Here is a 56,754-nt window from a genome sequence, read left to right on the forward strand (position 1 = left end):
CAGCTTCCAGGATGTCGTGAAGCAGATGAACCAGACGGCGGAGGGGCTGGCCTCGGTCGCCCCGGTGCTGCAGCTGGCGAAGGAATCCGGCATCGAGATGCCGATCGTCGAGCAGGTCAAGCGCGTACTCGACGGAACCATGAACCCGCGCGAGATCGCGCCACACCTGACTACCGACGACGACGAGCCCAAGGGCGAGAGGACGCAGAATGGACAAGCCGGCGGTGGCAGTGCTCTTTGGAGGTCGCTCCAGCGAACACTCGATCAGCTCCGCAACAGCGGGCGGCGTCCTTCGCGCGATCAACCGTGACCGCTACCGGGTGATCCCGGTCGGCATCACCCGCGACGGCGTGTTCGTCCTCGAGGACGACGACCCCGCGAAATTCGCGCTCGACGCCGAGCGGCTGCCGGAGGTCATCGACAACGGCACCAGGATCGTCTGGCCCGAGGGGGGCTCCGAGCGCGCACTCCGCGTCCGCCGAGCCGATGGCACGGTCGACGATCTCGGCACGGTCGATGTCGTCCTGCCGATCCTGCACGGCCTGCACGGCGAAGACGGCACGGTCCAGGGCTTCTTCGACACCCTCCGCATCCCGTACGCGGGTGGCGGCGTGCTCGATTCGGCGCTGTGCATGGACAAGCACTTCATGAAGATCGTGCTCGAGGCCGCCGGCGTCGCGGTCTCCCCGTGGGTCACCGTCACCCGCGCGCGCTGGGAGCGCGATCCGGACGGTGTGCGGGCGGATGCCGCTGCCCTCGGTGAGCCCGCGTTCGTCAAGCCTGCGCGCGCCGGATCGAGCGTCGGCGTCTCCAAGGTGCACGACTCGTCAGAGCTCGCTGCCGCCCTCGAGCTGGCCTTCGCCGAGGACGAGAAGGTGCTCATCGAATCAGCGATCTCCGGCCGCGAGGTCGAGGTCGCCATCCTCGAGGGCCGGAACGGTGCCGGTCCGCGGGCGTCGCTGCCCGGCGAGATCGTGCTCACCACCCGGGAGTTCTACGACTTCGAGGGCAAGTACCTCGGGGGAGACGGCGCCGAGGTGGTGTGCCCAGCAGAGCTCACCGACCAGGAGAGCGCGGCGCTTCAGGACCTCGCCATCCGTGCGTTCGAAGCGGTCGACGGCAAGGGTCTCGCACGCGTGGACTTCTTCCTCACCGCGGAGGGCGGCCTCATCGTGAACGAGCTCAACACCATGCCCGGGTTCACCCCGATCTCGATGTTCCCCAAGTGCTGGCTCGTCAGCGGGATGACCTACCCGGAGCTCATCGCGGAGCTCGTGGACACCGCGCTCGAGCGCGCGTCCTAGCTCGAGGGATCGACCCGGTCGGTGCAGGTCGCTCCGTCTGCGGGCAGCAGCGACACGATGCGGGAGAGCCGGTCGAGAACGTCCGCGCTCGGAACGACGTCATTGTCGAGATAGATCTCGACGGCGGGCGTGCGCCCGAACGTCGTGATCCGATAGTGCGGGGCTTCGGCATCGTCGATGATCCAGTCGACGCCCTCGACCGTGTGGCAGGGGAGTGTGCTCGGTCCGGGCGCTTCGACGCCGCACGTCAGGATGACGGTGGCAGGGGTGCCCCAGGCGCCGGTGGCCTGGGCGTCGGTCCAGCGTCGCTCCTGGCCGCCCACGGTGGCCGGCAGGCGGACCGTCACGTCGGCGCAGTGCGGGTCGTTCGCGTCGGGCGCGGGATCCAGCGCCACCGTCGCACCGCATCCCGCGAGTGCGATCGCAGACGTCAGCAGGAGGGCTGCAGTCCAGGCGCGGCGGGTCACCCATCCAGGCTAACCTCCTGCCGAGCCGCACCAGCACGGCGGCGCCTGCCCGCCCGGTAACGTGGAGGGATGCGCGAGCCCGAGGATGACCCGACGGTGGGCGAACTCAGCGAGGGAGCGGTCCTGCGCCGGATCCTCGAGCGGATCGGCGAGTCGCGTGCCCTGATCGGACCCGGCGACGACGCGGCGGTCATCGCGGCGCCCGATGGCCGTGTGGTCGCCACCGTCGACACCCTCGTCCATGGGCCCGACTTCCGGCGCGCGTGGTCGAGCGCGTTCGATCTCGGATTCAAGTCCGCCGCCGTCAACCTCGCCGACATCGCCGCGATGGGAGCCCGCCCCACCGCGCTCCTCGTGGCGCTCGCGATGCCCGATGACACCCGCCTGTCGTTCGTCGAAGGGCTCGCCGACGGACTCCGGACCGCCTGCGACGAGCTCGCACCGGGTTGCGTCGTCGAGGGCGGCGACCTCACCGTCTCGGACACGCTGACGATCGCGGTGACGGCGCTCGGCACGCTCGACGGCCACTCTCCGGTGCTCCGGTCGGGCGCACGGGCGGGTGACGTCGTGGCGATCGCGGGGGAGCCGGGTCATGCCGCCCGGGGTCTGGGCATCCTCTTCGCCAGATTCACGGATGCCGCCGGAACACCTGTCCACGTCGATCCAGGTGTCCTCACCCCGGCCGAGCGGAACGACGTCGCCATCCAGCTTCGCCCGCGCCCGCCGATCGCGCTCGGTCCGGTGGCCGCCGCGGCGGGAGCGACCGCGATGATGGACGTGTCGGACGGACTCGTGCTCGACGCGACGCGCATGGCGACGGCATCCGGTGTCTCGATCTCGCTGGACAGCGCATGGCTCGGCGACGACCCCGCCTCGGCCCTCTCCGGGGGCGAGGACCACGCGCTGCTCGCAACTTTTGCCGCGGATGTCGCGCTGCCGGCGGGATTCCGCGCGATCGGCAGGGTCGCTGCGCTGGGGGAGCACGCGGTGCTGGTGGATGGACGACCCCACGACGGGCGTGGGGGATGGGACCCCTATCGTGATTGGGACTCGAAGACAGGATGACGATGCCGAGCCTTCTCCTTCCCCGCTCGCGCCCCGAAGACCAGGGCCTTCCTGCCGCCGCCGTTGCCCGATTGGTCGCCGCCCTCGACCTGATCCCGCATGTCCACACCCTGACCGTCACCCGACATGGGCACGTCGTCGCAGAGTTCGCACGGCCGCCGTACGAGCGCGATGCGCCGCACGCCCTCTACTCCGTGAGTAAGAGCTTCACCGCGATCGCCATCGGCATCGCCATCGACGAGGGCCGATTCGGACTCGATGAGCGTGTCATCGACCTGCTCGCGGACCAGGCGCCCCGGCATCCGTCTGCCCATCTCGAAGCGCTCACCGTGCGCCACGTGCTGACGATGACGACCGGGCACGACCCGGAACCTGAGGACTGGGGTGACGACTGGGCGCGCACGATCCTCGCAGCGGACCTGCCCCACGCACCCGGCACCCACTGGCTGTACAACACCGCAGGCACCCACCTGCTGTCCCAGATCATCCAGACGCGCACGGGCGAGCGACTGCTCGACTACCTGACGCCGCGCCTCTTCGACCCGCTCGGGTTCGAGGGACCGACTTGGCACCAGAGCCCGACGGGGGTGGATGCCGGCGGGTTCGGCCTCTCGATCCGTGCGGAGGAGCTCGCCGCGTTCGGGCAGCTGCTCTTGCAGCGCGGTCGCTGGCAGGGTCGGCAGCTCGTGTCCGCGGAGTGGGTCGAGCTGGCGACGAGCGGGCAGGTCTCCAACGGCACGCCGGCGGAGTCGTCGGACTGGGGGCAGGGCTACGGCTTCCAGTTCTGGATGTGCCGGCACGGCGCCTACCGGGGCGATGGCGCGTTCGGCCAGTACGTCGTCGTCCTGCCCGACCACGACGCGGTGGTCACCATGACCGGTGGGCTGCCCGACATGCAGCAGCCGCTCGACGCGCTGTGGACCACGCTGCTGCCTGCCTTCGACACGGTGGAGCCGGCCGCCGAGGTGCCCCCGCCCGCTCCCGTCGCGACCGTCGGCGGCGAGAGCCGGAAAGACGAACTGGTCTTCGAGTACGACGGGCCGATCCGCCGGCTGCGCATCTCCCAGGACGTGCTCGGGATCGACGACTTCGAGGTGCGCTTCTCGCCCGAGAAGTGGGTCACCGGACGTGTATCGCTCGAACTGGAGACCGATCCGCCGTGGTTCAGCGATCGGGTCGCCGCATCAGGCGGCTGGCAGGGCGACACATTCGTCGTCGAGCTTCGGATCCTCGAGGATGCCGTCACCGTCCGGCTCGAGCTGAGGCCGGACGGGCATCTCACGATCACGCGCGACGTCGGCTTCGAAGGCCCCGGCGTGTGGGAAGGGGATCCGCGCGCGGATCAGGGTGCTTCGTCGACCTCGTCGAAGGACGCCCACCACAGCGTCGTGTCGCCGTAGCGCTTCGAGCGGTCCAGCACGAGTCCGGCCGGCAGCGTCGGCTGCGGTGACCGCGAGGCGCGCTCCACGATGACGGTGGCCATCGGCGCGAGCGAAGGCACGAGCAGCGCGAGGGCGCTCGTCAACTCGTGCTCCGCGACGTCGTACGGCGGATCCAGGAACACCAGGTCGAACGGGCCGTGGGCGACGTGGAGATACGCGAAGGCCGAGGTGCGGTGCACGCGGATCGCGGCATCCCGCCCCACAGACTTGCCCACTCGTGCCGCATTCCGTTCGACGACGGATGCCGCGCGCGGCGCCTTCTCGACGAGATCCGCGCTCGCCGCCCCTCGGCTGACCGCCTCGAGTCCCAGTGCGCCCGATCCCGCGTACAGGTCGAGCACCGCGGCGCCACGGAGGGCATCCGCCGATTCGAGGGCGCCGAAGAGCGACTCGCGCACGCGGTCGCTGGTGGGCCGGGTACCGGCGTCGGGGACCTCGAGTGCGAGTGAGCCGGCGCGCCCCGCGATGATGCGTGTCACACGCCCACGATAGCCGGGGCACGGACGCGGCTCGAGGCGTCGGCGGCTCGACCTAGACTCGGACCATGCCCGGCCACGCGCTCGAGTCACGGCTCGACGGAGCCGTCGGCGGCAAGACCGCCGCAGCGCTCGACCGCGCGTTCGGCATGAAGACGGTGGGCGACCTGCTGGCGCACTACCCGCGACGGTACGTGCGCCGCGGCGAGCTGACGCCGATCTCGTCGCTGCCGGTCGGCGAGCCGGTCACGATCGTCGCCGAAGTGCGCCGCGCGAGCGAACGGCGGATGCAGGCGCGCAAGGGCTCGATCCTCGAAGTCACCATCAGCGACGGCCAGGGCGAGCTCTCGCTCACGTTCTTCAACCAGACCTGGCGGCTCAAAGAGCTCCAGCCGGGACGCCGGGGCATCTTCGCCGGCAAGGTCGGCGAATACCGCGGGACGAAGCAGCTCGCCCACCCGGACTACGAGCTCTTCGACGACGAAGACACGGCGCGTGCGACGGCGGAGGCCTACGCGAACCTGCCGATCCCGATCTATCCGGCCACGGCCACGATCGCGAGCTGGCAGCTGGTGAAGATCGTCGCCCTCGTGCTCGATGGGCTGGGCGACGTACCCGACCCACTCCCGGAGGCGCTGCGCAAGGAGCATGGCCTTCTCGACGCCCGCACCGCGATCGAGCGCATCCACCGCCCCGACTTCGGAGACCAGATCGAGCAGGCGCGCGAGACGCTGCGCTGGCACGAGGCCTTCATTCTCCAGACCGCGCTCCTGCAGCAGCGGCAGTTCGTGCGGGCCCTCTCGGCGACCGCCCGGGAGCCCGGCAGCCTGCTGGAGCGATTCGACGCGTCGCTGCCCTTCGCCCGCACCCCCGACCAGCTGTCGGTGGGCGCGCAGATCGAACGCGACCTCGTCGGCGGGTGGCCGATGAACCGGCTCGTGCAGGGTGAGGTCGGCTCGGGCAAGACACTCGTAGCGCTGCGGGCCATGCTGCAGACGGCGCAGAGCGGCGGGCAGTCCGCGCTGATCGCGCCTACCGAGGTGCTCGCGGGGCAGCATCTGCGCTCGATCGCGCGAATGCTCGGGCCCGACCTCGCGCCCGAGCTCATGCCGACGCTGCTCACCGGTCAGATGCCTGCGGCCGACCGGCGCCGTGCGGCGCTGCGCGTCGCCGCCGGTCAGGCGCGGATCGTCGTCGGCACGCACGCCCTGCTGAGCGAATCGACGACCTTCGCCGATCTGGGACTCGTGGTCGTCGACGAACAGCATCGCTTCGGCGTGGAGCAGCGCGAATCGCTGCGCGCGAAGGGCTCGGCCCCGCATGCGCTGGTGCTGACCGCGACGCCCATTCCCCGCACGGTCGCCATGACGGTCTTCGGCGATCTGGACGTCTCCACGATCCGCACCATGCCCGCTGGGCGCGCCGGGATCCAGACGTTCGTCACCCCGCTCGCGGAGCGACCGGGCTGGTTCGCGCGCGTCTGGGAGCGCATCGCCGAAGAGGTCGCGAAAGGACATCAGGCGTTCGTGGTCTGCCCGGCCATCGACGCAGAGGCGGCGACGCGCGACGACACCGCCGACGAGCCGGTCGAAGACGCCGAGCTGCCCACGCGAACGCGCTGGGGCGTCGTGCAGGCGGCGGACCACCTGTCGCGGCATCCGGCTTTCGAAGGAATACGGGTCGAGATCCTGCACGGCAAGATGCCGTCGGACGAGAAGGATGCCGTCATGCAGGCATTCGCCCGCGGCGAGATCGACGTCCTGGTGGCCACGACCGTGGTCGAGGTGGGCGTCGATGTGCCGAACGCCTCCACGATGGCGATCCTGGAGGCGGATCGCTTCGGGGTGTCGCAGCTGCATCAGCTGCGGGGCCGAGTCGGCCGCGGCGGGGTGCCCGGGCTGTGCCTGCTCGTCACCGAGGCCGGCATCGGAACCTCCGCGCGGGAGCGGGTGGAGGCGGTCGCCGCCACCCTCGACGGCTTCGCGCTCGCCGAGGTCGACCTCGAGCTGCGCGGCGAGGGCGACGTCCTCGGTGACGCGCAGTCCGGCGCGCGCTCGTCGCTGCGCCTGCTCCGCGTGGTCAAGGACGCCGATCTCATCGCGGAGGCGCGAGCTGCGGCCGAACGCGTGCTGGAGGAGGATCCGGCGCTGCAGCGTCACCCCGGTGTCGCCGCCGCGATCGAGCGCCGGGTGGGAATCATCGAGCGTGCCGCCCTCGCCAAGAGCTGACCCGGCACTCTTCCATCGCTCAGTAGGCTGTGGGCATGAGCAGCAGGATCGCCGTCGTTCCGGGGTCATTCGACCCGCCGACTCTCGGGCACCTCGACGTGATCCGTCGGGCTGCCTCGCTCTATGACGAGCTGCATGTGCTGGTGGTGCACAATCCGGGCAAGGAGGCGATGCTGCCGATCGCGCAGCGCCTCGCGCTGCTCGAGCAGTCGCTCGCGGAGAGCAACATCGACGGAAACGTCATCATCGCCTCGTGGAGCGTGGGACTGCTGGTCGACTACGCGACCGAGGTCGGCGCAGGTGTGCTCGTCAAGGGCATCCGCTCCCAGGTCGACGTCGCATATGAGACGCCGATGGCGATCGTCAACCGCCACCTCGCCCACGTCGAGACGGTGTTCCTTCTGCCCGACCCCGCGCACGCCCTCGTCTCGAGCTCGCTCGTGCGTCAGGTGGCCGGGCTCGGCGGCGATGTTTCGCCGTTCGTGCCGGCCGCGGTGGCGCGCTTCCTGGGCACCGGCGCGCACTGACCCCAGGAGCCTGACCGCGCGCTCAGCCTCGCGGTGAATGCGCCCGGTAGCATTGGGGATCGTGGCAAGACATCGAACGGGCCCTCTCGACATCGTGGTCCGAGACATCGTCCATCGTCCAGGCGAAATGCGTGAGCACGAGCTTGACGTACCCGCTCCAGCCAAGTGGGGCGAGGGCCTCGTCGCTGTCGCTCAAGGCGAATCGGTGCGCGTGGACGTGCGGCTGGAGTCGGTTCACGAGGGGATCCTCGCGTCCGGTGAGGTCGTCACGAAGTACTCCGGGATCTGCAGCCGGTGTCTCACAGACATTGCAGAGCCGCTCCAAGTCGAGTTTCAGGAGCTTTTCGCGTATCCTGGAGTGGAAGCAGCTGACTTCGAGGTTCAAGACAACCACGTGGATCTTGAAACTCTGGTCAGGGATGCGATAGTCCTGTCGCTCCCGTTTCAACCGGTGTGTCAGCCGGATTGCCCCGGCCTTGATCCGGTCACGGGCGAGCGGCTGGCCGAAAGCGCCGGGTCAGAGCAGTCCGGACCCACCGACCTTCGCTGGGCGGCGCTCCAGGGCTACACCACAGACCACGACGATGAAGCGCTGCGCCCGCCGGGCGCGAGCTGAAGCGTCGAGAACACGGAAGAGAGTAAGCCATGGCAGGTAACCCCCCGAAGCGGAAGGTCTCCCGCTCGAACACCCGGTCCCGTCGCGCACAGTGGAAGGCGGCGCCCATCACGCTGACCACCACTGTCGAGAACGGCAAGGTCGTCTACAGCCGCCCCCACCAGGCGAAGGTCGTCACCGACTCGCAGGGCACCGAGCTGTTCCTCGAGTACAAGGGCCGCAAGGTCGCTGACGTCTGATCGCCTGCAAGGCGTGACTGATTTCGAGGGCGCTGCCCTCGCGCAGAAGCTCGGGGTCGTCATCGATCCCGAGCTTCTTTCGCTTGCCCTGACACACCGCTCCTACGCGTACGAGCACGGTCAGAGCCCGCACAACGAGCGCCTCGAGTTCCTTGGCGACTCGGTGCTCGGGCAGGCCGTCACAGTCCAGCTCTACACCGAGCATCCTGACCTCGATGAGGGATCGCTCGCCAAGCGCCGCGCCGCTGTCGTGTCCACCGTCGCACTCGCCGCGGTCGCCCGACGCATCGGTCTCGGCGAGCACGTCCTGCTCGGGCGCGGTGAGGATCAGACCGGCGGACGCGACAAGGACTCGATCCTCGCCGACACGGTAGAAGCCCTGATCGGGGCGACTTACCTCTCGGTGGGACCGGATGCCGCGACCGCCCTGGTGCTTCGCCTCGTGGAGCCGCTGCTCGCCGACGCCGAGCGCTACGGTGCGGCGATGGATCCGAAGACGAGCCTCCAGGAGCTCGCCTCGCACATCGGCGCGGCCGCCCCGCTCTACTCGGTGGTCTCCGCCGGACCGGATCACGACCGGGTCTTCACCGCGACCGTGAGCGTGGGGACGGTCTCGGCATCCGGAGTCGGCACGAGCAAGAAGCACGCCGAGATGGCCGCAGCCCTCACGGCCTGGCGCGAGCTCAGCGAGCGTGCCTGAGCTTCCCGAGGTCGAAGTGGTGCGTGCCGGGCTCGCCCCGGCGGTCTCGGGCGCCTCGATCGCCGGGGTGTCGGTGCTCGACGAGCGCGCGCTGACCCGGTACGAGGGCGACGGCGCGCAGTTCGAGGCAGCGCTCACGGGACGGCTGATCCGTTCCGCCGCCCGCCGCGGCAAATTCCTCTGGCTCCCGCTCGAGGCGGTCGCCGGCGGCGAGCCGGTGGACGCGATCATCGGTCATCTCGGCATGAGCGGGCAGCTGCTGCTGCGTCCGCCTGGGGCGCCGCTGGAGCGGCACGAGCGCGTGCGCGTGCACCTCGACCACCCCCAGCACGGCGAGCTCGCGCTGATCTTCGCCGATCAGCGCACGTTCGGCTCGCTCGCCCTCGACACGCTCGAGACGACGACGGATGCCGCGCCCGGCGGGCTCGGAACCGAGCTCGCATCGGTGCCGAGCCAGGTGGCGCACATCGCGCGCGACCCACTCGACCCCGCGTTCGACGACGACCGCTTCCGGCGCCTGCTCGGGGTCAAGGACTCGGCGATCAAACGCGTCCTGCTGGATCAGACCGTGGCGAGCGGGGTCGGCAACATCTACGCCGACGAGGCGCTCTGGGCCGCGCGGGTGCATCCCGAGACGCGCGCCCGGGATCTCTCCACCCGCACGGCCCGCCGATTGCTGACCGAGGTCCGTGCCATCCTGCAGAAGTCCCTCGCCGAGGGCGGCACCAGCTTCGACGCCCAGTACGTCAACGTCAACGGCCAGGCCGGCTACTTCGAGCACTCCCTGAACGCGTACGGCCGGACGGGCGAGCCGTGCGCGTGCTGCGGCCGCCCGATCGTACGCGTGTCATTCATGAACCGGTCGAGTCACTTCTGTCCGCACTGTCAGCGGTCGCCGCGGCATCCGGACTGAGCACCTTCTTCCACGCCCCCGCATAGGAGGCCGGCACGAAGCCGATGGCCTCGTTGATGTCGAGCATGTGCCGGTTCTCCTCGGCGTTGAACGTCGACACGCGCGGCGAATCAGGCACGAGCTCGCGCCAGCGCAGCAGGTTGGCGCACTTCACGATCGTGCCCAGCCGGTGGCCGCGGTGATCCCGGAGCACGAGCGTCCCGTACTGCTGGGTCGCCCCATCGTGCTCGGCGATCGCCAACTCGTTGTAGGCCGCGATCGTGCCGGTCGGCACATGCTGCACACACGCGACCGACACCGTCAGACCTTGGGCCGTCTGGCGTGCGTCCCGACGCTGCACGCGCGCGGCATCCCAGTGCTGTTCATCGATCACGAGCCCGGCCGCAGGAGCGTCGGTGGACATCCGCGCGAGCACCGCGGCGAATCCGTCGAGGTACTCGGTGGGCGTCGGAGCGGTCCACGACACGAGCCGGTAGTCCTCGCCGGCGGCCTGCACCGCGTCGGCGAGCTTCTGCTCGACGATCTCGAACGGACCCCGCAGATCGAACACGCTGTTGCGCTCGACCTGTTCGAGGGTGAACCCGCTTTCGCGCATGAACACGGTCTGCCGATCGTCCGCGGGGATCGCGCCGAAGCCCGTCGGCGGCGCTAAGCGCTGCCCCTGGGTGTCGGGCCGATGCAGCGTCCACGATTGGATCGTGCGGATGCCGCGGGCCCTGGCCTCCGCCTCGACCGCAGCGAGGAGAGCCTCCTCGACGCCCTCTCCCCAGTGCTCGGGGTCGACCATGGGGTCGAACTCGAGGGCGCTGACATCGTCCTCGTTCGAGATCATGATCTTCACGACCCCCAGGATCTGCCCGTCGCGCTCCGCGGCGATGCCGATCTGAGTCCAGTCGGACTGGTCCTGCCAGAAGCCGAAGACCTCCTCGGCCGTCTCGTTCAGGTAGTCGTGGCCGGCATCGGCGACGCAGACCGCGTTCGCGAGGCGCACCATCTCCAGGAACGGACCCGCGTCCGCCGACTCCAGGCTCTCCGGGACCGTGATCGGCGAGATCGTCAGGGTTGCGGCATCCGTCAGCTCAGTCATCGAGCACCTTCTTCCACGCGCCCTCGTACGCGATCGGCACGAAGCCGATCGCCTCGTTGATGTCGAGCATGGGGCGATTCTCCTCTGCGTTGTACGTCAGCACCCGGGGTGACTGCGGCGCGATCTCGCGCCACGATGCCAGTCCCGCGCACTTGACGAGGGTGCCGAGCTTGTGACCGCGGTGGTCCTTCAGCACGAGCGTGTCCTCCTGGTAGGTGGCCTCGGTGGGATCCTTGCCGATGACCAGCTCGTTGAAAGCGACGAGCTCCCCGGTGGCGATGTGCTGAGCCGCCGTCACCTGGATGCGCCGGCCCACATCGGTGTACTTCGCGTCGTGCTGTGCGATGCGCGCCGCGTCCCACACCTCCTCGTCGAACTCGAGCCCGGCGGAGGGTGCGTCGGTGATCATGCGCGACTTCATCCAGGCGTAGCCCAGGGCGAACTCGGGGGGCGTGGGGGCGAACCACTGCACAACCCGGTAGCCGGTGGAGGCGGCTGCTGCCTCGGCGCGCAGCCGGTCGACCTGCTCGAACGACCCGGTGAGGTCGAACGCGCTGTTCCGCTCGACCTGCTCGAGGGTGTAGCCGTGCCTCAGGAAGAACCGCGCGGCGTGATCCTCGGGAATGTCGCCGAAGCCGGTGGGCGCCGCGATCCGGGGGCCGGGGGCGGCCGGATGCTCCGCCCAGGCCTGCAGGATCGTCCGACCGTGCTCTCGGGCTGTCCGCTCGATGAGCGCGTACGCCGCCGATCCGATGCCGCGGCCCCAGGACTCGCGAAGCGTCTCGATGCGCCATTGGGCGACCTTCGATTCGCCCTCCTGGGGCAGCTCGAGCATGACCCGGCCGACGAAGCGATCGTGGTCGATGACGACCCACATCACCAGCAGCCGGTACTGGTCGGGCTGGAGGTTGGGGAGCAGCTCGTCGGCGGGCACGGATCCGTCGTCGTGCCCCGAGATCTCGCGGTACACGAGGTTGCGGACCCGCACCATCTCGCGGAAGTCGGCGGCGTCGTCGTTGTCGACGGACTCGGGGATGACGAGAGGGCGGAATTCGACGCCGGCGAGTGCGGTGGTCATGAGGGGTCCTTCGGCAGGTGGTGGATCTGTGGGGGTGGGGGTCCGCCGCTCGGGCGAGCGGGCGACGGACCCCTGGACGGCAGTCATGACCGAGGGGCCACGAAAGCATTGCGTGCGAAGCGGTGCTCGCGCGCGACGGTGTCTGCCTGTGTGTTGTACGACCGCGAATGCTGTTCGCGATCGAGTGCGAGCCGGGAAGTCCTGGTGCTCCAGAGCACGAGCCGCAGTCCGATGTGGAGTGCGACGCGATCGGCCAGGGAGACGTGCGGAGGGCGGCTCGTCAGCCGCTGCGTATCGGGGATTCCCGACGGGCGCTGCGGCGCAAGGAGTGTACTCATGATGGTTCTCTTTCAGAACGGGTGATGGATGCCCGGACCCGGACGAGTCGGGCGGCCGGTCCCGATGGGATCCGGCAGGGGAGTGCCGTGCCGCAGCACGACGGGGAACAGCGAGGAGACCGGCGATCCGCTTTCGCGCGGAGAGCGGTGCGGGCGGACCACAGCCTCGATGGGCGGAGTCCTGGCCTGCAGCCGGTCAGCTGGCGGTGTGCGTGCGACCGTTCTGGAAGGCGCCGAAGGAGCCGGTCCCCAGAGTGCGCGCACGGAACACACCGCCAGCTGGGGCGGTGCTTTCGAACGTGTTCATGAACTTCATCGGGGACCTCCTCTCGAAACTTCGGATGCGGAGAGTGAGACTAGCGCGGTCTGGAGGCGGACGTCAAGCAGATTCTCAGAATGCGTGGTGACGGGTGTGCCGCGGCATCCTCCCGTCCCCGGCTCGCCTGCACGGCAGGGAGCACCGCCTCGGGTAGCGTATGGCGGTAGTCGACCGGGCTGGAGGACGCATCGCATGCACCTGAAGAGCGTGACGCTCAAAGGGTTCAAGTCGTTCGCCCAGCCGACCGCTTTCGCCTTCGAACCAGGGGTGACGTGCATCGTCGGCCCGAACGGCTCGGGCAAGTCGAACGTCGTCGACGCTCTGGCCTGGGTGATGGGCGAGCAGGGTGCGAAGACCCTCCGCGGCGGCAAGATGGAGGACGTCATCTTCGCCGGCACCGCGACCCGCGGTCCGCTCGGCCGCGCCGAAGTGCAGCTGACGATCGACAACGCCGATGGCGCACTGCCGATCGAGTACGCGGAAGTGACCATCAGCCGCACGCTGTTCCGCAACGGTGCCAGTGAGTACGCGATCAACGGCGACACCTGCCGTCTGCTGGACGTGCAGGAGCTGCTGAGCGACTCGGGTCTCGGCCGGGAGATGCACGTCATCGTCGGTCAGGGTCGGCTGGACAGCGTGCTGCAGGCCTCGCCCGAGGAGCGCCGCGGATTCATCGAGGAAGCCGCCGGCATCCTCAAGCATCGGCGCCGCAAGGAGAAGACGCTCCGCAAACTCGATGCCATGGAGGCCAACCTCACCCGGTTGAGCGATCTCGCGGGAGAGCTGCGGCGCCAGCTCAAGCCGCTGGGCCGTCAGGCCGAGATCGCCCGCGAGGCGGCGACGATCGCCGCCGTCGTGCGCGATGCCAAGGCGCGACTCTTCGCCGACGAGCTGGTCGGGCTGCGCATCGAGCTCGCCGATCATGCCCGCAGCGAGCACGAGCGGCACGCCGAGCGGCTGGTGCTCCAGGAGCAGCTGGACGACAGCCGCCTGCGGATTGAAGGGCTCGAAGCAGCGCAGCGCGCCGAAGGCGTGGACGAGGCGCGGCAGGTCGCCTTCGCCCTGGAGCGCGTGCAGGAGCGCGTGCGCGGCCTTTACTCGCTCGCCGGGCAACGGCTCGCGCTGCTCTCCGACCGCCCCGACGAAGACCTCGCCGATCGCGCGACGGTGTCGCAGTCGACGATCGACGACGTCCGAGACGAGATCGAGGAGATCGCCGCAGGGCTGGGCGATGCGCAGGATGCCGCGACCGCCGCAGCCCGTGATGTCGTGCGTGCCCGTGGAGACCTGGATGCCCTCGACTCCGACATCGCGGCGCAGAGCGCGCTGGTCTCGGAGCACGAGATGCGCCTCACCGCGCTCCGCGGCGGAGCGGCGGCCGCGGCATCCGCTCTCGCAGCGGTCCGAGCCGCGGTCGAACGTCAGGCGCGCGCACTCGAGGCGGCGCTCGCGCGCCGCGCGGCCGCCGAGGAGACCCTCGCCGGCCTCGACCCGGAGCTGGTGCCGGAGGGTTCGTCGGCGGAGTTCGCGGCCGCCTACGACCGGGCGCAGCGGGCCGCCACGGACATCGAAGCCGAGGTCGGCACGCTCCGCGAGCGGCTGCACGCCGCCGAGCGCGAGGTCGGCGCTCTCACTGCTCAGGCCGCGGCGCTCGGTCGTGCGCTCGAGGTCCGCAATGCGGCCGCGGCGCTCATCGCCCGTGGCGGGCACGGCATCCGCGGCCTCGTGGGAGACGCGATCAAGGTCTCGCCCGGTTACGAGGCGGCGATCGCGGCAGCCCTCGGTCCGTTGGCGGAGGGTGTGCTGGTCGACACCGCTTCCGACGCGTTCGAGACGGCGTCCGTGGCACGCGACGGCGATCTCGGCACGGTCGACATCGCGATCGCCGCGGCGAGTGCAGCCCGGGCGAAAGTCGCCGCCATCGCCGGCGCCGTACCCGCGATCGATGTGATCAAAGCGCCGGACGGCGTGCGGGAAGCACTCGCCCACGTGCTCGTCGCGGACGACCTCGACGCCGCGCAGCGAGTGTCGGCCGCCCTCGCCGGGAGCGAGGGTGCGGACGCGGTGACGATCGTCACCCGCACCGGCGAAGTCGTCACCGCGCACACGCTGAGGGCCGGATCCGGTCAGGGACGATCCCGGCTGGAACTCGCGGCGGAACGGGATGCCGCAGCCGAACGTCTCGCCGAGATGTCAGTCGTGTCGGATTCGCTCCGCGAGGTGCTCGCCGAGAAGGTTCACGCACTCGAGACCACCCGCCAGAAGGCGAAGCAGGCGCTGGCCAGTCTGCGCGCGCACGATGCGGCCCTGGCCGCGCACGCGGAGCAGGTCAACCGCGCCAGCGTCACCCATGAGGCCGCGATCGCCGAATGCGAACGACTGGCCACCGGCGTCGCGCAGGCAGAAGCCGCGGTCGACGATGCCGCCGCAGCGGCGAAGATCGCCGAGGACCGTCTCACCGCCGCACTCGAAGCGCCTCGGCCGATCCTGGATGCATCCGCCCGCGAAGGCATGCTCGCCGCCGTTGACGCGGCACGCGAGGTCGAGATGCGCGCACGGCTCGACGTCGAGACGCTCAAGGAGCGCGTGCGAGCCGGCGAGGCGCGGGTCGTTCAGCTTGAACGGCAGCGCGAGCGGGAGCGGGATGCCGCGGCCGAGGCGGCACGCAGAGCCGTCATCCGTCGCACGCAGCGCGAGATCGCCGCGGAGGTCGCTGCCGCCCTGCCGGCGCTGCTGGATTCGGTCGACCGGTCGGTGGTCCAGGCGCGGGTCGAGCTCGCCACGGCGGAGTCGGCCCGAACGGCGCTCACCACCGAGCTCGCGGAGCTTCGGGCACGGGAAGCGGGCATCCGCGACCGCCTCGCGCGCCTCACCGAGAGCGTGCACGGACTCGAGCTCCAGATCCACGAGAAGCGCCTGCACGCGACGAGCGTCCTCGAGCGGGTGGCGTCGGAGCTCGGTCTCGACGAGGATATTCTGATTTCGGAATACGGACCTGAACAGCCGATTCCTAGCGAAGACGAACTCTCGAACGGCCGAGACGCCAGCGCTGAAGTGGCAGGCGTTCCGTTCGATCGCGCGCAGCAGCGCAAGCGCCTGCAGGACGCGGAACGCAAGCTGGGGCAGCTCGGACGGGTCAATCCGCTCGCGCTCGAGGAGTACGCGGCGCTCGAGCAGCGGCACAAGTTCCTGACCGAGCAGCTCGCCGATCTCACTCAGACCCGCAGGGACCTCCTGACGATCATCGACGAGCTCGACATCCGGATGCAGACAATCTTCCTGGCGGCATTCGAAGACACGAGGGTCGCCTTCACGGAGGTGTTCCCGATCCTCTTCCCGGGCGGCACCGGCTCGATCTCGCTCACCAACCCCGACGACCCGCTCACGACCGGCATCGAGGTGTCGGTCCGGCCGGCCGGCAAGAAGATCGAACGGCTCTCGCTGCTCTCCGGCGGGGAGCGGTCGCTCGCCGCGGTCGCCCTGCTCACCGCGATCTTCAAGGCCCGGCCGAGTCCCTTCTACATCCTCGACGAGGTCGAGGCGGCGCTCGACGATGCGAATCTGGGCCGCCTGCTGGGGGTCTTCGAGCAGCTGCGCGAGAGTAGCCAGCTCATCGTGATCACCCACCAGAAGCGCACGATGGAGATCGCGGACGCGCTCTACGGCGTGTCGATGCGGCAGGACGGGGTGTCGGCGGTCGTCGGCCAGCGCGTGGGGGAGCGCGTCGCCAGCTGACCGGCTGTCCCCCGAAGTGCCGACAGGTGTCCTCCGAAATGCCAACAGCTGTCCTCCGAAATGCCGACAGCTGTCCTCCGAAATTCCTACAGCGCGGCAGGATTGGCGAACCCTACTGTTGCGCCATGAACATGTCAACGCAACGGCGCGTGAGCATGATCACCCTCGCCGCAGTGATACTTCTGCTACCCGGGTGCTCGTCACTCACGCCGGCCAGTACCGAACCCACATCCACGCCCCAAGCCCAGGCAACGCCCGAGGCCGAGGGGACCGCATCGCCCGCGCCCGACCCGACCCCGACAGCGGCGGCGCCGACCACGGCGCCGAGCGACCTCTCGTTCGAGGCCGGCTCGGCTTTGGCCGAAGGCGACTGGGACATGGGGTGGGGTGACGCCTTCGCCAGCGACCCCACCTTCAGCGTTCTGTCGCCCGATGGCGGGGACGGCTACTACTCGTACACGGATCTCACGACCCAGTGCGAGCTCTACTTCTTTCAGGGCTCCGTCACCGATATGGACAGGAGCCAAAACGATCGCGTGATCTCCGATGACTTCCTCGCGACGATGCTGCTGGGCACGGTGGATGGTGCGACTCGCGAGGATGTGACTGCCCACGCCTATGACGACAGTGTCTTTCAGCATCCTGGCCCGGGGACGGCGGCGACTCGAACCATCTGGGGCACTTCAGAGGGTGGGGGCAGCTGGCTGCACTCGACGCGGATGTTCGGCGCCCTCGGCGCCGGGGTCTACGTCGGCATCAACTGTCCCGCTGGACAAGATGCGCAGGGGGAGCTTAACAAGCTCATCGAGCAGTACATCAGGCTCATCGTCGCACCCATGTGACCAGCCATGAACATGTTTACGCAAGGGCGCGTGAGCCTGATCACCCTCGCCGCAGTGATACTCCTGCTGCCCGGGTGCTCGTCACTCACGCCGGCCAATACCGACAACACATCCACTCCTCGAGCCGATGCTGCCGACACCGCTGCCGACGCGCCTCCGACGCCGGCCGAGTCCGCTGCCATCGACGCGGTCGACCTGGGGTTCGGCGCGGAGGAGGAGCAGGTTACGGGCGACTGGCTCGTGGGGTGGTACCTCCCATTCACCGAGGATGACGAGCGATTCCACTGGGAAGGGGGCGAAGAGCCTTCTGGCTCTTATCGGTATCGCGACACCGAGAACGATTGCATGATCACCATGGAAGTGGCGAGGCTCGACGACGAGGCGATGTCCGAGGACGACCGTCTGATCTCGGACACCATGCTTGTGGCGAATGTGACCGGGGGGACTGCCGCTGAGGACGTCGAAGCGATGCGAACGGGCGCAACGGAGGACCGCATCTGGCAGGAAGGGAAGGCGGCGACCGTCGACTTCCGCGTCTGGCATGTCAGCTCCCCGGCGAAGGGGAGCGCGTTCGTCGCGGCACGCGGTTTCGGAGCGATGGCGGCCGGCCTGATCATGGCGGTCATCTGCCCGGCAGGCCCTGTCAACGCGGTCTCGGAATACCAGGAGATCGTGGACGAGCACGCTCGCATCAGCGCCCGATGGCCCAGCGACGATTCGGCTACGCCCGGCACGGATGCCACCGATCCTGTGGTGGGGCCGAGGCCGTCGCCGTCGTCCCGCTGCGCGCCGGACCGGATCGCCCCGTGCGACCTCTCGTTCGAGACCGGCGCCGACCTCGACCCCGCCGCCTGGCGCGTGCAGTGGTTCACTTTCGGCAACGGCTATTCCGAACTCGAGCCCGATGATGGGAATGGGCATCGGGCCAACACCGACAACGCGAGCCAATGCTCGATCGACCTCTACCAGGGCACCGTGTTCGATCTCGACTGGAGTCAGGACGATCGCACGATCTCTGACGAAATGCTCTGGGTCATGGCGAGTGGAATCATGCCGGGCGCGACAAGGGAAGATGTGACCGCCAACGCGTTCGACGATTCGGTTCCACTGTTCATCGACGAAGGCACGGTGCCGTTTCGGACGGTGTGGGGAGGCGCCGAGGACGGGAGCACGTGGCTCGATTCGGCGAGGATGTTCGGCTCGCTGGGAAACGGTCTGAACATCTTCATCAAGTGTCCACCGGGACAGGACGCCTCTCTCGTTTACGAGAGGCTGCGCGACGATCACTCTCTGGTCGTCGACGTGAGCCCAGGCTCGAGCTGACCGGCCGCGCCCGTAGGCTGGAGGCATGGCGGAACATCCCTGGTCTCTCGTGCGCGTGCTGCGCGCCATGTTCGCCACGCCGGAGATCAACGAGGAGACGTGGGTCGACCTCGAAGACGCCCTTCTCACCGCCGACTTCGGGCCCGACGTGACCGAGCGCATCGTCGGCGAACTGCGGGAGAAGGTCGACAAGTACCGGACCACCGACCCCAAAGACCTGCACCGCATGCTCAAGGAGACGCTCGAAGAGCACTTCGCGAAGTTCGACACGACGCTCCGGCTCACCGAGCGCCCGGCCGTCGTACTCGTCGTCGGCGTGAACGGCGTCGGCAAGACGACGACCATCGGCAAGTTCGCGAAGTTCCTGCAGCGGTACGGGCGCACGGTCGTGGTGGGTGCGGCCGACACGTTCCGCGCCGCCGCCGTCGACCAGCTCGCGACCTGGGCGGAGCGGGGCGGAGCCGCGATCGTGCGACCGCAGATGGAGGGCCAGGACCCGGCATCCGTCGCCTTCCAGACCATCGAATACGCCAAGCGCACCGGCACCGAGATCGTGCTCGTCGATACGGCCGGTCGCCTGCACACCAAGGGCGGGCTGATGGACGAGCTCACCAAGATCCGTCGGGTCATCGAGAAGCAGGCGCCGATCAGCGAAGTGCTCCTTGTGCTGGACGCGACGACCGGGCAGAACGGTGTCATGCAGGCAGAGGCGTTCCTGCAGCATGCCGGCGTCACCGGTCTCGTGATCACGAAGCTCGACGGATCGGCCAAGGGCGGCTTCGTCCTGGCAGTCCAGGAGCGCACCGGCATCCCCGTCAAGCTGCTCGGCCAGGGCGAAGGAATCGGCGATCTCACCGGCTTCACGCCGCATGTTTTCGCCGCTGCGCTGGTCGAGTGACCACCACCTGACCCCTGGGACTATCGCGCCGGGCCCGGTGCTGGTTTCATGGGGATATGGCGATCGAACACGACTTCTTCGGACTCTTGGAGTCTGGACCGGACGGGTCGATCTTCTGGTCGGAGAACGTCGAGTTGGGCGACCAGACAGTCACCGTCGACCTCACCGCGCCCGACCAGGACGACGTCTCAGAGGCGGCGCTGGATGTCGCCGCCGGGCTGATCTCGTCACTTGAGGCGATCGACAGCATCGCCCGCAACGCGATGGTGTCCGAGCTCAATGACCGCACCAGTGAGGTGACCGAGTACACCCTCCAGCAGCAGGAAGCGTTCGGGGATGAACTCGCGGAGCTCCTCGTGGATATCTCCGGTGATCCCCCCATCGACATCATCCGATCGTTGCAGCTGATGAGCATGACGATCCTCGCCGACGAGCACGGTGGGACCGACCCGTTCGCGGTGCTCGAGTACGCGCTCGACCCGGATGCGACCGACGACGTGCTGCTGGTGAACCTCGGCTCCGAGGGCGATGTGCTGTCGGTGACGAGCGCGGACTGACCTGCCCCGCTAGACCGCCTGGGCGAACCCTTGCCCGTGCGCCTCGATGTCGCGCGCGAGATGCGCCAGGTGCGGCGGGATGTCGCGGCCCTTGGAGTGCATGGACTGGGCCCAGAGCCGCCCGGCCCGGTACGACGACCGGACGAGCGGACCCGCGAGCACGCCGAGGAAGCCGATGCGCTCCGCCTCCTCCTTGAACTCGACGAACTCCTGAGGCTTCACCCAGCGCGCGACCGGGAGGTGGCGCGGCGTCGGCCGCAGGTACTGGGTGATCGTGATGATGTCGGTGCCGGCATCGTGGAGATCCTGCAGCGCCTGCACGACCTCCTCGGGCTCTTCGCCCATCCCGAGGATGAGGTTCGACTTCGTGATCAGGCCGGCCTCGCGCGCCAGGGTCAGCACCCCGAGCGAGCGGTCGTAGCGGAACGCCGGCCGGATCCGCTTGAAGATCCGGGGGACCGTCTCGACGTTGTGCGCGAAGACCTCGGGACGCGCGTCGAACACCTCGCCGAGCAGCGCCGGGTTGCCGGAGAAGTCGGTCGCGAGGATCTCGACCCCGGTGCCGTGGTTCGTCGCGTGGATCTGCCGCACGGTCTCGGCGTGCAGCCAAGCGCCCTCGTCGGGGAGGTCATCCCGTGCGACGCCGGTGATGGTCGCGTAGCGCAGCTGCATGCGCACGACGCTCTCCGCGACGCGACGCGGTTCGTCGGTGTCGTAGTCGGCGGGCTTGCCGGTGTCGATCTGGCAGAAGTCGCAGCGCCGGGTGCACTGGGAGCCACCGATGAGGAACGTGGCCTCGCGGTCCTCCCAGCACTCGTAGATGTTGGGGCAGCCGGCCTCCTGGCAGACCGTGTGCAGATCCTCGTTCTTCACGAGGGCGTGCAGGGCCTGGTACTCCGGCCCCATCTTCGCCTTCGTCTTGATCCAGTCCGGCTTGCGCTCGATCGGCGTCTGGGCGTTGCGGACCTCGAGGCGGAGGAGCTTGCGGCCGCCCGGGGCGGCGGCGGGTCCGGATGCCGCGGCCGGCGTGCCACAGGCGCTCACGCCGCGACTCCCGCGTATTCGGCGAGGAACGCATCCTCGACGGTGGCCAGCACCTCTGCCGGCGTGACGACGGCACCGATGATCTCACTGATCGTCGTGACCCCGGCATCCGCGATCCCGCACGGGACGATGCTGCGGAAGGCCGTGAGCGAGTTGTCGCAGTTCAGTGCGAAGCCGTGCATGGTCACCCCTCGTTGGACGCGCACGCCGATGGCGGCGACCTTGTCTTCGGACAGCGGACGGCGCACCCACACCCCGCTGCGTCCCTCCACCCGGTGGCCGACGATGTCGTACTCGGCGAGCACCTCGATCAGGAGCGCCTCGAGACGGCGCACGTGGGCGACGACATCCATCGGTTCGGGCAGACGCACGATCGGGTACCCGACGAGCTGGCCGGGGCCGTGCCAGGTGATCTTGCCGCCGCGGTCGACGTCGACGACGGGAGTGCCGTCGGTGGGGCGCTCGTGTCGCGCCGTGCGCGCACCGGCCGTATAGACGGGCTCGTGCTCGAGCAGGATGAGCGTGTCGGGGCGGATGCCGGCGACGATGTCGGCGTGGATGCTCCGCTGGAGGTCCCAGCCGTCCTGATAAGGGACGTAGTGGGGAGCGAGCCCCGGAGTGAGGATGTCGAGCACGCGGGTTCCTTCGCTTGTGGCGATGCGGCAGGTGGTGCCGATTTGTGGATCGTGTCCAACAATAGCGGCAAGCTACGATGCCCGGATGGACCGTCGAGCCGGAAGACCGAAGTCGTCCTCGCGCGAGACGCTCGCCGAAGCCGCCTGCGAGCTGTTCCTCGAGCAGGGGTTCGAAGCGACCTCGATCGCCGAGATCGCCTCACGTGCCGGCGTCAGCCGCTCCAGCTTCTTCAACTACTTCTCGTCGAAGAGCGACATCCTCTGGGGCGCCTTCGATGAGCGACTGGATGCCGCGGCGCAGCGTCTCGATTCCGACGACGCTGCCCCGGTCCCCGACATCCTGCGCGGCATGGCCGCCGGCTTCGCTCCCGACAGCCTGGCGCTCGCCGTCGCGAACGCCGAGGCGATGGGACTCGCCGACGAGCTCGACCGCGAGCGCGCGCTCCGGCACGGCCGCCTCGCCCGCTGCGCCGCCGAGCGGTTCCGTCAAGACGGACTGCCGCGGCTCGCCGCGGAGGTCGTCGGTGCCGCGGCGGCCGGCGCGGTGCTCGCGGCCGTGTGGGAGTGGGCCGATGCCGGCCCAGGGCGCACCGACCTGACCCCGCTGCTCGACAGGGCGCTCGAGCTGCTCCCGGCTCTCGGCGCCAACGCCGGCGAGGGCCTGCACGTACGTCAGCTGCGCGTCGTCGTCACCGCGGAGGAGTTCGACGAGGCCCTCGTCTTCTACCGGGACGTCGTCGGGATGCCGCAGACCGAGGCGTACGAGCCCGAGGGTGGCGCGCGCGTGGCGATCCTCGACGCCGGCCGCGCGACGCTGGAACTGGCCAGCCCCGCGCAGGTGCGGTTCATCGATCGCGTCGAGACCGACGGCGAGACGCCGAGCGACCGCATCCGCATCGCACTGGAGGTCGATGACACCGAGGCGGTCGTCGCGCGCCTCGAGGCCGGCGGCGCTGTGGTCGAGGCATCCGCTCGCGAGACGCCGTGGCGCTCGCTCAACGCGCGTCTGCGGGGCGCTGCCGGGCTGCAGCTCACCGTATTTCAGGAACTCGGGCCGGAGCAGGGGACGTTTCGGGAGATGCCGGACACGTAACAAGTGACGACACCCCACGATGGAGGCATCATGACCCCGGACTCGCTTGACCAGCTGCTCGACCGCTCGGTCCCGGCCACGAAGGCCGCTCCGGAATCCGACCTGCGCGCCATGGCCGTCGCTGCGGAGGCTGCGCGCCGGGTGAAGCCGCTCCCCAAGATCGCCATCGGCGCCGGTCTGGCTGTCCTGCTCGCAGGCGGGGCGGGCGCGGCTTACGCGGCCGACCTGTTCGATTGGCTCCCGTGGGCGCAGAGCCCCGACTACACGTATCAGGCGGCGCTCGCCGCAGGCGATGAGTGCGAGGTGCGCGTCACGGTGGTCGACCCCGCCGACGCGAACGGCCTGTTCACCGGCGACCTGGCAGATCGGCTGAACTCGCACGCCTCGCTCGATGCGGCGACGGTCGCTGCGGTGCAGGAGGTGCTCGAGGACTATCGCGGTGCAGACCTGCTCCTGACGTCGAGTCCGGACGGCCTGCTGCACCTCGTCGGGAGCGGCACCGAGGTGGTCGACGAGGAGCGTGGAGTCATCATCGACACCGCCCTCAAGAGCGCGCTCATCGCCGAGGGCGCAGACCAGGCGTCCGGCACGTGGACGGCCTACGCTCTGCAGCTCGAATGCGCGGCGGCAGAGCAGTGAGGAACCGACCGATCGACGGCCGCCTGACCGAGGTGCTCGTCGATGCGTCACCCGCCCTCCTCGCCTACCTCCAGCGGCGAGTGGGAGCCGACGACGCGCCAGATCTTCTGGGGGAGACGATGGTGGTCGCGTGGCGGCGAGTCGCAGACCTGCCCGACGATCCGGAGCGCGCGCGGATGTGGCTGTTCGGAATCGCCCGGGGCACGCTGCTGAACCATGCGCGAGGCGAACGGCGTCGATGGGCGCTCGCCGATCGCATCCGGGGACGTGTGGCGACGGATGCCGCGGCACCGCCCTCCGACGAGGGTGCAGATGTCCGCGACGCGATCTCCCGCCTCGACCCCGACCTGGCCGAGCTCGTCCGGCTGGTGCACTGGGAGCGATTGACGCTGGTGCAGGCGGCAGAGCTGCTCGGCATCCCCGACTCCACCGCCCGTGGCCGCTACGCCCGCGCCAAGGAGGAGCTGCGCGTCGCGCTGGGGATCGGCGTCGAGGTCTGAGGCGTCACATCTGACGACTGCCGTCCACGACGGGCCGCGGCATCCGCTCGCGTAGAATTGCACCATCATGGCTACCTTCGGCAATCTCTCCGATCGGCTCTACGAGACCTTCCGCAACCTCCGCACCAAGGGCAAGCTCACGCCCGCGGACGTCGACGGGACGGTGCGCGAGATCCGTCGCGCCCTGCTCGACGCCGACGTCGCGCTGCCGGTGGTCAAGGACTTCACCGCGAAGGTGCGCGAACGCGCCCTCGGTGACGAGGTCAGCCGCGCACTCAACCCGGCCCAGCAGGTCGTGCAGATTGTCAACGAGGAGCTCGTCGCCATCCTCGGCGGGGAGCAGCGTCGGCTGCAGTTCGCCAAGAACCCGCCGACCGTGATCATGCTCGCGGGTCTGCAGGGCTCCGGAAAGACGACCTTCGCGGGCAAGCTCGCGAAGCTGCTCGAGAAGGAGGGGCACACGCCGCTCCTGGTCGCCGCCGACCTGCAGCGACCCAACGCCGTGAACCAGCTCCAGGTGGTCGCGGGCCAGGCCGGTGCCGCGATCTACGCGCCCCAGCCCGGCAACGGCGTGGGCGACCCGGTGCAGGTCGCCCGCGAGGGTGTCGAGGTCGCCCGGCGACAGCAGCACGACATCGTCATCATCGACACCGCCGGCCGCCTCGGCGTCGACGCGGACATGATGAAGCAGGCGTCCGACATCCGCAAGGCGACGAACCCGGACGAGGTCCTGTTCGTCATCGACGCGATGATCGGTCAGGATGCCGTGAACACCGCGAAGGCGTTCCAGGAGGGTGTCGACTTCACCGGTGTCGTGCTCTCCAAGCTCGACGGCGACGCGCGCGGTGGCGCGGCCCTGTCGGTGGCATCCATCACCGGACGCCCGATCATCTACGCCTCCACGGGTGAGGGACTCGACGACCTCGAGGCCTTCCACCCGGACCGCATGGCGTCGCGCATCCTCAACCTCGGCGACATCCTGACGCTCATCGAGCAGACGCAGGCCGCGTTCGACGAAGCCGAAGCCATGAAGATGGCCGAGAAGCTCGCGACCGACAGCTTCACGCTCGAGGACTTCCTCGAGCAGATGCAGCAGCTCAAGAAGATGGGCTCCATGAAGAAGATGCTCGGGCTGCTGCCCGGCATGGGAAACATGAAGCAGCAGCTCGAGGGTTTCGACGAGAAGGAGCTCGACCACACGGAGGCGATCATCCGGTCGATGACGCCGGGGGAGCGACGCAACCCGAAGGTGCTCAACGGCTCGCGCCGACTTCGGATCGCGCGTGGATCCGGCATGACCGTGACCGAGGTCAACGCGCTTGTCAACCGCTTCGAGCAGGCCGCCAAGATGATGAAGACGGTCGCCCGCGGCGGCGTGCCGAACATCCCCGGGATGGGTCCCGTGCCCGGTGCCCGCACCGGCGCCAGCAGCAAGCGCGGCAAGCAGGTCAAGGCCGTCGGCTCCCGTTCGGGCAACCCCGCCAAGCGCGCGGCGGAGAACGCCGGGATCGCCGAGCAGGCCGCCATCGCGGCGCCGACCGGCTCGGGCTTCGGGCTCGGCGGCGCGGCGAAGGCCGGCCCGACACCCGAGGATCTTGCCGAACTGCAGAAGCTGCTCGGCAAGGGCTGAGCCCCGGCGCTCGGCGTCGTTTGTGTTGACGAGATCAGGATGGTCGACGCCCTCAGGACGGAAGCGCCTGAATCGACCTGATTTCGTCGATGGTCCTGAACTCATCGACGAGCCCGGTGCAGCCCTTGGGCGACTGCCGTGAGAACGGCGCCCTCGACGAAAGGCCAGTCGAACAGGACCTGCTGGTAGTCGAACCGCAGCACCGTGTATCCGCGCAGGGCCAGCCGGGCGTCGGCTTGCAGATCCCGGCGCCGATCCTTGGCCCGATGATGCTCGAATCCATCCAGCTGGACGATGAGTCGCTCGCCGATCAGGGCGTCGACGGGGTGACCATCGATCCGGACCTGCTGCCGGATCTGGAGGGGGAGACCCCGCAGACGGGCGATGAACACCGTCTCCAAGCCTGAGTCCGAGAGCAGCGACGCCACCGCCGCGAGCTCCCGAGCCCGCGAGCTGCCCCAATCGACCTGGGCGAGAACCGCCGGATCAGCTTTGCCCTTTCGGATCGCGGACTCCCAGACGGCGAGGGCGTCGAGCTGGGGCAGGCAGCGAGCGACATGGAAGAGAACATTCACGATCGGGTCATCGATCGCGGTGCGCCCGGCGATCACCGGGCCTCTTGCCCAATGGAGGCTCAGGCCGCTCCCGTCGAACCGCGAGCTCGTGGGCGCGACGGCTATGTGAGGCCGCTGATTTTCCTCGTCGAGCTCGGAATCCAAAGCTTCTCGAGTTTTGCCGCACTCACGCACGTCACGCGGCCGCTCACCGATGCCGCGCGGCGGCGCACCGGATCGCAATCGGTCGTCGCCAGCCACGACCGCCGGATGCGGATGAGGTCGCCGGAGCCGACCGCGAGCGCGAGATCGTGAGGGGAGTAATCCGCAGCTCGGATCTCGATGGAGTGGGCGACGCCGCCGTGCTCGCTGATCCAGGCGCGAAGGTTCTTCGTGCGCGCCGCGCGATCCACTTTCGTCATGCGGCGACCCTCGTCCCCGCGACTGGGGCAGTCCGAGGCTGCCGCGTGATGTGTGGACGGCTTGCCGGAGGCGACGGCTGTGCAGGAGCTCCGGCATCCGCTGTCCGTCAGTGCTGACGACAGGAGGATCGACCGATTCAGGATGGATGCCGCGCGATCGTCCTGAACAGGTCGATCGTCCTGAATCCGTCAAGCGGCGGGGAGGCGATCCCGACCTGCAGTCGCCGACGAGACCAGGAGGATCGACGAATTCAGGAGGATGCCGCGCCTATCGTCCTGTTCTGGTCGATGATCCTGACCCGTCGAAGGATCCGAACCCGCCGCCGGCTCAGTGGCCGAGCGCCGCGAGGTGCTCGCGCAGGGTCGGACCGGCGCGGAACTCGCGGATGAGGTGCTGCACGACCTCGCGCAGGTCGCCGTCCGAGGCATCCGCCACCATCCGCTGGCGGGCGTAGCTCGCGCCCTGCGACATGATCGTCTCGAGCCCGGCGAACTCGCGAGCGCACTTGAGCTCCTCGGCGATGTGGCCCAGCTGGTCCATGGTCTCGCGCAGGTGGTCGGTGACCAGGCGCTGGGTGCCGTCGCGGTCGACGATGACGCGCGCCTCGAGGCCGTACCGCGCCGCGCGCCACTTGTTCTCGCGGACGAACCAGGGCTGCAGGGCCCAGAGCTCCCGGCCCTCGTCGAGCTGGCGGGAGAGGTGCTCGACAAGCACCTGGACGAGGGATGCCACGGCCGCGAGCTCCGGGAGGGTCGACATGCCGTCGCACGCCCGGACCTCGATCGTGCCCCAGCGGGGTGCGGGACGGATGTCCCAGCGCACCTCGCTCGCATCCTCCATGACGCCGGTGCCGACCATGTCCCCCATGTACGACTCGAACTCGGCCCAGTTCTCCAGCGGCCAGGGGAGCCCCGCGGTGGGCAGCTGCTGGAACACCAGCGAGCGGTTCGAGGCGTAGCCGGTGCGCTCGCCCGCCCAGAACGGGCTCGACGCCGACAGTGCCTGCAGGTGCGGCAGATACGCGGCGAGGGCGTTGATGATCGGGAACACCTTGTTGACGTCCTCGACACCGACGTGCACATGGATGCCCCAGATCATCATGTTGCGGCCCCACCACTGGGTCCGCTCGATGAGCTTGTGGTACCGCGTCTTGTCGGTGACCTGCTGGTCGAACCACTGGGCGAAAGGATGGCTGCCGGCGCACAGCAGCTCGACGTTCAGCGGGTTCGTGACCGTGCGCACGGCCGCGATGGCGTCCGCGATGTCGTCCACAGCGGCCGCGATCGTGCCACCGATGCCGCTGGTGACCTCGACGGTGTTCGTGAGCAGCTCGCCGGTCACGGTGTAGCGCTCGAGCGCCGTCTGCTCGTGGAGCGCATCGATGACCTCGGGTGCGCGGGGCGCGAGATCACCCGTCTCGCCGTCGGCGAGCATCAGCTCCCACTCCAGACCCACCGTCGAGCGGGCGGATGTCGCGAAGGGCACCGTCATTTGCTCAGTCTGGCAGAGGATGCCGGAGCCAGACGGCGCGACGGCCGGTTCGCGGCATCCCGCTCGATATGAGAGAATTATGGGTCGGACCGGTCACTCGACCCTCTATCCAGTGACATGGTCCTCCTTCAGAGCTTCCGCCGGGTGTGCACCCCACGCTCCAGGCGACCAGTTCGTCCACTTCCACACATTCAGGAGAATCGTGGCTGTCAAGATCCGTCTCAAGCGCCTGGGCAAGATCCGTGCGCCGTACTACCGCATTGTCGTCGCCGACTCGAAGACCAAGCGCGATGGTCGTGTCATCGAAGAGATCGGCAAGTACCACCCCACCGAGGAGCCCTCGTTCATCGAGGTCGACTCCGAGCGTGCGCAGTACTGGCTCAGCGTCGGCGCACAGCCGACCGAGCAGGTCGCTGCAATCCTCAAGCTGACCGGCGACTGGGGCAAGTTCAAGGGCGACGCGAACGCCGTATCGACGGTCCGCACCAAGGCGCCCAAGGAGCCGTTCCAGATCGACGCCGCCAAGAAGCCCGTTCTCAAGCCCAAGGCTGAGAAGAAGGCCGAGCCCGTCGTCGAGGCAGAGGTCGAGGCGCCCGTCGCCGACGCCGACTCGACTGAGGCGTAGTCCGTTGCTGGCCGCTGCGCTCGAGCACGTCGTCAAGGGGATCGTCGATCACCCCGATGACGTGCGCATCGATTCGTCCACCTCGCCTCGCGGCGATGTGCTCGAGGTGCACGTTCACCCCGATGACCGGGGTCGCGTGATCGGGCGCGGCGGACGCACGGCCAAGGCCCTGCGCACACTCATCTCAGCGCTCGCCGATGGGCGGCGCGTACGCGTCGACGTCGCGGACGACTGACGTGTCCGAAGCAGAAGAGTCCGCAGCGGCTGAGCCGGGAGCGGACGCCGTCGCGGCGCGCCCGCGCAAGGCCGCCAAGGCCCAGCTGCGCGTCGGCCGGCTCGTCAAGGCCCACGGCCTCAAGGGCGCGCTGAAGGTCGAGCTCTACACCGACGATCCCAACGGGCGCTTCACGCCTGGCGCGACGTTCACTCTGCAGGTGCCCGAGTCATCTCCGTGGCACGGCAAGCTGCTCACCGTCCGCGAGTTCCGGTTCATGAACTCGCATGCCGTCGCCTTCTTCGAAGGCGTCGACGATCGCTCCGCTGCGGAGGAGCTCCTGCGCGCGATCCTCTGGATCGACGAGGATGCCGCCACCGCCCCGGCGGAGGACGACGCGTGGTACGACCACCAGCTCGTCGGCCTCGATGTCGTCCGTGACGACGAGGTCGTCGGCCGCGTCATCCGCGTCGACCACTTCCCGGCCCAGGACCTGCTGATCGTCCGCACGCTCGCTTCGGCGGGCGGCGGCGATCGTGAAGTGCTCGTGCCGTTCGTCAAGGCGATCGTGCCCGAGGTCGACGTTCCCGCCGGCCGGGTCGTCGTGACGCCCCCTCCGGGCCTGTTCGAGGACCTTCCGGGCGACGACGAGCCCGAATCCGACGAGGCGACCGAGGCCTCCGCAGCGACCGAAGAGTCCGCGGAGTAGCTCGCCCGCCGCTCAGCCGGTCGGCGCGATGCGCACAACCGCGGTCTTGAACTCCGGCATCGACGAGATCGGATCGAGCGCGTCGCTCGTGAGCAGGTTGGCGCTCGCGGCGTCCCCGTAGTGGAACGGCAGGAAGACGGTGTCGGGACGGATGTCGAGGCTCACCCCGACCCGCGCGACGACGCTTCCTCGTCCATTCCACAGCCGGACCCCGGCGCCGTCGTCGAGCCCCCGCTCCTTCGCCGTGGCGGGGTGCACCTGGGCGACGAGCTCAGGGCGTGCGGCCGCCAGCTCCGGCACGCGTCGCGTCTGCGTGCCGCTCTGGTAGTGCTCGAGCAGTCGTCCGGTGATGAGGGTGAGCTCGTCGGCGTGCGGCACCTCGCCGCCGCTCCGCGCCTGCACGGCCACGAGCCGCGCGCGTCCGTCGTCGTGGCCGAAGCGGTCCGCGAAGAGCCGGGGAGTGCCGCTGCTGCCGACGGGATACGGCCAGTGCGCCTCGACGCCTTCGTCGAGCAGCGCGTGGCTCAACCCTGAATAGTCCGCGATTCCTCCCTCGGATGCGCGCGCGAGTTCGTCGAACACCTCCGCAGGATCAAGGTCCCAGACCCCGGGCGCGTCGAGCCGACGGGCCAGCTCGGCCATGATCCACAGCTCGCTGCGCGCTCCGGCCGGCGGCTCGAGCGCCTTTCGTCGTCGCAGCACGCGACCCTCGAGGTTCGTCATCGTGCCCTCCTCCTCGGCCCACTGCAGGACCGGGAGGACGAGGTCAGCCACCTTCGCGGTCTCGGAGAGGAAGAAGTCGCACACCACCAGCAGGTCCAGCCGCGCCAGCGCGTCCCGCACGGTCTGCACGTTCGGCGCGGACACGACGACGTTCGAGCCGTGCACGAGCAGCGCCCGCACCCCGCCAGGGGTGCCGGCCGACTGGAGCAGCTGCACGGCCGGGATGCCGGCACCCGGGATGATGTCGGGGTCGACGCCCCACACCGCCGCGACATGCGCCCGAGCCGCGGCATCCGTGATCTTGCGGTATCCAGGCAGCTGGTCGCTCTTCTGCCCGTGCTCACGCCCGCCCTGTCCGTTGCCCTGACCCGTGAGCGTGCCGTAGCCGTTGCCTTCGGTGCCCGGCAGACCGAGCAGGAGAGCGAGGTTGATGGCGGCGGTCGCGGTGTCGGTGCCGTCTGCGTGCTGCTCCACCCCTCGCCCGGTCAGGATGTACACCGAGCGGCCGGCGGCGAGTCGCCGGGCGAGCTGCCGGATCGTTGCGGCGGGCACCCCGGTCACGGACTGGGTGCGCTCCGGCCACCACGGCGACACCGAGCGGCGTATCGCCGCGAGCCCGGTCGTCCGCTCGGCGAGGTACGTGACGTCGTGCAGGCGCTCGGCGAGCACGACATGCGCGATGCCGAGCAGCAGGGCGAGGTCGGTGCCGGGGACAGGCTGCACGTGGATGCCTGCACCTTCGTCGGTGAGCCGCGCGGTCGTGCTGCGACGCGGATCGACGACGATGAGTCCGCCGCCGGCGCGGGCGCTCTGCAGGTGCGACAGGAACGGCGGCATCGTGTCGCCGACGTTGGACCCGAGCAGCAGCACCGTGTCGGCGGTGTCGAGATCGGTGAGCGGGAACGGCAGTCCGCGGTCGATGCCGAACGCGCGATTCGCGGCGGCCGCGGCCGACGACATGCAGAAGCGCCCGTTGTAGTCGATGCGGGACGTGCGCAGCGCGATGCGCGCGAACTTGCCGAGCTGGTAGGCCTTCTCGTTCGTGAGCCCGCCGCCGCCGAAGACGCCGATCGCGTCCGCGCCGCTCTCCGTGCGCAGGCGCAGCAGCTCGGTCGCCAGGTCGTCGAGAGCGTCATCCCACCCGATCGGGTGCAGCGCGCCGTCCGCGCCGCGGCGCAGCGGCGTGGTCAGCCGGTCCGGCGAGGCGAGCAGTTCGGCGGAGGTCCAGCCCTTCTTGCACAGCCCGCCCCGGTTGGTGGGGAAGTCGCGTCCGGACACCTCGACCGGGACGGATGCCGAGACCCGCGGCGTCAGCGTCATGGCGCATTGCAGTGCGCAGTACGGGCAGTGCGTCGCGGTGCCTGATCCGGTGCTCACGCCGCTGCCGCCTCGAGGGTCGAGGCGATCATGTCCGAGATGCGGGCGCGGCAGCCCCCGCACCCGGTGCCGGCGCGCGTGCAGCGGCCGACCTCGGCGACGGTGTCGCAGCCGTCCGTGATCGCATCCTCGATCGTCCCGGCGGTCACGGCGTTGCACATGCACACTGTCGCGTCCCGGCCGACGGCTCGTGGTGTCGTCTCTTCGGCGGCGTCCAGCCGGAGCAGCAGCGAACGGTCGGCCGGCAGTTCGGCGCGCCGCGCGTACAGCACGCTCAGTTCGGCGGCCGTGCGCGGCATCCCGACGCTCACGAAGCCGGTGAGCACCCCGGCGCGCGTGACCATCTTCGTGTAGGTGCCGTGCTCAGGGTCGGCCCAGACCGCCACTCCTGGGCCGGTCTCGCCGCGCGGGACGGGTGCGAACGGATCGGCCGAGACATCACCCGCCGAGATGAGGTCGAGACCGTCCGCCTTTAGGAGCACGACGCCGGGGAGCTCCTCTTCGTAGGGGTCGATGACCTCGCTGTGCAGCTCCGCCACGAGCGACCGGGCGAGCCACTCGGCCTGGCGCCAGCCGGGGCCGATCAGCCCGCTCGGACCGCCGGGAACGGAGGCTTCGTGCAGGTAGCGGTCGGGGTCCGCGATATGCGCGCAGTCGCCGATGGCGTGGATCGCCGGGTCGGTCCAGGCCCGGAGGCGCTCGTCCACCAGGATTCCCGCCCCGACGCGCAGGCCGACGCCTGACGCGAGCTCGGTCCGCGCCGCGACACCGCACGACAGCACGAGGAGGTCGCCCTCGGTGACGCGGCCGTCCGAGCTGACGAGCGCGTGGAACCGGCGCTCGCCGTGCTGGTCGACCCGGGCGACGATGGCCTCGGCGCGGGTGTGCGGGATGACGTGCACCCCGGCGCCCTCCAGCGCGGCCCCGAGCACGGCGGCCGCGCCGCGGTCGAGCTGACGGGGCATGGGCATCGGGCCGAAGTGGGCGACGCTCGGGGTCGCGCCGGCCTTGGCCAGCAGCATCCCGAGTTCGATGCCGAGCACGCCCGCCCCGAGCACGATCACCCGGCCGCCGGCCGCCACGACGTCCCGCACCTGCTGCGCGTCGTCGACGGACCGCAGCACGCACACGCCCGCGGTGAGATCGGAGTCCAGGCCCGCGGCGGTGTGCTCGAGCCCGTCCAGCACGGGGACACGCGAGCGTGCCCCCGTGGCGAGCACGAGGCGGTCGTAGGGGAGATGCGACCCGTCGTCGAGTTGCAGCGACCGTGCGGCGGAGTCGATCGCGACTGCGCTGACGCCGGTGCGGATGTCGACCCCGCCGGCGCGGAGCGCCTCCGCGTCGACGAGGTCCAGTTCGTCGCGCTCCACCTCGCCGACCGCGTACTCGGCCACCATGACCCGGTTGTACGGGTCGCACCGCTCCGCGCCGACCACCGTCAGGGCGATGACGCCACTGGCGACCGAGGGCTGCAGCTCTTCGGCGAACCGGGCGCCGACCGGGCCGAAGCCGACGAGGACGACGCGAAGCGGAGGGCGACGCACGGCGATCAGATCCGCTGCCCCGCCAGCGACGTGCGCGGCACGACGTAGACGAGGACGGTCATGATCATGAGGGCGATGTAGGCGCCGACGAAGCCGTAGAAGGCCGCGGTGTAACCGCCCGTGGCCTGCTGCGAGACGTTGAGCACCTGCGGCACCAGGAAGCCGCCGTAGGCCCCGATCGCCGCGATCAGGCCGAGCGCCGCCGCCGACTTGCGCTGCACCTTGATGCCGGCCGGAGTGCCGGGGAGGGCATCGGTGGCGATGCCGCGGGCGGCGAAGATGTTCGGGATCATCCGATAGGTCGAGCCGTTGCCGACGCCGGTCGCCGCGAACAGGAGGAGGAAGCAGCCGAGGAACACCCAGAAGCTGTGCAGCGCCATCGTCTGGATGAGCGCGAGTGCGCCGAGCGCCATCACCGCGAAGGCGCCGACCGTCACGCGGGAGCCGCCGAAGCGGTCGGCCAGCCGGCCGCCGTATGGGCGGGCGAGCGAGCCGATGAGGGCGCCGAGGAACGCGAGCGACACGGCTGCGCTGCCGACCTGGATCGAGGAGTACTCCGGGAACTGATCGGCGATGAGCTTCGGAAAGACGCTCGCGAACCCGATGAACGAGCCGAAGGTGCCGATGTAGAGCAGCGACATGAGCCACAGATGCGGTTCGCGGAGCGCGGCGGCGGAGCCGGCGAAGTCGGCCTTGGCGGACGACAGGTTGTCCATGTATCGCCACGCGCCCCACATGGCGACGAGGATCAGCGGGATCCACATCCACCCCGCGAGGGCGATGTTGAGCGTGGCGGCGGCGCCGATCGTCACGACGATCGGGACGGCGAACTGCGCGACCGCGGTGCCGAGGTTGCCGCCGGCGGCGTTGAGCCCGAGCGCCCAGCCCTTCTCCTTCTGCGGGAAGAAGTAGGTGATGTTGGCCATCGAACTGGCGAAGTTGCCGCCGCCGACGCCGCCGAGGGCCGCCACGAGCAGCAGCACGGGGAACGGGGTCTCCGGGTTCGACACCACGATGCCGAGCAGCGTGGCCGGGATCAGCAGCAGCCCGGCCGAGACGATCGTCCAGTTGCGCCCGCCGAAGATCGCGACCATGAAGGTGTACGGGAACCGCAGCGTGGCGCCGACGAGGCTCGGCACCGAGATGAGCCAGAACAGCTCAGAGCTGGTCAGGGTGAAGCCCGCGGCGGGGAGCATGACGACGACGATGCTCCACAGCTGCCAGATGATGAAGCCGAGGAACTCGGCGAAGATGGACCAGCCGAGGTTGCGGCGGGCGATCGGTCGCCCCTCGGATTCCCAGAATCCGGAGTCCTCGGGGTTCCACCCGTCCACCCACCGGCCGGGGCGGCGGGTGAGGGTGACGCCGGATGCGACGGAGACGGATGCCGCGGCATCCGTTGTCGAAGGTGTGACGGTGCTGGTCATGTGGCGCCTCCAGGTGAGTGATCCTGATGCGACGCTATGGGGGGCGTGTTTCGGTGCCCGGCCCCGGGGCGTAAACCCTGAGTCACCATGCAGTCACCGGCGTTCCGGGGTGAGGTGAGGGCTTCGTCACACGGTCGAAACATGGTCGGTTGCCTACACTCGAAGCCATGCGCATCGACATCGTCACGATCTTTCCGGCGTTCTTCGATGTGCTCGACGTCTCGCTCATCGGCAAGGCGCGCGATCGCGGCATCCTCGACATGCACGTGCACGACCTGCGGGGCTGGACCCACGATCGGCACCGCACCGTCGACGACACGCCCTATGGGGGCGGCGCCGGCATGGTGATGAAGCCGGAGCCGTGGGGCGAGGCGCTCGACGAGCTGCTCGCGCCCGATTCGGTGCTGCTGGTGCCGTCGCCGGCGGGAGACCTGTTCTCGCAGCGGATGGCGCGTGCGCTCGCCGAGGAGCGGCACCTGGTGTTCGCCTGCGGGCGATACGAGGGGATCGACCAGCGGGTCGTCGACCATTACGCGACGCGCGGACGCGTGCAGCTCGTGAGCCTCGGCGACTACGTGCTCAACGGCGGCGAGGTCGCCGCGATGGCGGTCGTCGAGGCGGTGTCGCGTCTCGTGCCCGGTGTCGTGGGCAACCCGGAGAGCCTCGTCGAGGAGTCGCACGAGGACGGGCTGCTCGAGTACCCGAGCTACACGAAGCCGCCGGTGTGGCGCGAGCATGAGGTGCCGCCGGTGCTGCTGAGCGGAAACCATGGGGCCATCGCGGCCTGGCGCCGAGAGCAGAGCCTCGAGCGCACCCGGCTCAATCGGCCGGACCTGCTGGGCTGAAACGCTCAGGGCGCCGCGTCCGCCGGATCGATGACGTTCAGGCGGTACCCGCGCTTGACGACTGTCTTGATGAGGTCGGGGGCGCCGAGGGCCTCGCGCACCCGGGCGACCGCCATCTCGATCGCGTGCGTGTTCTCGCCCGACCGCGGCAGGGCGCACTGCAGCTTGGCGCGCGACACGACGCCGCCCGCGGCATCGAACAGGCTCGCCAGCACATCGACGCCGGTCCGCGAAAGCGGGATGTGTACGCCATCGAGCACCGCCCCCGAGCTGCGCAGCTCGAGCCGTCCCGCGACGGTCTCCAGCGACGGGGCGCTGCCGCCGCCGAAATGGGTGACCACGCCCCGCACGAGTGAGCCGAGCCGGCCGCGATCCGCCTGCAGCGGCGCGATGCCAAGCCGTTCGAGGGGACCGGCCGTGATGGGCCCCACCGCCGCCATGAGCACGCGACCGGAGCGGGCTCGCGCGATGATGTCGTCGAGCAGCTCTTCGCGATGCGCGGCGGCGAGCCATTCCGCGGCACCCGGCGCCGAGGTGAACAGCACCGCGTCGACCTCTCCGGCGGCAGTGGCGGCCACCGACCGCCGCACGACGGCTTCATCCGGCGGCGGGCCCCAGCGGTAGACCGTGAGGCTCACGACATCCGCGCCGTTGTCCTCGAAGAGCTCGTCGAGGCCGTCCGCCCCCGATCCGTGGTGCTGCACGGCGATCCGGCGGCCTCGCACGCTCTCGGCGAGCAGGTACTCACCCAATTCCGTCGATGTCTCGGACTCCGCCACCCAGTCCGCGGTCAGACCCGCCTGCTGGATCGCGCCACGCGCCTTGGGTCCGCGAGCCACGATCTGGGCGCCGGACAGCACCACCTGCAGGTTGTCGAGCAGACCGGCCTCATCCGCCGCCTCCATCCACCCGCGGAAGCCGACGCCGGTCGTGGCCACCACGACGTCAGGGGGGTCGGCGATGAGCTCCCGCGTCCGGGCGATGAGCGCTTCGTCATCGATGTGGGGCACGATCGTGAGCGCGGGGGCGGTCCGCACGGCCGCGCCGTGCCGCTCCAGGGCCGCCGCGAGCTCGCCAGAACGACGATCGACGGCGATGACGATCGTGCAGCCTTCGAGCGCTGCGGACAGGGTGGGGCGGGGTGGAGCAGTCAAGGCGCGACATCACCTGCCATTTCTCGGTCGGGGAGAAGGAGTCCGGCGCGGGCGACCGCACCGATGACGATCACCGCAGGATTGCGCACCCCCGCGGCGGCCGCATCGGCGACGGCCTCGGCGAGCGTGGTGCGGGTCGTGCGCTGCTCGGGGGTGTGACCTCGTTCGATGATCGCCACAGGGCGATCTCCGGGCACGCCCGCGGCGGTCGCTGCGGTGACGAGCCGGGGGAGCGCCGCGACTCCCATGAGCACCACGGTGGTGACGGTGTCGTCGGCGAGCGCCGCGATGGTCGAGGGTGAGGTCTCCGCCTGGCCGTTGATGACATGGACGGATGCCGCGCTCCCGCGGTGGGTCACCGGGATGCCCGCTGCCTGTGGCACGGAGACCACGCTCGTCAGGCCCGGGACGACTTCCACCGCCACACCCGCCGCGAGGCACGCGGCGACCTCTTCGCCGCCGCGCCCGTACACGAACGGGTCGCCGCCCTTGAGTCGCACCACGCGTCGGCCCGCTTTCGCGTGGAGGACAAGGAGCGCGTTGATCTCCTCCTGGGGCACCGGGTGGTGGCCCGGCCGCTTGCCGACATCGATCACCTCGACGTCGGGATCGAGTTCGGACAGCACATCGGTGGGCCCGAGCCGGTCGGCGATGACGACGTCGGCCTCGGCCAGCAGACGCCGCCCGCGCACCGTCATCAGGTCGGCGGGACCCGGCCCGCCGCCCACCAGGTCGACGCGTCCGTTGGGCGTCGGGCGACGACGTCGGACGGGCAGCGCGCCCTCGCGCAGGAGAGCGCCGATCGTGTCGCGCAGGTGCCCGGCGCGCCCGGGGTCGACTCCCGCGTCCGAAACGACGCCGACGACGACATCGCCGGAGCGGGTCTCTGCGGCGAGGCGGGCGGTGCCGTGGGCGCCGTCCGAGGCGTTGACGCAGAGGATGCGGCGCTCTTCGCACGCGGCGGCGACGTCGGCATCGACGCGGGGATCGCCGGTCGCGGTGTGGACGAGCCAGGCGTCATCGACGTCGGTCGCCTGCACCGCTCGTGCGACCCAGGGGAGCCGGTGGGCCTCCACGAGTGCGGCGACGGCGTCGGACAGCGCGGGGGCGACGATCCGGACCGCGGCGCCGTCCTCGAGGAGGCGTTCCACCCGGCGCGCGGTGACGGCGCCGCCGCCGACCATGACGACCGTGCGGCCCGCCAGCGAGACCCCGAGCAGAGTGGTCATGAGGGGCTCTCCCAGCGCACGAGCACATCGCCGCCGCTGACCGAGACCGGCCAGACCTGCAGGGATTTGGCGTCCTTGCCCTGGGTGTCGAGGCAGGCTCCGGTGCGCAGATCGAAGACCTGCTTGTACATCGGGGAGGCGACGGTCGGGGCATCCTGTCGGGTGCCGACGATGCCGCGCGAGATGACGTTCGCGCCGCTGTACGGATCGAGGTTCGACACGGCGTGGACGCGGCCGCTGTGCAGCAGGAATAGGGCGAGCTGCGTCGAGCCGAGCAGGGCCGCGCGACCGCGCTCGACTTCGAGGTCGGTCAGGCTGCACACCCGCACCCACCCGGCCGGCACTGTCGAAGGGGCGAGGGCTCCTCGCTCGAGAAGGGTCATCGGCGCACCTCCAGGATCGTGCCGGCGATGAGCACGCCGCGGTCGGAGCGCTCCGATTCTGTTGCGGGCCGCGCCTGACCACGCTCGGCGGTGTACGCGAGCGACGGGTCCGGCGTGGTGGGGGCGTTGACGAACGAGGCGAAGCGGCGGAGCTTCTCGGGATCCTCGAGGGTGGCCTTCCACTCGTCCTCGTACGAGCCGATGTGCGTCTGCATCGCGGTGTCCAGGTCGGCGCAGATGCCGAGCGAATCGTCGAAGATCACCGCACGGAGGCCCTCGATGCCGCCCTCGAGATCCTCGAACCACGGTGCCGTGCGCTGCAGACGGTCCGCGGTGAAGATGTAGTACATCAGGAACCGGTCGATCGCGGTCAGCAGCTCGGCGTCGCTCAGCCCCTCCGCGAGCAGCACGGCGTGCCTCGGGGTGAAGCCGCCGTTGCCGCCGACGTACATGTTCCAGCCCGCCTCGGTGGCGATGACGCCGACGTCCTTGCCGCGCGCCTCGGCGCACTCCCGAGCGCACCCCGACACCCCGAACTTGAGCTTGTGCGGCGACCGGAGACCCCGATAGCGCAGCTCGAGCTCGACAGCCATGCCCACCGAGTCCTGCACGCCGTAGCGGCACCAGGTGGATCCGACGCACGACTTCACCGTGCGCAGCGACTTGCCGTAGGCGTGTCCCGACTCGAATCCAGCCTCCACCAGCCGCTTCCAGATGTCGGGCAGCTGCTCCAGGCGCGCGCCGAACATGTCGATCCGCTGGCCGCCGGTGATCTTCGTGTAGAGCCCGAAGTCCTGGGCCACCGTGCCGATCACGAGCAGTCCCTCGGGCGTGATCTCGCCGCCGGGGATGCGCGGCACCACCGAGTAGCTGCCGTCCTTCTGGAGGTTCGCCATGACGTGGTCGTTGGTGTCCTGCAGGGTGGCGTTCTCTCCGTCCAGCACATGCGCGCCGACGAGCGTCGAGAGGATGCTGGCGAGTGCGGGCTTGCAGATGTCGCAGCCGCGGCCGACGCCGAAGCGCTCGATGACCGCACTGAAGGTCGTGAGCCCCGACACGCGCACCGCGTCGAAGAGCTGCCGGCGGGACATGTCGAAGTGCTCGCAGAGCGCATTGCTGAGGGCCGCGCCGGAGCGTGCGAGCTCGGTGCCGACGATCTTCTTGATCATCATCACGCAGGAGCCGCAGGCGGCGCCGGCCTTGGTGCAGGCCTTGATGCCCGCGACATCCGTGCAGCCGTCCTCATGCACGGCGTGGCGAATCGTGCCCGCTGTGACGCTGTTGCACGAGCAGACCAGCGCCTCGTCGGGAAGGGCGCCGCCGGGTGCCTCGACGCCGCCTTCGGGCATCAGATACGCGGCCGGGTCCGCCCCGAGCGCCCCGCCCACCAGGGGGCGCAGCGACCCATAGGCCGCGGCATCGCCGACGAGGATGCCGCCGAGCAGCGTCTTCGCATCGTCGGAGAGCACGAGCTTCTTGTAGACGCCCGCGACCGGGTCGGCGTAGACCACGTCGAGCGCACCGGGGGTGGTGGCGAATGCGTCGCCGAAGCTGGCCACGTCGACGCCGGAGAGCTTGAGCTTCGTCGCGAGGTCGTACCCCGGGAACGACGCCTCGCCGCCCAGCAGCCGGGTCGCCGCAACCTCGGCCATCGCGTAGCCGGGGGCGACCAGCCCGATGCTCTGCCCTTCGAAGTTCGCGACCTCGCCGATCGCGAGGATGTGCGGGTCGGACGTGCCGCAGCCGGCATCGATGAGGACTCCGCCGCGCTCGTGCACACCCAGGCCGGACTTGCGCGCGAGCTCGTCCCGCGGACGCACTCCGACCGTGAACACCACGACGTCGGCGCCGTGGTAGCTGCCGTCCCGGAACTCCAGGCCGACCACCCGGCCGGCCTTGTCGGCATCCAGGCGGGTCGTCACGCTGCCCGTTCGCACGCCGATGCCGCGGGACTCGATCAGGCGGCGCAGGGCGTTCCCGGCCGGCAGGTCGAGCTGCGCGGACATGAGCCGATCGGAGGACTGCACCACGGTGGAGTTCACGCCGAGGTTCTGCAGGGCACCGGCCGCTTCCAGTCCGAGCAGACCTCCGCCGATCACCATGCCGGTGAGCGGGCGGCCGAGTTCGCCCGACCGGGCGGTCACGTAGGTGCGCAGCGCCTCGACGTCATCGAGGGTGCGGTAGACGAAGCATCCGCGGTGTCCGAAGCCGTCCACCTTGAGACGGGCGGCGAACGAGCCGGTCGCGAGCACCAGGTGGTCGTACGAGACGGCGATCCCGCTCGCGGTCACCACACGCCGTTCGGCCTGTTCCAGTCGCGCGACCGGGTCGCCGGGGAGGAAGGTGATCCGCGGGTCGCCGTCGATGATCGCGCGATCCAGGGTGAGCTCATCGGGGGTCGCCCCGCCGAAGAAGGAGGTCAGCCCGACGCGATCGTACGGTGCACGCCCCTCCTCGCCGATCAGGGTCACCCGCCAGTCGGCGCCTGCACGCGACAGCAGGCTCTCGACGAAGCGATGCGCCACCATGCCCGCGCCGACCACGACCACATGCGTGGCGGGCGGATCGGGGTGGAGCATGCCGTCACGGTAGCGAGGCGATGTTGCGTCGAGGTCCGTCTTCTGTTTCGAGAAAGCGACGATCTTCGAAGCGCGGGGTTCGTTCGGGGTCATGGCGTCTCCTGCCGATGGGCGGGGTGGATCCGTGCTCCGAACGTACGAGCGTGGTGTTTCCGCACCGAGCCGGATTCCATTACCTCGAGCGAACTTCTTCCTCACACGGGGCGCACGCGCCTTGTGAGAAGTCGTGGCCGTGGACGCATAGGCGTCGATCTTTAACATCGTCTTCACACACCACGCCGCTCCGAGCCGACAGACTGGGATCGTCGGTCAGCGAGAGGACCACCTATGCGTCGTGCCAAGATCGTCGCCACCCTCGGCCCAGCCACGTCGTCGTACGAGAGCATCGAAGCTCTCGTGCGCGCCGGGGTGGATGTGGCGCGGATCAACCGCAGCCACGGCGACTTCGCCGTTCACGAACAGGCCTATGCCAATGTCCGCAAGGCGAGCGACGCCACGGGTCGCGCCGTCGGCGTGCTGGTGGATCTGCAGGGTCCGAAGATCCGGCTCGCGCGCTTCGCAGACGGCCCCCATCAGCTCGAGCCTGGTGACATCTTCACGATCACGACCGAGGACGTGCCCGGCACGAAGGAACTGGTCGGAACGACGTTTCCGCAGCTCGCCCAGGACGTCACCGCGGGGGACACCCTCCTCGTGGACGACGGCAAGATCCGGTTGAAGGTCCTCGACACGGACGGCGTCCGGGTGCGGACTGAAGTCGTCGTGGGTGGGATGGTGTCGAACAACAAGGGCATCAACCTGCCGGGGGTGAACATCAGCGCTCCCGCGATGAGCGAGAAGGATGAGGCGGATCTACGCTGGGCGCTGCGCATCGGGGCCGACCTCATCGCCCTGTCCTTCGTGCGGAGCCCGCGCGATGTGCAGCGGGCGCGAATCATCATGGCCGAGGAGGGCATCCGCGTCCCGATCATCGCCAAGATCGAGAAGCCGGAGGCCGTCGAGCATCTCCAGGAGATCATCGACGCGTTCGACGGCGTCATGATCGCTCGTGGCGACCTCGGTGTGGAGCTGCCGCTCGAGGCCGTGCCGATCGTCCAGAAGCACGCCATCGAACTGGCGCGCCGGTGGGCGAAGCCGGTCATCGTCGCGACGCAGATGCTCGAGTCGATGATCGAGAATCCGGTCCCCACGCGCGCGGAGACATCGGATGTCGCCAACGCGGTCCTCGACGGCGCCGACGCGGTGATGCTCTCGGGTGAGACGAGCGTCGGTGCGCACCCCATCGCGGTCGTGGAGACGATGGCGCGGATCATCGAATCCACCGAGGAGCACGGGCTCGGCCGCATCCCGCCCCTCGGCACGAAGCCGCGCACCCAGACGGGGGCGATGACGCTGGCGGCGGCGAGCATCGCGGAGTTCGTCGAGGCCAAGTACGTGTGCGTGGTCAGTCAATCCGGCGACTCGGCGCGGCGCATGTCGCGGCTGCGGCATCGGATCCCGATCCTGTCGTTCACCGACCAGGCGACCACGCGCTCGCGCAACGCGTACCTCTGGGGCGTCGAGACGTTCCTGGTCCCCCGCGCGCGCACGACCGACGAGCTCATGGCTCTCCTCGATGACACGCTGGTGCGGTCCGGCCGCGCCGAGCAGGGCGATCGCGTCGTCGTCACCGCGGGAGCTCCTCCCGGCTCGGCAGGGAGCACCAACAACGTGCGGGTGCACATCATAGGGGCCGCTGCCGGCGAGTGATCCCGTTGAGCGCCTCGGCTAGGGTGGGGATCCATCTTCAGGGAGGACCTCCGTGCAGGCATGGCCAGGATCTGCGTATCCACTGGGCGCGACATATGACGGGAACGGCACCAACTTCGCGCTCTTCAGCGAAGCCGCGGAGCGGATCGAACTGTGCCTGTTCGGCGATCGGGGCAAGGAGACCCGCGTTGAACTGACAGACGTCGATGCCTACGTCTGGCACGCCTATCTCCCGAGCATCGGCCCGGGGCAGCGCTACGGCTACCGCGTGCACGGCGAGTACGACCCCACCAACGGGCGCCGGTTCAATCCCAACAAGCTCCTGCTCGATCCTTACGCGAAGGCCGTCGAGGGCCAGGTGCGGTGGAACCAGTCGGTGTTCGGGTATGACTTCGGCGATCCCGACTCGAGGAATGACGACGACTCGGCGACGTCGATGATGAAGGGCGTCGTCATCAACCCGTTCTTCGACTGGGCCGGCGACCGCATGCCGAAGACGCCCTACTCCGAGTCGCTGATCTACGAAGCGCACGTGAAAGGCCTGACGCAGCGCCACCCCGGCATTCCCGAGGAGATCCGCGGAACCTACAGCGCGATCGGGCATCCCGCGATCATCGAGCACCTGAAGCGCCTCGGCGTCACAGCGATCGAGCTCATGCCGGTACACCAGTTCGTCAACGACGCCACCCTCCAGGAGAAGGGGCTGTCGAACTACTGGGGCTACAACACCGTCGCGTTCCTCGCCCCGCAGAACACCTACTCGGCGACGGGTGAGCGGGGCCAGCAGGTGCAGGAATTCAAGGGCATGGTGCGCGCCCTGCATGCCGCGGGCATCGAGGTGATCCTCGATGTGGTGTACAACCACACCGCCGAGGGCAACCACATGGGGCCGACCCTGTCGATGAAGGGCATCGACAACGCCGCCTACTACCGGCTCGAAGACAAGGACCACCGCTACTACACGGACTACACCGGCACCGGCAACAGCCTCAATGTCGGCAACCCGCACGCGCTGCAGCTCATCATGGACTCGCTGCGCTACTGGGTGCTCGAGATGCACGTCGACGGATTCCGCTTCGACCTCGCTGCCGCGCTCGCGCGCGAGTTCTACGACGTCGACCGACTCGCGGCCTTCTTCGAACTCGTCCAGCAGGATCCGGTGGTGTCGCAGGTGAAGCTCATCGCCGAGCCGTGGGATGTCGGGCCCGGCGGCTACCAGGTGGGCAACTTCCCCCCGCAGTGGACGGAGTGGAACGGGAAGTACCGCGACACGGTCCGCGACTTCTGGCGCGGCGAGCCGCAGGCTCTCGGAGAGTTCGCGTCACGGCTGACCGGCTCCGCAGACCTCTATGAGCACTCCGGGCGCCGGCCCGCGGCATCCGTCAACTTCGTCACCGCGCACGACGGCTTCACGCTCCGCGACCTCGTCTCGTACAACCGCAAGCACAACAAGGCCAACGGCGAACAGGGCCGCGACGGCGCCGACGACAACCGATCGTGGAACGGCGGTGCCGAGGGGCCGACCGACGACACGGAAGTCCTCACGACGCGCGCTCGGCAGCAGCGCAACTTCATCGCGACCCTCATGCTGTCGCAGGGTGTCCCGATGCTGCTGCACGGCGACGAACTGGGTCGCACCCAGCAGGGCAACAACAATGGCTACGCGCTGGACAGCGAGATCACCTGGGTCGACTGGGAGTCGGCGGACCAGCCGCTCATCGAGTTCACCGCAGCGCTCGCCCGCCTCCGGCGCGACCACCCGACGTTCCGCCGCAGCCGCTTCTTCAACGGCCGTCCGGTGAAGCGCGAGGCCGGTGCGCCGGTGCCCGACATCGCCTGGGGCCGTCCGCAGGGCGACCTCATGCAGCCCGAGGACTGGGACAACGGATTCGGTCGCGCGATCAGCGTCTTCCTCAATGGCCATGGCATCCGCGAGCGCGACCGTCGCGGTGAGCAGATCACCGATCGGCACTTCATCCTGCTGTTCAACGCGGGGGACGAGCCGATCGACTTCCACATTCCGGACATCGAGTTCAGCCCGGACTGGGACATCCTCGTCGATACCGCCGGCGATCAGGCCGGCGGCGATGCGGTCGTACCGGGATCGGCGGTGCGCGTCGAAGCGAAGGCGATGATCGTGCTCGGCGAGCACACCGCTCCTGAGGCGGACGCCGATCACTCCGTCGCAGCGTCGCTCGCGGCGGCGGTGCCCTCGAGCGCTGAGGACATGCCGGCCCATGCCCCACGGCCGGAGGTCCTGAAGTAGCCGTGCGCCCATTGTCGACGTACCGCCTGCAGATCAGGCCGGCTTTCGACTTGGATGCCGCGGCCGCCGTCGCCGGGTACCTCCACGATCTCGGCGTCGACTGGGCCTATCTCTCCCCGCTGCTGCGCGCGACCAGCGGCTCCGACCACGGCTACGACGTTGTCGACCCCTCGCAGGTCGATCCGGTGCGCGGCGGGGCCGCGGGACTCGAGCGGTTCGCGCGCGCAGCGCGGACGGCGGGTCTCGGCATTCTGATCGACATCGTCCCGAACCACATGGGGGTCTCGAAGCCCGCCGAGAACCCCTGGTGGTGGGACGTGCTCACGCACGGGCGCGACTCGCCATACGCCGATGCTTTCGACATCGACTGGGAGTTCGGAGCGGGTCGCCTGCGCGTGCCGCTCCTCGGCGCCGAGCTCGACCGGGTCGTGGCGGCCGGGGAGCTCACCGTGGATCCGATGCCCACGGCACTCACGCCGTTCGGCGCGCTGCGCTACTTCGACCACATCCTTCCGCTCGCACCCGGCTCGCTCGACGGACTCGCTGAGGGCGATGTGCCCGCCGTGCTCGAACGTCAGCACTGGGAGCCGGTCTTCTGGCGCGACGAGGCCACCCGGCTCAACTATCGGCGGTTCTTCACCATCACGACCCTGGCCGGCGTCCGGGCCGAGGTGCCGTGGGTCTTCGACGAGACCCACGCGGAGATCCTCCGGTGGGTGCGCGAAGGGCTCGCCGACGGTCTGCGCGTCGACCACCCGGACGGGCTCGTCGACCCCGGCGGCTACCTCGAACGGCTGGCCGAGGCGACCGGCGGGGCGTACGTGCTCGTGGAGAAGATCCTCGAGCACGCTGCGACCGATCATCCCGAGCAGCTCCCCGCCTGGTGGCACACCGACGGCACGACCGGCTACGACGCGATGGCGGAGATCGATCGGGTGCTGATCGACCCGTCAGGGGAGCGGATGCTGCAGCTCGTCGATGCGGCCGCCCGCCGCGAGAGCGGCCAGGGCGCTGCAGTGGCGTGGCCCGATCTCATCCACGCGACCAAGCGGATGGTGGCGGACGAGAGCCAGGCGGCCGAGGTGCGGCGACTCGTACGCTGCCTGCCCGAGGGGATCGACGGATCGAGCGTGGCGCAGGACGCGATCGCGGAGCTGCTCGCCTGCTTCCCCGTGTACCGCTCGTATCTGCCGGGCGGAGCCGGATGGCTCGAGGCGGCCGCGGCCCTGGCATCCGCCCATCGCCCCGATCTGGCTGAGGCGATCGCTGTGCTCGTCCCCGTGCTCGCCGACCCCACCCTGGAGGTCGCCCGCCGGTTCCAGCAGGTGACCGGTCCGGTGATGGCCAAAGGTGTCGAAGACATGGCCTTCTACCGGCAGACGCGTCTCGGCTCGCTCACCGAGGTCGGCGGCGACCCGTCCGTGTTCGCCCTGTCCGTCGATGGCTTCCACCGCGCTCAGATCGCTCGGCAGGCGAGCTGGCCGCACACGATGACCACACTGTCGACCCACGATACGAAGCGCGGCGAGGACGTGCGCGCCCGGCTGTCGGTCATCGCCGAGCTCGCGCACGACGAATGGGCCGCAATCTACGCGGGGCTGCGCGCTCGGGCGACGACCGGTCACGCGGCCACAGACAGCCTGCTGTTCCAGGCGGCGATCGGGGCATGGCCGATCTCGCGCGAGCGCCTGCACGCCTATGCCGAGAAGGCCGCCCGCGAAGGCGGGGAGCGCACCAGCTGGCGCGATCCGGATGCCGCGTTCGAAGCCGGCCTGCGCCGCTTCGTCGACGACATCTTCGATGATGCGGTGCTGCACCGGCTCATCACGTCGGCCGCAGATCGCCTCGCGCGGTACGGGTGGTCGAATTCGCTGGCGGCCAAGCTGCTGCAGGTCGCTGGACCGGGTGTTCCCGACGTCTACCAGGGGTCGGAGCTGTGGGAGACCTCACTCGCGGACCCGGACAATCGACGCCCGGTCGACTTCGCCCTGCGGCGCCGGCTGCTCGCCGGGATCGACGCGGGCGGTTCGCTCCCGCCGATCGATGAGAGCGGTGCGGCGAAGCTGCTGGTCACCTCACGCGCGCTCCGGCTGCGACGGGATCGGCCGGAGCTGTTCAGCCGCTACACGCCGATGACGGTCGTGGGCGAGGCATCCGGCCATGCGATCGCGTTCGACCGCGGGGGAGTCGTCGCGGTGGCGACCAGGCTGCCGCTCGGCCTCGAGCGGCGCGGCGGCTGGGGGGCGACGGCGCTGCTGCGCCACGCCGGTCCCACCGTGGACGTGCTCACCGGTCGGCGCTACGCAGGCACCGAGCTCGCGCTCCGCGACCTGCTGTCCAGCTATCCGGTGGCGCTGCTTGCCGCCGAGGAGGTCGCGTGATCGAGGTGTGGGCGCCACGGGCGGCGCGAGTGCGGATGCGGCGGCCCGGGGTCGACGACGTCGAGCTGACCGCCGGACCCGACGGCTGGTGGGCGGCGCCCCAGGTCCTGGCGGACGGCGACGAGTACGGGTTCGTGCTCGACGATGCCGCCGTCACGCGCCCCGATCCGCGCTCGCGGAGGCAGCCGCAGGGCGTGCACGCGGCATCCGTCCATCACGACCCGACCGCCTTCCCCTGGACCGACCGGAGCTGGACCGGGCGGCAGCTCGCCGGCGGGCTGATCTACGAGCTGCATGTGGGCACGTTCACCCCTGAGGGCACGTTCGACGCGGCCGTCGAACGGTTCCCCCACCTGCTCGAACTCGGCATCACCCATGTTGAGCTCCTGCCGGTGAACGCCTTCAACGGGGAGTGGAACTGGGGCTACGACGGCGTGCTCTGGTACGCCGTGCACGAGCAGTACGGCGGCCCCGCGGCCTATCAGCGGTTCGTCGACGCCGCCCACGCCAACGGGCTCGCCGTCATCCAGGACGTCGTTTACAACCATCTGGGCCCGAGCGGCAACTACCTGCCGGAGTTCGGCCCGTACCTGCGCGGCGCGCAGCGCAACACGTGGGGCCTCAGCGTCAACCTCGACGAGCCCGCGGTGCGGTCGTTCATCGTCGAGAACGCCCTGATGTGGCTGCGGGACTACCACGTGGACGGCCTCCGCCTCGACGCGGTGCACGCGCTGCACGACTCCGCGCCCCTGCACATCCTGCAGGAGGTCGCCCTGGCATCCGATGCGCTCTCCGCGCAGCTCGGTCGCCCGCTCAGCCTGATCGCCGAGTCCGATCTCAACGATCCCAGGCTGATCCTGCCGCGCGAGGCCGACGGCTGGGGACTGACCGCGCAGTGGAGCGACGACTATCACCACGCGGTGCACGTCGCGGTGACGGGCGAGATGACCGGCTACTACGCCGACTTCGCCCCGCTCTCGGCGCTTGCGAAGGCCTGGACCCAGGGGTTCTTCCACGATGGCACCTGGTCGTCGTTCCGTGGACGCGACCACGGCTACCCGATCGATCCGCGGGTGCCGGCCTGGCGGCTCGTGACCTTCGGTCAGGATCACGACCAGATCGGCAACCGGGCGGCCGGCGACCGGCTGTCGCAGACGCTCGACGACCGCAGCCTGCAGCTCGTCGCCGCCCTCACCCTGTTGACCCCCTACACGCCGATGCTGTTCATGGGGGAGGAGTGGGCGGCCTCAACGCCCTGGCAGTTCTTCACATCGCATCCCGAGCCCTGGCTCGCCACCGCCACCGCGGAGGGACGCATCGACGAGTTCGCGCGCATGGGCTGGGATCGCGCGCTCGTGCCCGACCCGCAGGATCCCGAGACCTTCCGGCGTTCCAAGCTGCGCTGGGACGAGATCGGCGACGGTCGGCACGCTCGCACTCTCGCCGTCTACCGCGAACTCGCGGCCCTGCGCCGCAGCGAGCCCGCACTGACCGATCCCGTCTTCGCACACACCCGCGCCGAGGTGGACGAGCAGCAGCGCTGGGTGCGCCTCGGCCGCGGCGATCTCGAGCTCGTGCTCAACCTCGCCGAGACGCAGCGGTCGGTCCCGGTGGGCGGCGCTGCGCACCGCCTCTGGGAGACGGATGCCGCGAGCACGAAGCTGCGGGGCGATTCGGTCACGCTCGGCGGCCGGTCGGCCGTCGTGCTGCGGATCACGCGACCGGAGTGATCTCGGCCGATCCGCTCAGTCGACGCCGAGGAACGAGCGGTCGGTGAGGACGATCGGGCCGGCTTCGGTGATCGCGACGGTGTGCTCCCAGTGGGCGCCGCGAGAGCCGTCCGCGCTGCGGAGCGTCCAGCCGTCCGGGTCGGTGATGAGTTCATCGGTCGTGGCGAGGAACCACGGCTCGAGCGCGACGACGAGGCCTGGGCGCAGCGGGTAGCCGCGGTTGGCCTTGCCGTCGTTGGGCACGTGCGGGTCGCCGTGCATGACCCGACCGACCCCGTGTCCGCCGAAGTCCGTGTTGATCGCGTAGCCGTCGGCGTGCGCGACCTTCGAGATCGCGTGCGAAATGTCGCCGATCCGCTTGCCGACGCGCGCGGCCGCGATCGCGGCATCCAATGCCCGCTTCGTGGTGTCGATCAGGGCGAGGTCCTCTTCGCGGGGGGTGCCGACGACGAACGAGACGGCCGAGTCCGCCACCCAGCCGTCGATCGACACGGCGAAGTCGAGCGACACCAGATCGCCGTCGCGCAGGGCGTAGTCGAAGGGGAGGCCGTGCAGCACGGCGTCGTTGACCGAGGTGCAGATCACCTTGCCGAACGGACTGGCGCCGAACGACGGGTGATAGTCGATGTAGCAGGACTCCGCGCCGGCGCGCCGGATCAGATCGTGGGCGCGACGGTCGATCGCCAGGAGGTTCGTCCCGACCTTCGTCTCGTCGCGGAGCGTGGCGAGGGTCTCTGCCACGAACCGCCCCGCCGGTCGCATCTGCTCGATCTCGGCCGGGGTGCGCAGTTCGATCATCCTGTTCCTCTCGTCGATCCATTCTGGCGGATCGAATCTGGCGCGGGCTGTGAGGACACCGACTGACACGCCCATCCCGCCTCTGCACCTCGTCATTCGGCGTAGCATCAGTGCCATGTGGCTGCGTCGCGCGTACTACGGCTGGCTGATCCCGGCGGCGTTCCTGCTGCCCCTGTGGCTCCTCGTGGGCTGGGCGGTGTTCCGCGCAGGGGGCTGGGCGTTCCTGTGGACCCTCTTCCTCGCGATCCCAGCTGTCTTCATCGGACAGCTGGTTCTGACATTCCTCGTGCGTGCGCGCGGCACCGTGCGTTCGCACCGGGCGGTCTCCTGGTGGGATGTCCTCGGCTTCACGGTGTGGCACGCGCTGATCATCGCGCTGGGCTTCTTCAACCAGGCCTGGTGGGCGCCGGTCATGATCGTGACGATCCTGGTGGGGGTCGGCCTGTTCTGGCTCACACTCTGGCAGCTGCTCCGCGAGGCCAAGCCGTCGGGCATGGTGATGTACACGACGGAGGGCATCGCGTACGTGCCGCCGACGGCATCTCCCCAGGATCAGCCCCAGCCGAACGAGGTCATCGTTCTCACCGAGAAGCGCGACGCCGACCGCAGCTGACCCAGGTTTTGGCTCGCCGGGGCATCCATGGCAGAATGGATCTTTGTGCCCCGACCAGGCTCTGCCTCAGGGGAGTCCGTCGCCTGACGCATGCGTCGGCGGCCTCGGGCACACGAATCCTTTTCCTTCCAACTCGCGGTCGACCTGTGGCGGCCGCAGAGAGACATGATCATGCAGATCCTCGACTCCGTCGATGCGGCATCGCTCCGCAACGACATCCCCGTCTTCGCCCCCGGCGACAACGTGAAGGTTCACGTCAACATCACCGAGGGAAACCGCTCCCGTATCCAGGTCTTCCAGGGCGTCGTCCTGGGCCGCTCGGGTGACGGCGTGCGTGAGACCTTCACGGTCCGCAAGATCAGCTTCCAGGTGGGCGTGGAGCGCACCTTCCCGGTGCACAGCCCGGTCATCGACCACATCGAGGTCGTCACCCGTGGCGACGTGCGTCGCGCGAAGCTCTACTACCTGCGCAACCTCCGCGGCAAGAAGGCCAAGATCAAGGAGAAGCGCGACCGCTGACGCGCTCTTCCTGACGAAACCCCGGGTGATCCACCCGGGGTTTCGTCGTCTCGTTTGAGGGTCGTCACCAGATGACGCGCGTGCGCCGCCTGCGTGCGACGGAGTGTGCGACCCTTGATTCATCGACTCGCCGACGTCCCGGCGAGCCCGGCGAAGGATCCCATGACGACCGAGCAGACCGCCCCCGCGGAGCCGATCCCGACGCCGCGCCGATCGTCCGATGGCTCCAGACGACATCGCGGGTGGCTTTACTTCCTGCGGGACGTCCTCGTGATCGTGCTCATCGCGATCCTGGTGTCGTTCCTCGTCAAGACGTTCGTGGTGCGCTCGTTCTACATCCCGTCGGGATCCATGGAGGACACGCTCCTGGTGAACGACCGGATCCTCGTCGATGAGATCACGCCGCGCTTCGGCGGCTATGCCCGCGGGGAGATCATCGTCTTCCGTGACCCGGGCGGCTGGCTTCCGCCGTCGGCCGCGGCAGCGCGCCCGCCGGTCATCGAGGCCGTCGACTGGGTGCTCGCCCTCGTCGGCCTGTCCGCCCCGGATTCGGACGACCACCTCGTCAAGCGACTCATCGGGCTGCCCGGCGATCACGTGATCTGCTGCAACGCGATCGGCCAGGTGACCGTCAACGGCGTGCCGGTCGACGAGACCGCGTACCTGAAGCTGCCGAACGGCGAGACCAGGGCGTCCGGCGATCCCTTCGACATCGTCGTGCCCGACGACAGCCTCTGGGTGCTCGGCGACAACCGCTATCGGTCGAAGGACTCGCGCTACAACCAGGATCAGCCCGGCAAGGGCTTCGTCCCGGTCGAGAACGTCGTAGGCCGCGCGTTCCTCATCACGTGGCCGCTCGGCCGCTTCGGCGCCCTCGATTTCCACCCCGAGGTGTTCGCGGGGGTTCCCCAGCCATCGCCCGACGCGACGGCCAGCCCCCAGGAGGGCTCGTCGAAATGACCGTGGTCGAGCCGCGACTGACCCTCGAGCGCCGGCTCCTGCGCGAGCATCCGATCGTGATCGCCTGCGATGAGGTCGGTCGCGGGGCCCTGGCAGGCCCGGTGGCGGTGGGCGCTGCAGTGCTCACCCCGGTCGGTGCGCGCCGGCGCATCCCCGCCGGTCTGCGCGACTCGAAGCTGGTTCCGGAGCCGAAACGGGCGGATGTCGCGGCTCGCGCCGCCGCGTGGGTGTCGGCGAGCGCCGTCGGTTGGGCCAGCAGCGCCGAGATCGACGAGATCGGCATCATGCGGGCGCTCGGGATGGCCACGATCCGCGCCCTCGCCGATCTCCGTGGGCAGGGCGTCGTCCCCGAGGAGGCGATCGTGCTGCTGGACGGCAACTACGACTACATCACTCCGGCCGGCGCACATGGGCTCACCGTCCGCCCGGTGATCAAGGCCGACCGCGACTGCGCGAGTGCGGCCGCGGCATCCGTCATCGCCAAGGTCGCGCGGGACGCATTCATGACCCAGCTGCACGACGAGGTTCCCGCCTACAGCTGGAACCGCAACAAGGGCTACGCGAGCCCTGATCACCGCGAGGCGATCCGCGTGTACGGCATCAGCACCCACCACCGGGCGTCCTGGTCGATCACCGATGCCCCGACCCTCTTCTGAGCCGGACTGCGCGGTCGCGCCCCAGCGCGCGACCGTAAGATGGAAGCACCATGGATGACGAAGTCTTCGAGGACTACGACCGCGAACTGGAACTGGCGCTCTACCGCGAGTACCGCGACGTCGTCTCGCAGTTCCAATATGTGATCGAGACCGAGCGCCGGTTCTACCTCGCGAACGAGGTCAACGTCGTTCGGCGCGACACCGAGCACGACTTCTACTTCGAGATCTCGATGACCGATGTGTGGGTGTGGGACATCTACCGCGCCGACCGGTTCGTGAAGTCGGTGCGTGTGCTCACGTTCAAGGACGTGAACGTCGAGGAGCTCTCGCGTCGCGACTTCCACCTCCCCGAGGAGCTCTCGCTCGACAGCTGAGCGCTGTCGGCGGGTCGGTGTTCCACCCGCTCCTCCACACCGGCACCGGTTCGGGGTGATCCACGGATGCGCCGTTGACCTCGTCGCGCCCCGCGGTCCGCGCGACAGCATGCCTTCATGGCTGACAAGGACGTGCTGGGACGGGCGGGCGAGCAGCGTGCCGCCCGACACTTCGAGACACTCGGCTTCGAGGTGCTCGATCGCAATTGGCGGGCGCGCGGGGGAGAGCTCGACCTCGTCGTCGCGACCGCCCGAGAGCTCATCGTGGTCGAGGTCAAGACCCGCAGCACCGAGAGCTTCGGACACCCGTTCGAGGCGCTCACCGAGCAGAAGAAGGCGCGCCTCTGGCGGCTGGCGATGGCCTGGATTGCGGCTCATCCCGACCAGGCGCAGGGCAGACGGCTGCGCATCGACGCGATCGGGCTGATCGGAGCGGACCCGGCTTCGGCCACGCTCGAGCACTTGGCCGGCATCGTATGACGGTCGCGCGCACGTGGTCGGTCGCCCTGCTCGGGGTCGAGGGCGCCCTGGTCGAAGTCGAAGCCGATCTGTCCAATCAGACCCCAGAGCTCAAGATCATCGGCCTCGCCGACAAAGCGCTCGGTGAGGCCGCGAGGCGCGTCCACAATGCGTGCGCCAACAGCGGGCTGTCGCTCCCGCGGCGTCGGCTCACCATCAACCTCTCGCCGGCGAGCCTGCCCAAGCAGGGCTCCGGCTTCGATCTCGCGATCGCCATCGCCTCGCTCGCGACGGAGGTGGAGATGGATGCCGCGTCCCTCGCGTCGACCGTCCACCTCGGCGAGCTCGGGCTCGACGGCCGGCTCAGGCCGGTTCCCGGCATCCTTCCCGCTGTCGTCGCAGCGGCCCGCGAAGGCATCACCCGCGTCGTCGTGCCGCAGGCGAACACCGCCGAGGCGGAGCTGGTCGAGGGTGTCACCGTGCTCGGCGCCGTCAACCTCGCCGAGGTCGCGCGCTGGCACGGGGCCCGCGTCGCTGCGATCGTCCAAGACCCGATCCTGCCTCCCGAGACGGCGACGACGCCGCTTCCGATCCCGGAGCTCGCCGAGGTCATCGGTCAGCGCGAGGCCGTCGATGCGCTCGTCGTGGCGGCCGCTGGTGGTCATCACCTCCTGATGTGCGGACCCCCGGGAGCGGGCAAGACAATGCTCGCGCGGCGCCTTCCCGGCATCCTCCCTCCGCTGGACGAATCGGCCGCGCTGACGGCAGCCACGATCCGCTCGCTCGCCGGGGAGCCCGTGACGACCCTCACCCGCACGCCGCCGTTCGAGGCTCCGCACCACTCGGCGAGCGTGGCGGCCTTGGTCGGCGGCGGATCCCGGGTGGTGCGACCGGGCGCGATCGCCCGTGCGAGCGAAGGAGTCCTGTTCCTCGACGAAGCGGGCGAGTTCCCGTCGAACGCGCTGGATGCGCTCCGTCAGCCGCTGGAGAGCGGAGCCATCGTGATCCACCGTGCGGGCGCCACCGCCTCGTTCCCGGCACGGTTCCAGCTCGTCCTCGCGACCAACCCGTGCCCGTGCGGCGACTACGGGGTTAAGGGCGGCTCATGCAGCTGCCCGCCGATGGCGATCCGCCGCTACCTCGGGAGGCTCTCCGGACCCCTCCTGGACCGCATCGACATCGAGCTCTCGCTCGCCCGTGTCGCTGTCGCGCACGCGGTGACGGCCGGGGGCGAGACGGTCACCACGGCGACCGCCCGAGAGCGCGTGCGCGAGGCGCGCGCGAGATCCGCGGCACGGCTCGCCGGCACGCCATGGCGCCTCAACGCGCAGGTGCCGGGCACGTGGCTGCGCCAGGGACCGCTCGCGCCAGACCCCGAGGTGCGCCGCCCGCTCGATGCGGCGCTCCATCGCGGAGCGCTGACGCTGCGGGGCTATGACCGGGTGCTGCGCGTCGCGTGGTCGATCGCGGATATCACCGGCAGCGACCGTCTGGGCGCTGCCGAGATCGGCCGGGCGCTGTATCTGAAGAAGGGAATCACACAATGAAGGCATTGGATCTGAGCGCTCGGCATGCCCGGCAGCAGCTCGCCGGCATCGTCCGCATCGACGAACTGAGCGACGAGGCGATCGTCGATCGGTGGTCGAGAGCGGTCTGGAGTCACCTCGTCGAGCCCGGCGACGGCATCGCCGGTCGGCTGATCGAGACTCTCGGCGCCGAGGGGGCGCTGCGCACTCTGCTCGCGGGACCACCGCACGACCAGCTGGGTGGACTGTCGCTGCGGGAGCTCGCCGAAGCGTGGAAGCGATGGCAGCCGCGGCTGGCCGCCGATCCGCTGGCGACCGCGCTCGAGATCGCCCGGCGCCAGAGTATTTGCCTCGTCGGTCCGGCCGATCCGGACTGGCCGGACCAGCTTGACGACCTCGGCGCGCACGCGCCGGTGTGCCTCTGGGTGCGCGGCGACGTCGGGGCGCTCCGTCGCCTCCGGCCGTCGGTGGCGGTGGTCGGGGCTCGGGCGGCGACGTCGTACGGCGAGCACGTCGCGGTCGAGATCGCGTCCGACCTGGCCGGCGGGGGAGTGCCGATCGTGTCAGGCGCGGCGTACGGGATCGACGGGGCCGCCCACCGCGCCGCGCTGGCCGTCGGCGGCCTCACCGTGGCCCTCCTCGCCGGCGGCGCAGACCGCTCCTACCCGGTCGGCCATGCTCAGCTGATCGACCGCATCGCCGCCACGGGTGCGGTGATCAGCGAGGTTCCCTGCGGCTCCGCGCCCACGAAGTGGAGGTTCCTGCAGCGGAATCGGTTGATCGCCGCTTTGGCCGGTGCCGTGGTGGTGGTCGAGGCAGGGTGGCGCAGCGGCTCGCTCAACACGGCAGGGCACGGCGTGTCACTCGGACGCCCCCTCGGAGCCGTGCCGGGACCTGTGACCAGCGCCGCCTCGGCCGGGTGCCACCGGCTGCTCCGCGAGTTCGGTGCCGCCTGCATCACCGACGGCGCCGATGTGCGAGAGCTGCTCGGACTGGTCGAGCCCGGGGCGCAGGCTGTCGACGAGGCGCTGTTCACGATGGGCGCCGACGACGGCCGGCCCTGGACCGACCACCGCACGCGGGCGACCGACGCGCTCAGCACCCGCGCATGGCGCGACGTGACCGACGTCGCGCGGCGCAGCGGCATGAGCGTTGCGGCGATCGAGAGTCTGCTGGGTCTCCTCGCACTCGAAGGCCTCGTGCAGGGTGGGCCGCAGGGCTGGCGGAAGGTTCCGGTGGGCTGACCTGTGCCAGGGCGCGGAGCGCCGCGGACCCGGTGTCGGCCGATGCGGGCATGCTGGCCGTATGCGGATCGACGAAGCGGCGGAGGTGTACACCGCCTATCTGCGCGACGTCCGGCGACTGTCCGATGCCACCGTGCGCGCCTACCGCTCGGACCTGGCCGATTTCGCCGCGAGCGCCGGCTCCACCGATTTCGAGGATGTCGATCTCGAGCTGCTCCGCGAGTGGCTGTGGGCGGCCACCAAGCGCGGCGATGCGCGTTCCACGATCGCCCGGCGTACGGCGGCCGTGCGGGGGCTGTTCTCCTGGGCGCTCGAGCACGGGCATGTCACGTCGGACCCGTCCCTCCGACTCGTCTCGCCGAAGCGTGGGCGGACACTCCCGAAAGTGGCCACCGCGGACGCCCTGTCATCCCTGCTCGATGAGCTCTCCCGCGCGGCATCCGGCGGCGATCCGATCGCGCTGCGGGATCACGCCATCCTCGAGCTGCTCTACGGCTCGGCGGTGCG

General features: G+C 69.8%; 54 protein-coding genes (2 of these 54 running past the window's edge). 36 read left to right on the forward strand and 18 right to left on the reverse strand.

Translation table 11 applies throughout. From position 1 onward, the window contains the following. Both ACXJ3V_RS00830 and ACXJ3V_RS00835 read left to right on the forward strand, forming a co-directional pair. On the forward strand, positions 1-310 hold the 3' portion of the coding sequence (locus tag ACXJ3V_RS00830; RefSeq protein ID WP_457098361.1) for an NAD(P)H-dependent glycerol-3-phosphate dehydrogenase. The gene continues 827 nt to the left of window position 1, outside the view; only the last 310 of its 1,137 coding nucleotides appear in the window; its start codon lies off the left edge, out of view; it ends in the stop codon at positions 308-310. Beyond that, positions 210-1,304 carry a D-alanine--D-alanine ligase family protein gene (locus ACXJ3V_RS00835; protein ID WP_457098362.1) on the forward strand — a complete coding sequence of 365 codons (1,095 nt, stop codon included), beginning with the start codon at positions 210-212 and terminating at the stop codon, positions 1,302-1,304. The genes ACXJ3V_RS00830 and ACXJ3V_RS00835 overlap by 101 nt, the downstream gene beginning before the upstream one ends. Here the strand turns inward: ACXJ3V_RS00835 and ACXJ3V_RS00840 are convergent. Next, entirely contained in the window at positions 1,301-1,771 is a 471-nt protein-coding gene (locus tag ACXJ3V_RS00840) for a DUF3515 family protein (protein WP_457098363.1), read from the reverse strand. The genes ACXJ3V_RS00835 and ACXJ3V_RS00840 overlap by 4 nt on opposite strands. Positions 1,772-1,840: 69 nt before the next feature. Here ACXJ3V_RS00840 and thiL point away from each other — a divergent pair, with 69 nt between their 5' ends. Further along, positions 1,841-2,836, forward strand: coding sequence for a thiamine-phosphate kinase (gene thiL / locus ACXJ3V_RS00845; protein WP_457098364.1), 996 nt, complete (start codon positions 1,841-1,843; stop codon positions 2,834-2,836). 2 nt (positions 2,837-2,838) lie between these two features. Then, entirely contained in the window at positions 2,839-4,236 is a 1,398-nt protein-coding gene (locus ACXJ3V_RS00850; RefSeq protein ID WP_457098365.1) for a serine hydrolase domain-containing protein, read from the forward strand. On the opposite strand, the gene rsmD is transcribed toward ACXJ3V_RS00850, so the two are convergent. Beyond that, positions 4,179-4,757 (reverse strand): 16S rRNA (guanine(966)-N(2))-methyltransferase RsmD, encoded by a 579-nt coding sequence (rsmD, locus tag ACXJ3V_RS00855; protein WP_457098366.1) that lies wholly within the window; start codon positions 4,755-4,757, stop codon positions 4,179-4,181. The genes ACXJ3V_RS00850 and rsmD overlap by 58 nt on opposite strands. 65 nt (positions 4,758-4,822) lie before the next feature. Between rsmD and ACXJ3V_RS00860 the strand changes: the two genes are divergently transcribed. From ACXJ3V_RS00860 to mutM, 6 genes are all read left to right on the forward strand, one after another. Then, entirely contained in the window at positions 4,823-6,982 is a 2,160-nt protein-coding gene (locus tag ACXJ3V_RS00860) for an ATP-dependent DNA helicase RecG (RefSeq protein WP_457098367.1), read from the forward strand. A gap of 35 nt (positions 6,983-7,017) precedes the next feature. Beyond that, the gene (coaD, locus tag ACXJ3V_RS00865) at positions 7,018-7,509 is read left to right on the forward strand and encodes a pantetheine-phosphate adenylyltransferase (protein WP_457098368.1); all 492 of its coding nucleotides are present in this window, start codon (positions 7,018-7,020) and stop codon (positions 7,507-7,509) included. Positions 7,510-7,636: 127 nt separating this feature from the next. Beyond that, positions 7,637-8,125, forward strand: a complete 489-nt coding sequence (locus ACXJ3V_RS00870; protein WP_457098369.1) for a YceD family protein — start codon at positions 7,637-7,639, stop codon at positions 8,123-8,125. Positions 8,126-8,154: 29 nt separating this feature from the next. Then, positions 8,155-8,364: a 50S ribosomal protein L32 gene (gene rpmF, locus ACXJ3V_RS00875; RefSeq protein ID WP_028495421.1), complete on the forward strand. Its 210-nt coding sequence runs from the start codon at positions 8,155-8,157 to the stop codon at positions 8,362-8,364. 13 nt (positions 8,365-8,377) lie between these two features. Then, on the forward strand, positions 8,378-9,064 hold the full coding sequence (rnc, locus tag ACXJ3V_RS00880) for a ribonuclease III (RefSeq protein WP_457098370.1): 687 nt from the start codon (positions 8,378-8,380) through the stop codon (positions 9,062-9,064). After that, positions 9,057-9,977, forward strand: coding sequence for a bifunctional DNA-formamidopyrimidine glycosylase/DNA-(apurinic or apyrimidinic site) lyase (gene mutM / locus ACXJ3V_RS00885; RefSeq protein WP_457098371.1), 921 nt, complete (start codon positions 9,057-9,059; stop codon positions 9,975-9,977). The genes rnc and mutM overlap by 8 nt, the downstream gene beginning before the upstream one ends. Here mutM and ACXJ3V_RS00890 read toward each other — a convergent pair. From ACXJ3V_RS00890 to ACXJ3V_RS00900, 3 genes are all read right to left on the reverse strand, one after another. Beyond that, a complete protein-coding gene (locus ACXJ3V_RS00890) occupies positions 9,916-11,064 on the reverse strand; it encodes a GNAT family N-acetyltransferase (RefSeq protein WP_457098372.1) in 1,149 nt (382 codons plus the stop codon). The genes mutM and ACXJ3V_RS00890 overlap by 62 nt on opposite strands. Then, on the reverse strand, positions 11,057-12,142 hold the full coding sequence (locus ACXJ3V_RS00895; protein ID WP_457098373.1) for a GNAT family N-acetyltransferase: 1,086 nt from the start codon (positions 12,140-12,142) through the stop codon (positions 11,057-11,059). Before ACXJ3V_RS00895 ends, ACXJ3V_RS00890 begins: the two co-directional genes overlap by 8 nt. A gap of 83 nt (positions 12,143-12,225) precedes the next feature. Then, positions 12,226-12,480, reverse strand: coding sequence for a hypothetical protein (locus tag ACXJ3V_RS00900; RefSeq protein ID WP_457098374.1), 255 nt, complete (start codon positions 12,478-12,480; stop codon positions 12,226-12,228). Between the two features lie 511 nt (positions 12,481-12,991). Here ACXJ3V_RS00900 and smc point away from each other — a divergent pair. The 5 genes from smc to ACXJ3V_RS00925 all read left to right on the forward strand — a co-directional run bounded on the left by smc (position 12,992) and on the right by ACXJ3V_RS00925 (position 20,154). Then, positions 12,992-16,534 carry a chromosome segregation protein SMC gene (gene smc / locus ACXJ3V_RS00905; RefSeq protein WP_457098375.1) on the forward strand — a complete coding sequence of 1,181 codons (3,543 nt, stop codon included), beginning with the start codon at positions 12,992-12,994 and terminating at the stop codon, positions 16,532-16,534. Positions 16,535-16,689: 155 nt separating this feature from the next. Then, entirely contained in the window at positions 16,690-17,376 is a 687-nt protein-coding gene (locus tag ACXJ3V_RS00910; RefSeq protein ID WP_457098376.1) for a hypothetical protein, read from the forward strand. Positions 17,377-17,406: 30 nt separating this feature from the next. Further along, entirely contained in the window at positions 17,407-18,699 is a 1,293-nt protein-coding gene (locus tag ACXJ3V_RS00915; protein ID WP_457098377.1) for a hypothetical protein, read from the forward strand. Positions 18,700-18,724: 25 nt separating this feature from the next. Beyond that, positions 18,725-19,597, forward strand: coding sequence for a signal recognition particle-docking protein FtsY (gene ftsY, locus ACXJ3V_RS00920; protein WP_457098378.1), 873 nt, complete (start codon positions 18,725-18,727; stop codon positions 19,595-19,597). Between the two features lie 56 nt (positions 19,598-19,653). Then, on the forward strand, positions 19,654-20,154 hold the full coding sequence (locus ACXJ3V_RS00925; protein ID WP_457098379.1) for a DUF2004 domain-containing protein: 501 nt from the start codon (positions 19,654-19,656) through the stop codon (positions 20,152-20,154). Between the two features lie 9 nt (positions 20,155-20,163). On the opposite strand, the gene lipA is transcribed toward ACXJ3V_RS00925, so the two are convergent. After that, positions 20,164-21,198: a lipoyl synthase gene (gene lipA / locus ACXJ3V_RS00930; protein ID WP_457098380.1), complete on the reverse strand. Its 1,035-nt coding sequence runs from the start codon at positions 21,196-21,198 to the stop codon at positions 20,164-20,166. Beyond that, positions 21,195-21,833 carry a lipoyl(octanoyl) transferase LipB gene (gene lipB, locus ACXJ3V_RS00935; protein ID WP_457098381.1) on the reverse strand — a complete coding sequence of 213 codons (639 nt, stop codon included), beginning with the start codon at positions 21,831-21,833 and terminating at the stop codon, positions 21,195-21,197. The genes lipA and lipB overlap by 4 nt, the downstream gene beginning before the upstream one ends. Positions 21,834-21,918: 85 nt before the next feature. Here lipB and ACXJ3V_RS00940 point away from each other — a divergent pair, with 85 nt between their 5' ends. The 4 genes from ACXJ3V_RS00940 to ffh all read left to right on the forward strand — a co-directional run bounded on the left by ACXJ3V_RS00940 (position 21,919) and on the right by ffh (position 25,695). After that, entirely contained in the window at positions 21,919-22,926 is a 1,008-nt protein-coding gene (locus ACXJ3V_RS00940) for a TetR family transcriptional regulator (RefSeq protein WP_457098382.1), read from the forward strand. A gap of 30 nt (positions 22,927-22,956) precedes the next feature. Next, on the forward strand, positions 22,957-23,565 hold the full coding sequence (locus ACXJ3V_RS00945) for a hypothetical protein (RefSeq protein ID WP_457098383.1): 609 nt from the start codon (positions 22,957-22,959) through the stop codon (positions 23,563-23,565). Next, complete coding sequence (locus ACXJ3V_RS00950) at positions 23,562-24,065, forward strand: RNA polymerase sigma factor (RefSeq protein ID WP_457098384.1); 504 nt, start codon at positions 23,562-23,564, stop codon at positions 24,063-24,065. The genes ACXJ3V_RS00945 and ACXJ3V_RS00950 overlap by 4 nt, the downstream gene beginning before the upstream one ends. Before the next feature lie 67 nt (positions 24,066-24,132). Continuing rightward, a complete protein-coding gene (gene ffh / locus ACXJ3V_RS00955) occupies positions 24,133-25,695 on the forward strand; it encodes a signal recognition particle protein (protein WP_457098385.1) in 1,563 nt (520 codons plus the stop codon). Between the two features lie 101 nt (positions 25,696-25,796). Here ffh and ACXJ3V_RS00960 read toward each other — a convergent pair whose 3' ends face one another. The 3 genes from ACXJ3V_RS00960 to ACXJ3V_RS00970 all read right to left on the reverse strand — a co-directional run bounded on the left by ACXJ3V_RS00960 (position 25,797) and on the right by ACXJ3V_RS00970 (position 28,163). Beyond that, entirely contained in the window at positions 25,797-26,306 is a 510-nt protein-coding gene (locus tag ACXJ3V_RS00960; RefSeq protein WP_457098386.1) for an endonuclease domain-containing protein, read from the reverse strand. Between the two features lie 65 nt (positions 26,307-26,371). Then, positions 26,372-26,671, reverse strand: coding sequence for a hypothetical protein (locus ACXJ3V_RS00965; RefSeq protein WP_457098387.1), 300 nt, complete (start codon positions 26,669-26,671; stop codon positions 26,372-26,374). A 328-nt stretch (positions 26,672-26,999) separates the two neighbouring features. Further along, the gene (locus ACXJ3V_RS00970) at positions 27,000-28,163 is read right to left on the reverse strand and encodes a glutamate--cysteine ligase (RefSeq protein ID WP_457098388.1); all 1,164 of its coding nucleotides are present in this window, start codon (positions 28,161-28,163) and stop codon (positions 27,000-27,002) included. Between the two features lie 202 nt (positions 28,164-28,365). On the opposite strand from ACXJ3V_RS00970, the gene rpsP reads away from it, so the two are divergent. The 3 genes from rpsP to rimM are packed head-to-tail and all read left to right on the forward strand — an operon-like array spanning position 28,366 to position 29,711. Then, positions 28,366-28,788 (forward strand): 30S ribosomal protein S16, encoded by a 423-nt coding sequence (gene rpsP, locus ACXJ3V_RS00975; protein WP_457098389.1) that lies wholly within the window; start codon positions 28,366-28,368, stop codon positions 28,786-28,788. Between the two features lie 4 nt (positions 28,789-28,792). Further along, positions 28,793-29,023 carry an RNA-binding protein gene (locus ACXJ3V_RS00980; RefSeq protein WP_045276246.1) on the forward strand — a complete coding sequence of 77 codons (231 nt, stop codon included), beginning with the start codon at positions 28,793-28,795 and terminating at the stop codon, positions 29,021-29,023. Between the two features lies 1 nt (position 29,024). Beyond that, complete coding sequence (gene rimM, locus ACXJ3V_RS00985) at positions 29,025-29,711, forward strand: ribosome maturation factor RimM (protein WP_457098390.1); 687 nt, start codon at positions 29,025-29,027, stop codon at positions 29,709-29,711. A gap of 12 nt (positions 29,712-29,723) precedes the next feature. On the opposite strand, the gene ACXJ3V_RS00990 is transcribed toward rimM, so the two are convergent. Genes ACXJ3V_RS00990 through ACXJ3V_RS01000 form a run of 3 tightly spaced genes read right to left on the reverse strand, consistent with a single transcriptional unit; the run spans position 29,724 to position 34,782 of the window. Further along, positions 29,724-31,811 carry a molybdopterin oxidoreductase family protein gene (locus ACXJ3V_RS00990; protein ID WP_457098391.1) on the reverse strand — a complete coding sequence of 696 codons (2,088 nt, stop codon included), beginning with the start codon at positions 31,809-31,811 and terminating at the stop codon, positions 29,724-29,726. Beyond that, positions 31,808-33,355, reverse strand: a complete 1,548-nt coding sequence (locus tag ACXJ3V_RS00995; RefSeq protein ID WP_457098392.1) for an FAD-dependent oxidoreductase — start codon at positions 33,353-33,355, stop codon at positions 31,808-31,810. Before ACXJ3V_RS00995 ends, ACXJ3V_RS00990 begins: the two co-directional genes overlap by 4 nt. A gap of 5 nt (positions 33,356-33,360) precedes the next feature. Next, entirely contained in the window at positions 33,361-34,782 is a 1,422-nt protein-coding gene (locus ACXJ3V_RS01000) for an MFS transporter (protein WP_457098393.1), read from the reverse strand. A gap of 167 nt (positions 34,783-34,949) precedes the next feature. On the opposite strand from ACXJ3V_RS01000, the gene trmD reads away from it, so the two are divergent. After that, on the forward strand, positions 34,950-35,627 hold the full coding sequence (gene trmD, locus ACXJ3V_RS01005) for a tRNA (guanosine(37)-N1)-methyltransferase TrmD (protein WP_457098394.1): 678 nt from the start codon (positions 34,950-34,952) through the stop codon (positions 35,625-35,627). 5 nt (positions 35,628-35,632) lie between these two features. Here the strand turns inward: trmD and ACXJ3V_RS01010 are convergent, their stop codons facing one another. Genes ACXJ3V_RS01010 through nirB form a run of 4 tightly spaced genes read right to left on the reverse strand, consistent with a single transcriptional unit; the run spans position 35,633 to position 40,972 of the window. Further along, positions 35,633-36,781: a uroporphyrinogen-III synthase gene (locus ACXJ3V_RS01010; protein ID WP_457098395.1), complete on the reverse strand. Its 1,149-nt coding sequence runs from the start codon at positions 36,779-36,781 to the stop codon at positions 35,633-35,635. After that, the gene (cobA, locus tag ACXJ3V_RS01015; RefSeq protein ID WP_457098396.1) at positions 36,778-38,010 is read right to left on the reverse strand and encodes a uroporphyrinogen-III C-methyltransferase; all 1,233 of its coding nucleotides are present in this window, start codon (positions 38,008-38,010) and stop codon (positions 36,778-36,780) included. Before cobA ends, ACXJ3V_RS01010 begins: the two co-directional genes overlap by 4 nt. Further along, complete coding sequence (nirD, locus tag ACXJ3V_RS01020) at positions 38,007-38,393, reverse strand: nitrite reductase small subunit NirD (protein WP_457098397.1); 387 nt, start codon at positions 38,391-38,393, stop codon at positions 38,007-38,009. Before nirD ends, cobA begins: the two co-directional genes overlap by 4 nt. Then, positions 38,390-40,972: a nitrite reductase large subunit NirB gene (nirB, locus tag ACXJ3V_RS01025; protein WP_457098398.1), complete on the reverse strand. Its 2,583-nt coding sequence runs from the start codon at positions 40,970-40,972 to the stop codon at positions 38,390-38,392. Before nirB ends, nirD begins: the two co-directional genes overlap by 4 nt. A 327-nt stretch (positions 40,973-41,299) precedes the next feature. Here nirB and pyk point away from each other — a divergent pair, with 327 nt between their 5' ends. From pyk to treZ, 4 genes are read left to right on the forward strand one after another with little or no spacing between them, the layout of a single operon-like run. After that, complete coding sequence (pyk, locus tag ACXJ3V_RS01030; protein ID WP_457098399.1) at positions 41,300-42,721, forward strand: pyruvate kinase; 1,422 nt, start codon at positions 41,300-41,302, stop codon at positions 42,719-42,721. Positions 42,722-42,773: 52 nt separating this feature from the next. Continuing rightward, entirely contained in the window at positions 42,774-44,987 is a 2,214-nt protein-coding gene (gene glgX / locus ACXJ3V_RS01035; protein WP_457098400.1) for a glycogen debranching protein GlgX, read from the forward strand. A 2-nt stretch (positions 44,988-44,989) separates the two neighbouring features. Further along, the gene (gene treY, locus ACXJ3V_RS01040) at positions 44,990-47,368 is read left to right on the forward strand and encodes a malto-oligosyltrehalose synthase (protein ID WP_457098401.1); all 2,379 of its coding nucleotides are present in this window, start codon (positions 44,990-44,992) and stop codon (positions 47,366-47,368) included. Further along, entirely contained in the window at positions 47,365-49,098 is a 1,734-nt protein-coding gene (gene treZ / locus ACXJ3V_RS01045; protein WP_457098402.1) for a malto-oligosyltrehalose trehalohydrolase, read from the forward strand. The genes treY and treZ overlap by 4 nt, the downstream gene beginning before the upstream one ends. 15 nt (positions 49,099-49,113) lie before the next feature. Here the strand turns inward: treZ and map are convergent, their stop codons facing one another. Further along, a complete protein-coding gene (gene map / locus ACXJ3V_RS01050) occupies positions 49,114-49,896 on the reverse strand; it encodes a type I methionyl aminopeptidase (RefSeq protein ID WP_457098403.1) in 783 nt (260 codons plus the stop codon). A gap of 115 nt (positions 49,897-50,011) precedes the next feature. On the opposite strand from map, the gene ACXJ3V_RS01055 reads away from it, so the two are divergent. The 9 genes from ACXJ3V_RS01055 to ACXJ3V_RS01095 all read left to right on the forward strand — a co-directional run. Next, the gene (locus ACXJ3V_RS01055; RefSeq protein ID WP_457098404.1) at positions 50,012-50,509 is read left to right on the forward strand and encodes an MFS transporter permease; all 498 of its coding nucleotides are present in this window, start codon (positions 50,012-50,014) and stop codon (positions 50,507-50,509) included. Positions 50,510-50,680: 171 nt separating this feature from the next. After that, complete coding sequence (gene rplS, locus ACXJ3V_RS01060) at positions 50,681-51,028, forward strand: 50S ribosomal protein L19 (protein ID WP_457098846.1); 348 nt, start codon at positions 50,681-50,683, stop codon at positions 51,026-51,028. Positions 51,029-51,190: 162 nt separating this feature from the next. Next, on the forward strand, positions 51,191-51,988 hold the full coding sequence (gene lepB / locus ACXJ3V_RS01065) for a signal peptidase I (RefSeq protein ID WP_457098405.1): 798 nt from the start codon (positions 51,191-51,193) through the stop codon (positions 51,986-51,988). Next, positions 51,985-52,644, forward strand: coding sequence for a ribonuclease HII (locus ACXJ3V_RS01070; protein WP_457098406.1), 660 nt, complete (start codon positions 51,985-51,987; stop codon positions 52,642-52,644). Before lepB ends, ACXJ3V_RS01070 begins: the two co-directional genes overlap by 4 nt. 50 nt (positions 52,645-52,694) lie before the next feature. Beyond that, positions 52,695-53,018, forward strand: a complete 324-nt coding sequence (locus ACXJ3V_RS01075) for a DUF2469 family protein (RefSeq protein ID WP_179432955.1) — start codon at positions 52,695-52,697, stop codon at positions 53,016-53,018. A gap of 117 nt (positions 53,019-53,135) precedes the next feature. Then, on the forward strand, positions 53,136-53,498 hold the full coding sequence (locus tag ACXJ3V_RS01080) for a YraN family protein (protein WP_457098407.1): 363 nt from the start codon (positions 53,136-53,138) through the stop codon (positions 53,496-53,498). Then, positions 53,495-55,024: a YifB family Mg chelatase-like AAA ATPase gene (locus ACXJ3V_RS01085; protein ID WP_457098408.1), complete on the forward strand. Its 1,530-nt coding sequence runs from the start codon at positions 53,495-53,497 to the stop codon at positions 55,022-55,024. Before ACXJ3V_RS01080 ends, ACXJ3V_RS01085 begins: the two co-directional genes overlap by 4 nt. Further along, complete coding sequence (gene dprA / locus ACXJ3V_RS01090) at positions 55,021-56,247, forward strand: DNA-processing protein DprA (RefSeq protein ID WP_457098409.1); 1,227 nt, start codon at positions 55,021-55,023, stop codon at positions 56,245-56,247. Before ACXJ3V_RS01085 ends, dprA begins: the two co-directional genes overlap by 4 nt. A 61-nt stretch (positions 56,248-56,308) precedes the next feature. Then, positions 56,309-56,754, forward strand: the 5' portion of a protein-coding gene (locus tag ACXJ3V_RS01095; RefSeq protein WP_457098410.1) for a tyrosine recombinase XerC. 460 nt of this gene lie beyond the right edge of the window; 446 of the gene's 906 nt are visible here — the first part of the coding sequence; it begins with the start codon at positions 56,309-56,311; its stop codon lies off the right edge, out of view.

It is taken from the genome of Microbacterium sp. P5_E9 (genome assembly GCF_054049175.1).

Coding starts and splice junctions, on each gene's coding strand:
- ACXJ3V_RS00895 (WP_457098373.1), bottom strand. CDS start 12,142: ATGACCACCGCACTCGCCGGCGTCGAATTCCGCCCTCTCGTCATCCCC.
- ACXJ3V_RS00965 (WP_457098387.1), bottom strand. CDS start 26,671: ATGACGAAAGTGGATCGCGCGGCGCGCACGAAGAACCTTCGCGCCTGG.
- ACXJ3V_RS00860 (WP_457098367.1), top strand. CDS start 4,823: ATGCCCGGCCACGCGCTCGAGTCACGGCTCGACGGAGCCGTCGGCGGC.
- ACXJ3V_RS00940 (WP_457098382.1), top strand. CDS start 21,919: ATGGACCGTCGAGCCGGAAGACCGAAGTCGTCCTCGCGCGAGACGCTC.
- ACXJ3V_RS00900 (WP_457098374.1), bottom strand. CDS start 12,480: ATGAGTACACTCCTTGCGCCGCAGCGCCCGTCGGGAATCCCCGATACG.
- smc (WP_457098375.1), top strand. CDS start 12,992: ATGCACCTGAAGAGCGTGACGCTCAAAGGGTTCAAGTCGTTCGCCCAG.
- ACXJ3V_RS00890 (WP_457098372.1), bottom strand. CDS start 11,064: ATGACTGAGCTGACGGATGCCGCAACCCTGACGATCTCGCCGATCACG.
- ACXJ3V_RS01070 (WP_457098406.1), top strand. CDS start 51,985: ATGACCGTGGTCGAGCCGCGACTGACCCTCGAGCGCCGGCTCCTGCGC.
- cobA (WP_457098396.1), bottom strand. CDS start 38,010: ATGACCACTCTGCTCGGGGTCTCGCTGGCGGGCCGCACGGTCGTCATG.
- ACXJ3V_RS00835 (WP_457098362.1), top strand. CDS start 210: ATGGACAAGCCGGCGGTGGCAGTGCTCTTTGGAGGTCGCTCCAGCGAA.
- ACXJ3V_RS00945 (WP_457098383.1), top strand. CDS start 22,957: ATGACCCCGGACTCGCTTGACCAGCTGCTCGACCGCTCGGTCCCGGCC.
- ACXJ3V_RS01055 (WP_457098404.1), top strand. CDS start 50,012: ATGTGGCTGCGTCGCGCGTACTACGGCTGGCTGATCCCGGCGGCGTTC.
- rplS (WP_457098846.1), top strand. CDS start 50,681: ATGCAGATCCTCGACTCCGTCGATGCGGCATCGCTCCGCAACGACATC.
- lepB (WP_457098405.1), top strand. CDS start 51,191: ATGACGACCGAGCAGACCGCCCCCGCGGAGCCGATCCCGACGCCGCGC.
- trmD (WP_457098394.1), top strand. CDS start 34,950: ATGCGCATCGACATCGTCACGATCTTTCCGGCGTTCTTCGATGTGCTC.
- nirD (WP_457098397.1), bottom strand. CDS start 38,393: ATGACCCTTCTCGAGCGAGGAGCCCTCGCCCCTTCGACAGTGCCGGCC.
- dprA (WP_457098409.1), top strand. CDS start 55,021: ATGAAGGCATTGGATCTGAGCGCTCGGCATGCCCGGCAGCAGCTCGCC.
- map (WP_457098403.1), bottom strand. CDS start 49,896: ATGATCGAACTGCGCACCCCGGCCGAGATCGAGCAGATGCGACCGGCG.
- ffh (WP_457098385.1), top strand. CDS start 24,133: ATGGCTACCTTCGGCAATCTCTCCGATCGGCTCTACGAGACCTTCCGC.
- ACXJ3V_RS01075 (WP_179432955.1), top strand. CDS start 52,695: ATGGATGACGAAGTCTTCGAGGACTACGACCGCGAACTGGAACTGGCG.
- coaD (WP_457098368.1), top strand. CDS start 7,018: ATGAGCAGCAGGATCGCCGTCGTTCCGGGGTCATTCGACCCGCCGACT.
- ACXJ3V_RS00870 (WP_457098369.1), top strand. CDS start 7,637: ATGCGTGAGCACGAGCTTGACGTACCCGCTCCAGCCAAGTGGGGCGAG.
- ACXJ3V_RS01080 (WP_457098407.1), top strand. CDS start 53,136: ATGGCTGACAAGGACGTGCTGGGACGGGCGGGCGAGCAGCGTGCCGCC.
- pyk (WP_457098399.1), top strand. CDS start 41,300: ATGCGTCGTGCCAAGATCGTCGCCACCCTCGGCCCAGCCACGTCGTCG.
- ACXJ3V_RS00925 (WP_457098379.1), top strand. CDS start 19,654: ATGGCGATCGAACACGACTTCTTCGGACTCTTGGAGTCTGGACCGGAC.
- ACXJ3V_RS01000 (WP_457098393.1), bottom strand. CDS start 34,782: ATGACCAGCACCGTCACACCTTCGACAACGGATGCCGCGGCATCCGTC.
- rpmF (WP_028495421.1), top strand. CDS start 8,155: ATGGCAGGTAACCCCCCGAAGCGGAAGGTCTCCCGCTCGAACACCCGG.
- ACXJ3V_RS00850 (WP_457098365.1), top strand. CDS start 2,839: ATGCCGAGCCTTCTCCTTCCCCGCTCGCGCCCCGAAGACCAGGGCCTT.
- ACXJ3V_RS01085 (WP_457098408.1), top strand. CDS start 53,495: ATGACGGTCGCGCGCACGTGGTCGGTCGCCCTGCTCGGGGTCGAGGGC.
- ACXJ3V_RS00910 (WP_457098376.1), top strand. CDS start 16,690: ATGATCACCCTCGCCGCAGTGATACTTCTGCTACCCGGGTGCTCGTCA.
- nirB (WP_457098398.1), bottom strand. CDS start 40,972: ATGCTCCACCCCGATCCGCCCGCCACGCATGTGGTCGTGGTCGGCGCG.
- ACXJ3V_RS00970 (WP_457098388.1), bottom strand. CDS start 28,163: ATGACGGTGCCCTTCGCGACATCCGCCCGCTCGACGGTGGGTCTGGAG.
- ftsY (WP_457098378.1), top strand. CDS start 18,725: ATGGCGGAACATCCCTGGTCTCTCGTGCGCGTGCTGCGCGCCATGTTC.
- thiL (WP_457098364.1), top strand. CDS start 1,841: ATGCGCGAGCCCGAGGATGACCCGACGGTGGGCGAACTCAGCGAGGGA.